Origin of the sequence: Paraburkholderia sp. Cpub6 (assembly GCF_014201065.1) — a bacterium.
Taxonomy (GTDB): Bacteria; Pseudomonadota; Gammaproteobacteria; order Burkholderiales; family Burkholderiaceae; genus Paraburkholderia; species Paraburkholderia tuberum.
This window is the reverse complement of the sequence record NZ_JACHDM010000030.1, coordinates 1-57,671: the sequence shown is the minus strand read 5'-3', so window position 1 is coordinate 57,671 and position 57,671 is coordinate 1. Positions and strand designations below refer to the sequence as shown.

48 protein-coding genes and 2 pseudogenes (1 of these 50 running past the window's edge) are annotated in these 57,671 nt (G+C 63.8%); 19 read left to right on the top strand and 31 right to left on the bottom strand.

Annotation, left to right across the window (positions count from 1 at the left end; translation table 11 throughout):
• A protein-coding gene (locus tag HDG33_RS31700; RefSeq protein WP_184038658.1) for a polyphosphate kinase 2 family protein crosses the window boundary here: on the top strand, positions 1-154 show its 3' portion. The gene continues 794 nt to the left of window position 1, outside the view; 154 of the gene's 948 nt are visible here — the last part of the coding sequence; its start codon lies off the left edge, out of view; its stop codon occupies positions 152-154.
• A 45-nt stretch (positions 155-199) separates the two neighbouring features.
• Entirely contained in the window at positions 200-2,953 is a 2,754-nt protein-coding gene (locus HDG33_RS31695) for an HAD-IC family P-type ATPase (RefSeq protein WP_184038655.1), read from the top strand.
• A gap of 20 nt (positions 2,954-2,973) precedes the next feature.
• Here HDG33_RS31695 and HDG33_RS31690 read toward each other — a convergent pair whose 3' ends face one another.
• On the bottom strand, positions 2,974-3,783 hold the full coding sequence (locus tag HDG33_RS31690; RefSeq protein WP_184038653.1) for a bifunctional 2-polyprenyl-6-hydroxyphenol methylase/3-demethylubiquinol 3-O-methyltransferase UbiG: 810 nt from the start codon (positions 3,781-3,783) through the stop codon (positions 2,974-2,976).
• Positions 3,784-4,407: 624 nt separating this feature from the next.
• Between HDG33_RS31690 and HDG33_RS31685 the strand changes: the two genes are divergently transcribed.
• The 3 genes from HDG33_RS31685 (at position 4,408) to HDG33_RS31675 (ending at position 8,325) form a co-directional block, all read left to right on the top strand.
• Complete coding sequence (locus HDG33_RS31685; protein WP_018420777.1) at positions 4,408-4,833, top strand: CopG family transcriptional regulator; 426 nt, start codon at positions 4,408-4,410, stop codon at positions 4,831-4,833.
• A gap of 45 nt (positions 4,834-4,878) precedes the next feature.
• On the top strand, positions 4,879-5,976 hold the full coding sequence (locus HDG33_RS31680) for a PHB depolymerase family esterase (protein ID WP_184038650.1): 1,098 nt from the start codon (positions 4,879-4,881) through the stop codon (positions 5,974-5,976).
• 1,167 nt (positions 5,977-7,143) lie between these two features.
• Entirely contained in the window at positions 7,144-8,325 is a 1,182-nt protein-coding gene (locus tag HDG33_RS31675) for a sodium:proton antiporter (protein ID WP_184038647.1), read from the top strand.
• Between the two features lie 69 nt (positions 8,326-8,394).
• On the opposite strand, the gene HDG33_RS31670 is transcribed toward HDG33_RS31675, so the two are convergent.
• From HDG33_RS31670 to HDG33_RS31600, 15 genes are all read right to left on the bottom strand, one after another.
• The gene (locus tag HDG33_RS31670) at positions 8,395-9,006 is read right to left on the bottom strand and encodes a universal stress protein (protein ID WP_409259104.1); all 612 of its coding nucleotides are present in this window, start codon (positions 9,004-9,006) and stop codon (positions 8,395-8,397) included.
• 1 nt (position 9,007) lies between these two features.
• Complete coding sequence (gene kdpE / locus HDG33_RS31665; protein ID WP_184038645.1) at positions 9,008-9,721, bottom strand: two-component system response regulator KdpE; 714 nt, start codon at positions 9,719-9,721, stop codon at positions 9,008-9,010.
• Positions 9,718-12,546, bottom strand: a complete 2,829-nt coding sequence (locus HDG33_RS31660; RefSeq protein WP_184038642.1) for a sensor histidine kinase KdpD — start codon at positions 12,544-12,546, stop codon at positions 9,718-9,720. The genes kdpE and HDG33_RS31660 overlap by 4 nt, the downstream gene beginning before the upstream one ends.
• 75 nt (positions 12,547-12,621) lie before the next feature.
• Entirely contained in the window at positions 12,622-13,206 is a 585-nt protein-coding gene (kdpC, locus tag HDG33_RS31655) for a potassium-transporting ATPase subunit KdpC (protein ID WP_184038639.1), read from the bottom strand.
• A 19-nt stretch (positions 13,207-13,225) separates the two neighbouring features.
• The gene (gene kdpB, locus HDG33_RS31650) at positions 13,226-15,310 is read right to left on the bottom strand and encodes a potassium-transporting ATPase subunit KdpB (RefSeq protein ID WP_184038712.1); all 2,085 of its coding nucleotides are present in this window, start codon (positions 15,308-15,310) and stop codon (positions 13,226-13,228) included.
• Between the two features lie 85 nt (positions 15,311-15,395).
• Positions 15,396-17,204, bottom strand: a complete 1,809-nt coding sequence (gene kdpA, locus HDG33_RS31645) for a potassium-transporting ATPase subunit KdpA (RefSeq protein WP_184038635.1) — start codon at positions 17,202-17,204, stop codon at positions 15,396-15,398.
• On the bottom strand, positions 17,201-17,266 hold the full coding sequence (kdpF, locus tag HDG33_RS38490; RefSeq protein WP_409259105.1) for a K(+)-transporting ATPase subunit F: 66 nt from the start codon (positions 17,264-17,266) through the stop codon (positions 17,201-17,203). The genes kdpA and kdpF overlap by 4 nt, the downstream gene beginning before the upstream one ends.
• A gap of 461 nt (positions 17,267-17,727) precedes the next feature.
• The gene (mdcH, locus tag HDG33_RS31635) at positions 17,728-18,660 is read right to left on the bottom strand and encodes a malonate decarboxylase subunit epsilon (RefSeq protein ID WP_184038629.1); all 933 of its coding nucleotides are present in this window, start codon (positions 18,658-18,660) and stop codon (positions 17,728-17,730) included.
• On the bottom strand, positions 18,660-19,358 hold the full coding sequence (locus HDG33_RS31630) for a malonate decarboxylase holo-ACP synthase (RefSeq protein ID WP_184038709.1): 699 nt from the start codon (positions 19,356-19,358) through the stop codon (positions 18,660-18,662). Before HDG33_RS31630 ends, mdcH begins: the two co-directional genes overlap by 1 nt.
• Positions 19,358-20,176, bottom strand: coding sequence for a biotin-independent malonate decarboxylase subunit gamma (gene mdcE, locus HDG33_RS31625; protein ID WP_184038627.1), 819 nt, complete (start codon positions 20,174-20,176; stop codon positions 19,358-19,360). Before mdcE ends, HDG33_RS31630 begins: the two co-directional genes overlap by 1 nt.
• Positions 20,173-21,057 (bottom strand): biotin-independent malonate decarboxylase subunit beta, encoded by an 885-nt coding sequence (locus HDG33_RS31620; protein WP_184038624.1) that lies wholly within the window; start codon positions 21,055-21,057, stop codon positions 20,173-20,175. The genes mdcE and HDG33_RS31620 overlap by 4 nt, the downstream gene beginning before the upstream one ends.
• The gene (locus tag HDG33_RS31615) at positions 21,054-21,377 is read right to left on the bottom strand and encodes a malonate decarboxylase subunit delta (protein WP_184038621.1); all 324 of its coding nucleotides are present in this window, start codon (positions 21,375-21,377) and stop codon (positions 21,054-21,056) included. The genes HDG33_RS31620 and HDG33_RS31615 overlap by 4 nt, the downstream gene beginning before the upstream one ends.
• Positions 21,378-21,382: 5 nt before the next feature.
• Positions 21,383-22,348 (bottom strand): triphosphoribosyl-dephospho-CoA synthase, encoded by a 966-nt coding sequence (locus HDG33_RS31610; RefSeq protein WP_184038618.1) that lies wholly within the window; start codon positions 22,346-22,348, stop codon positions 21,383-21,385.
• A gap of 2 nt (positions 22,349-22,350) precedes the next feature.
• Positions 22,351-24,021, bottom strand: a complete 1,671-nt coding sequence (mdcA, locus tag HDG33_RS31605) for a malonate decarboxylase subunit alpha (protein ID WP_184038616.1) — start codon at positions 24,019-24,021, stop codon at positions 22,351-22,353.
• Positions 24,022-24,041: 20 nt separating this feature from the next.
• Entirely contained in the window at positions 24,042-24,812 is a 771-nt protein-coding gene (locus HDG33_RS31600) for a GntR family transcriptional regulator (RefSeq protein ID WP_184038613.1), read from the bottom strand.
• Between the two features lie 204 nt (positions 24,813-25,016).
• On the opposite strand from HDG33_RS31600, the gene HDG33_RS31595 reads away from it, so the two are divergent.
• The gene (locus HDG33_RS31595; RefSeq protein WP_184038610.1) at positions 25,017-26,315 is read left to right on the top strand and encodes an MFS transporter; all 1,299 of its coding nucleotides are present in this window, start codon (positions 25,017-25,019) and stop codon (positions 26,313-26,315) included.
• Between the two features lie 21 nt (positions 26,316-26,336).
• On the opposite strand, the gene HDG33_RS31590 is transcribed toward HDG33_RS31595, so the two are convergent.
• Complete coding sequence (locus HDG33_RS31590; protein ID WP_184038608.1) at positions 26,337-27,269, bottom strand: DMT family transporter; 933 nt, start codon at positions 27,267-27,269, stop codon at positions 26,337-26,339.
• A gap of 102 nt (positions 27,270-27,371) precedes the next feature.
• Here HDG33_RS31590 and HDG33_RS31585 point away from each other — a divergent pair, with 102 nt between their 5' ends.
• Positions 27,372-28,229, top strand: a complete 858-nt coding sequence (locus HDG33_RS31585) for a LysR family transcriptional regulator (protein ID WP_090806141.1) — start codon at positions 27,372-27,374, stop codon at positions 28,227-28,229.
• A 23-nt stretch (positions 28,230-28,252) separates the two neighbouring features.
• Here the strand turns inward: HDG33_RS31585 and HDG33_RS31580 are convergent.
• Positions 28,253-28,620: pseudogene (locus tag HDG33_RS31580) on the bottom strand (TOBE domain-containing protein); the annotation flags it as partial.
• Here HDG33_RS31580 and HDG33_RS31575 point away from each other — a divergent pair.
• Complete coding sequence (locus tag HDG33_RS31575) at positions 28,520-28,837, top strand: hypothetical protein (RefSeq protein WP_184038722.1); 318 nt, start codon at positions 28,520-28,522, stop codon at positions 28,835-28,837. The pseudogene HDG33_RS31580 and the gene HDG33_RS31575 overlap by 101 nt on opposite strands.
• 19 nt (positions 28,838-28,856) lie before the next feature.
• Here HDG33_RS31575 and HDG33_RS31570 read toward each other — a convergent pair whose 3' ends face one another.
• Complete coding sequence (locus HDG33_RS31570) at positions 28,857-30,380, bottom strand: carbohydrate porin (RefSeq protein ID WP_184038606.1); 1,524 nt, start codon at positions 30,378-30,380, stop codon at positions 28,857-28,859.
• A gap of 327 nt (positions 30,381-30,707) precedes the next feature.
• On the opposite strand from HDG33_RS31570, the gene HDG33_RS31565 reads away from it, so the two are divergent.
• The 4 genes from HDG33_RS31565 (at position 30,708) to hutC (HDG33_RS31550) (ending at position 33,908) form a co-directional block, all read left to right on the top strand.
• Positions 30,708-31,385: a hypothetical protein gene (locus HDG33_RS31565; RefSeq protein WP_184038604.1), complete on the top strand. Its 678-nt coding sequence runs from the start codon at positions 30,708-30,710 to the stop codon at positions 31,383-31,385.
• 91 nt (positions 31,386-31,476) lie between these two features.
• A complete protein-coding gene (locus HDG33_RS31560; RefSeq protein WP_184038603.1) occupies positions 31,477-32,313 on the top strand; it encodes an arylamine N-acetyltransferase in 837 nt (278 codons plus the stop codon).
• 23 nt (positions 32,314-32,336) lie between these two features.
• Positions 32,337-33,017, top strand: coding sequence for an isoprenylcysteine carboxylmethyltransferase family protein (locus HDG33_RS31555; RefSeq protein ID WP_184038706.1), 681 nt, complete (start codon positions 32,337-32,339; stop codon positions 33,015-33,017).
• A 111-nt stretch (positions 33,018-33,128) separates the two neighbouring features.
• A complete protein-coding gene (hutC, locus tag HDG33_RS31550) occupies positions 33,129-33,908 on the top strand; it encodes a histidine utilization repressor (RefSeq protein ID WP_184038601.1) in 780 nt (259 codons plus the stop codon).
• 20 nt (positions 33,909-33,928) lie between these two features.
• On the opposite strand, the gene hutC (HDG33_RS31545) is transcribed toward hutC (HDG33_RS31550), so the two are convergent.
• The 5 genes from hutC (HDG33_RS31545) to HDG33_RS31525 form a co-directional block, all read right to left on the bottom strand.
• Positions 33,929-34,741, bottom strand: a complete 813-nt coding sequence (gene hutC / locus HDG33_RS31545) for a histidine utilization repressor (RefSeq protein ID WP_184038599.1) — start codon at positions 34,739-34,741, stop codon at positions 33,929-33,931.
• Positions 34,738-35,625 carry an amino acid ABC transporter ATP-binding protein gene (locus HDG33_RS31540; RefSeq protein WP_311548401.1) on the bottom strand — a complete coding sequence of 296 codons (888 nt, stop codon included), beginning with the start codon at positions 35,623-35,625 and terminating at the stop codon, positions 34,738-34,740. The genes hutC (HDG33_RS31545) and HDG33_RS31540 overlap by 4 nt, the downstream gene beginning before the upstream one ends.
• A gap of 13 nt (positions 35,626-35,638) precedes the next feature.
• Complete coding sequence (locus HDG33_RS31535) at positions 35,639-36,301, bottom strand: amino acid ABC transporter permease (protein WP_018420799.1); 663 nt, start codon at positions 36,299-36,301, stop codon at positions 35,639-35,641.
• Positions 36,302-36,329: 28 nt separating this feature from the next.
• Positions 36,330-36,980, bottom strand: a complete 651-nt coding sequence (locus HDG33_RS31530; protein WP_176105687.1) for an amino acid ABC transporter permease — start codon at positions 36,978-36,980, stop codon at positions 36,330-36,332.
• Positions 36,981-37,068: 88 nt separating this feature from the next.
• Positions 37,069-37,896 (bottom strand): transporter substrate-binding domain-containing protein, encoded by an 828-nt coding sequence (locus HDG33_RS31525; protein ID WP_090806118.1) that lies wholly within the window; start codon positions 37,894-37,896, stop codon positions 37,069-37,071.
• A 239-nt stretch (positions 37,897-38,135) separates the two neighbouring features.
• On the opposite strand from HDG33_RS31525, the gene HDG33_RS31520 reads away from it, so the two are divergent.
• Together HDG33_RS31520 and HDG33_RS31515 are read left to right on the top strand one after the other, a co-directional pair.
• Entirely contained in the window at positions 38,136-39,110 is a 975-nt protein-coding gene (locus HDG33_RS31520; protein ID WP_184038598.1) for an isopenicillin N synthase family oxygenase, read from the top strand.
• Positions 39,111-39,121: 11 nt separating this feature from the next.
• A complete protein-coding gene (locus HDG33_RS31515; protein WP_184038597.1) occupies positions 39,122-40,570 on the top strand; it encodes an FAD-binding oxidoreductase in 1,449 nt (482 codons plus the stop codon).
• Between the two features lie 504 nt (positions 40,571-41,074).
• Here HDG33_RS31515 and HDG33_RS31510 read toward each other — a convergent pair.
• Positions 41,075-44,491 carry an alpha/beta fold hydrolase gene (locus tag HDG33_RS31510; protein WP_184038596.1) on the bottom strand — a complete coding sequence of 1,139 codons (3,417 nt, stop codon included), beginning with the start codon at positions 44,489-44,491 and terminating at the stop codon, positions 41,075-41,077.
• Positions 44,492-44,745: 254 nt separating this feature from the next.
• On the bottom strand, positions 44,746-45,537 hold the full coding sequence (locus tag HDG33_RS31505) for a hypothetical protein (RefSeq protein ID WP_184038595.1): 792 nt from the start codon (positions 45,535-45,537) through the stop codon (positions 44,746-44,748).
• Positions 45,538-45,939: 402 nt separating this feature from the next.
• On the opposite strand from HDG33_RS31505, the gene HDG33_RS31500 reads away from it, so the two are divergent.
• A complete protein-coding gene (locus tag HDG33_RS31500; RefSeq protein WP_184038594.1) occupies positions 45,940-47,832 on the top strand; it encodes a hybrid sensor histidine kinase/response regulator in 1,893 nt (630 codons plus the stop codon).
• Positions 47,833-47,878: 46 nt separating this feature from the next.
• Here HDG33_RS31500 and HDG33_RS31495 read toward each other — a convergent pair whose 3' ends face one another.
• The 4 genes from HDG33_RS31495 to HDG33_RS31480 form a co-directional block, all read right to left on the bottom strand.
• Positions 47,879-48,646, bottom strand: a complete 768-nt coding sequence (locus HDG33_RS31495; RefSeq protein WP_184038593.1) for a response regulator transcription factor — start codon at positions 48,644-48,646, stop codon at positions 47,879-47,881.
• A 256-nt stretch (positions 48,647-48,902) separates the two neighbouring features.
• The gene (locus HDG33_RS31490) at positions 48,903-49,094 is read right to left on the bottom strand and encodes a hypothetical protein (protein WP_184038720.1); all 192 of its coding nucleotides are present in this window, start codon (positions 49,092-49,094) and stop codon (positions 48,903-48,905) included.
• Positions 49,069-50,073 carry a cytochrome d ubiquinol oxidase subunit II gene (gene cydB / locus HDG33_RS31485; RefSeq protein ID WP_184038592.1) on the bottom strand — a complete coding sequence of 335 codons (1,005 nt, stop codon included), beginning with the start codon at positions 50,071-50,073 and terminating at the stop codon, positions 49,069-49,071. Before cydB ends, HDG33_RS31490 begins: the two co-directional genes overlap by 26 nt.
• A gap of 24 nt (positions 50,074-50,097) precedes the next feature.
• The gene (locus HDG33_RS31480; RefSeq protein ID WP_184038589.1) at positions 50,098-51,522 is read right to left on the bottom strand and encodes a cytochrome ubiquinol oxidase subunit I; all 1,425 of its coding nucleotides are present in this window, start codon (positions 51,520-51,522) and stop codon (positions 50,098-50,100) included.
• Between the two features lie 179 nt (positions 51,523-51,701).
• Between HDG33_RS31480 and HDG33_RS31475 the strand changes: the two genes are divergently transcribed.
• The 4 genes from HDG33_RS31475 (at position 51,702) to HDG33_RS31460 (ending at position 55,466) form a co-directional block, all read left to right on the top strand.
• On the top strand, positions 51,702-51,995 hold the full coding sequence (locus HDG33_RS31475; protein WP_184038587.1) for a hypothetical protein: 294 nt from the start codon (positions 51,702-51,704) through the stop codon (positions 51,993-51,995).
• A gap of 151 nt (positions 51,996-52,146) precedes the next feature.
• Positions 52,147-52,968, top strand: coding sequence for an alpha/beta fold hydrolase (locus HDG33_RS31470; protein ID WP_018420811.1), 822 nt, complete (start codon positions 52,147-52,149; stop codon positions 52,966-52,968).
• A 359-nt stretch (positions 52,969-53,327) separates the two neighbouring features.
• On the top strand, positions 53,328-54,122 hold the full coding sequence (locus tag HDG33_RS31465) for an NAD(P)-dependent oxidoreductase (RefSeq protein ID WP_184038585.1): 795 nt from the start codon (positions 53,328-53,330) through the stop codon (positions 54,120-54,122).
• Positions 54,123-54,167: 45 nt separating this feature from the next.
• The gene (locus tag HDG33_RS31460) at positions 54,168-55,466 is read left to right on the top strand and encodes an MFS transporter (RefSeq protein WP_184038583.1); all 1,299 of its coding nucleotides are present in this window, start codon (positions 54,168-54,170) and stop codon (positions 55,464-55,466) included.
• Positions 55,467-55,710: 244 nt separating this feature from the next.
• Here HDG33_RS31460 and HDG33_RS31455 read toward each other — a convergent pair.
• A pseudogene (locus tag HDG33_RS31455) lies at positions 55,711-57,026 on the bottom strand (IS5 family transposase).
• Between the last annotated feature and the right edge of the window lie 645 nt (positions 57,027-57,671).

Sequence of the window (57,671 nt, the reverse complement as noted above, 5' to 3'; positions counted from 1 at the left end):
CGCGATCGTCGAGGCCGTCGAGAAGCTCGACCTCGAATATCCGAAAGCCACGCAAGAGCAGATGAAGGATCTCGCCGCCGCGAGGGAGGAATTCGACGCCGAAGCGGTGGACGAGACGAGACCCGATCAACCCGGGGACGATCCAGACCATTGAGAGCGGCCCCCTGACCCGAAATCACTGGAACCGGGAGACACGAGGATGAGCTCAGTTGAGAGTGCGACGCCGTGGCATGCGATGCCGGCCGGTGACATCGAACGGCAGTTCAACGTCGATCCCGCGCAGGGCCTCGATGCATCGGAAGCGACCGGGCGGCTGTCCACCTATGGGCCGAACCGCCTCCCGCAGGGCAAGAAGAGGGGGCCGGTTGTACGCTTCCTGATGCAGCTCCACAACGTTCTGATCTACGTGCTGCTCGCGGCCGGTTTCGTCAAGTTCATGCTGGGCCTGTGGCTCGATGGCTCGGTCATTCTGGCCGTCGTCATCCTCAACTCGCTGCTCGGCTTCCTGCAGGAAGGACGCGCCGAGAAGGCGCTCGACTCGATTCGCAACATGCTGTCCGCGGAAGCGCGCGTGATGCGTGGCGGAGCGGTTCGCTTGATCCCCGCCGAGGAACTCGTGCCTGGCGACATCGTGCTCCTGGAATCGGGCGACAAAATCCCGGCGGACATGCGTCTCGTCGACGCCAGGAACCTGCGCACGGAAGAAGCGGCTCTTACGGGGGAATCCCTCCCGGCCGAGAAGGGCACAGCGCCGGTACCCGCCAAAGCCACGGTCGGCGACCGCGAGAACATTGCGTTCTGCGGCACGATGGTCTTGTCGGGCCGGGCAACCGGCATCGTGGTGTCAACTGGGAGCCAGACGGAACTCGGCCGGATCAACCAGATGCTCGCCGAGGTCAGCGCGCTCGAGACGCCGCTGCTGCGCCAGATCAAGAAGTTCGGCTACGTCATCACGGCAGTGATCGCCGTTGTCAGCGTGCTGCTCTTCTCCTGGGGGCACTGGCTCGGACACATGACTTTCGTCGAGCTGTTCCAGGCCATCGTGGGGATTGCGGTATCGGTCATCCCGGAAGGCCTGCCGGCGCTCATCACCATCACGCTCGCCATCGGCGTGCAGCGCATGGCCCAGCGCAACGCCATTATTCGCCGCCTGCCGGCGGTCGAAACACTGGGCGCCGTCTCGCGCATCTGCTCGGATAAAACGGGCACGCTGACCCTGATGGAGATGATGGTGACCTCCGTCGTAACGGCCGAAGCGGCCTATGCCGTTACGGGCGACGGCTACGCCAGCGAAGGAGAGGTCAGCGCCGATGGCAAGCCGCTCGGCGCCGCGCCGGACGTGCTCAAGCTGATGGGCCGCGTGTCGCTGTTGTGCAACGACGCCGAGCTCTTCGAGGAAGACGGAAAATGGAAAGTGGAGGGTGACCCGACCGAGGGCGCGCTCTATCCGTTCGCTTCCAAGCTGGGCATGGACCGCGCCGCGGAGACGGCCGCCGCGCCGAGGATCGACGCGATCCCCTTCGAGTCCGAGCACAAGTTCATGGCGACGCTGAACCGTTCGACGGACGGCGAGATGCTGCTGGTCAAAGGCGCGCCAGAGGTGATCCTCGACCACTGCGACCGGCAGCAGACGGAGCAAGGCCCGGCGCCGCTCGATCGCGAGCACTTCGCGACGGAGGGCGACCGGCTCGCCGCGCAAGGTGAGCGCGTGCTCGGGCTCGCGTGGCTGTCGGACCCGGGCCTGCGTACGGGCGGCCTCGGGCCGCAGGACCTGCCGCGTACCCTCGTACTGCTCGGCCTCGTGGGCCTGATGGACCCGCCGCGCAAAGAGGCGATCGACGCCGTGCGCGAATGCCACGGCGGCGGCATTCGCGTGACGATGATCACGGGCGACCACAAGATCACGGCGGCGGCAATCGCAAGAATGCTGGGCATCGGCGACGGCAAGACCGCCGTGTCCGGCACCGAGATCGAGGCGATGAACGATGCGGCGCTGCAGGAATGCGTGCGCGGCGTCGACGTGTTCGCGCGCGCGAGTCCCGAGCACAAGCTGCGGCTCGTCAAGGCGATTCAGGCGAATCGGCAGATCGTCGCGATGACGGGCGACGGCGTCAACGATGCGCCGGCGCTCAAGAAAGCCGACATCGGTGTCGCGATGGGGATCAAGGGCACCGAGGTCACGAAGGAGGCGGCGGGCATGATCCTCGCCGACGACAATTTCGCGTCGATCTCCGCGGCGGTGAAGGAAGGGCGCACGGTCTACAACAACATCGAGAAAGCGATGCTGTTCATGCTGCCGACCAATGTCGCGCAAGGCGCGGTGATCGCGGTGGCGATCCTGTTCGCCTTCACGCTGCCGATCACGGCGCCGCAGATCCTGTGGGTCAACATGGTTACGTCCGTCGCGCTCGGCCTGACCATTTCGTTCGAGCCGCACGAGGCAGACGTGATGCGCCGCTCGCCACGCGCAATCGACCGGCCGATCGTCACGCGCTTCGGCATCTGGCGCATCCTGTTCGTCGGCGCGGCGCTCGTGATCTATACGCTGTCCACCTTCTTCTGGATGAAGTCGCAAGGGGCGTCGGATCAGATGGCGCGCACGGCCGCGGTCAACGCCATTACGCTGGGCCAGGTGTTCTATCTGCTCAACATCCGGTATCTGCTCGATTCGTCGCTGTCCGTGCGCGCCCATACAGGCAATCGCAATCTCTGGTACGGAATAGCCGGCGTCGTGGTCTTGCAGCTTCTGTTCACCTATACGTTCCCGTTCCATGCCATTTTCCACACCGAGGCTCTGCCCTTGTCGGCGTGGGGGTGGCTCGTCGGTGGTGGCGTCCTGTTTTTCCTCGTGGTGGAGATCGAGAAGCTCGTTTTCCGGCTCACCCCTGCATTGAGAGGATTTGTGACGTCGCAACAGGAGGGCGCGGCCTTGCGCAATGATCCCGCCAGGTAGGCCGCCTTGGCGGCCGCCTGCTACATCGCACGCACGCGGCGGAGGATGAAAAACAGGTTAGCCGAGACTGCATTCACGATCGGTATCCGCTCGAAAGGCCGGTTCAGCTTCATGCCGATATTGGCCAGTGCGTTGAGCGCTCCGCCGCCCTTTATGCCTTTTGCGAAGGTGGGAAAGACCTGGTGATAGCCGCATTCTTCCAGTACGAATCCCGACCGGAGAAACAGGCGCTTCGCGTCGCTGAGACTGTACAGCCGATTATGGCCCGTGTACTTCTTCATGACTCTGCACGCGTTTTCGGTCACCGATAAGCGGTTAGGTAAAAATGTGATTATCAGCAAACCGTCGTTTTTCAGCACGCGCCATAGCTCATCGAGGCTCTTTTGCTCGCGGGCCACGTGCTCGAGTACACCGCTTCCGATCACCACATCGAATTGATTGTCTTCGTAGGGCAGCAGAAATTCATGATCGAGCGATGCGAAAGATAACCCGGCGTACTGATGGAATTCCGCGAATTGCCCATCCTTGCAGATGTCGCAGCCATATATATCGATGTCATGGTAGAGCGTGCGAAGCATGCACGAATCTGGCGCGTGCCGGCATCCCCAGTCGAGCACTTTCATGCCACGCTTGATATACGGTGCGTAAATTTCGAACGCGCGCACGTGGCGATCGAGACTCGCGTTGTTGGCAATGACCGATTGCACATAGTCCCGGTATTCACCATCGCTACGATGTGCAATGTAGTCCTCGCAAAGCTTGGCATAAGTCGCCTTGACCTGCTGCAATTCATTGCTCGGGATCGTTTCAGTGTCGATGGGTTTATGCATATCTCCCTCATGGCGGTGCGAACGATACGACGAATTTCAGGCTCTACTGGGCCAGTATGCTGGTAATCCTTGGTCCATGTTGAGGTCTGCGCAATCCGTTTCCGCAGTACCGGCTTTCGCTGCCCGAGTGACATCGGGGTTGAGAGGTTCGCGGGATGTTGACTACTCCGATTTTGAGCGCTGATGGACTGCGTTTGGCGAGACCTGCGGCAGCAACTACCTGGATAAAGCCGCGATAGTGAACGGGTTCAAGTTTTGAAGGATAGCAGTTGAATTTGTCAAAACTGGTCGGGGAACCTCTCCATTTCGCGCCTTATTCTGATGGTTTTGCGCCTTGACGCTCATCCGTTGTGTTCGAGCGAACATCAGTGCCAGCCTCCCGTTGCTCGGCCGTCTTATTCAGCGTTAACTTAACAATGCGGTCGAACAGCGCGATGTCCGTCCTCCAACCGGCCAGTACCCCGTAGCTATCCATGTGCGCATCGACCGGCAATAGCGCTCTATCTAGCCCCCACGACCAGCGATGCGGCGAGCCCAGAAGGCGTCTCGACCCCAAATTTTTATGTTGCGGCGCATCTAAAACCATCCTATAACCATCCACATGGATGGTGCAAGGATGGTGCGATGAAGAAACCCGCGGTATTGGACACCCCCCGCTCGAAAGGCGGCGACTCGGAAAAAATCACGATCAACCTCGGACCCGTCGACCTCGGGCAGATCGATCTCCTGGTTGAAGAAGGCTTCTATGCGAACCGGACCGACCTGATCCGAACGGCGATTCGCAACCAGCTCGCGCTACATGCGCGGGTCGTCCAGGAAACGGTTGCGCGTCGTTCGCTCGTGCTCGGGCTGCAGCATTTCTCCAGGCAGGATCTCGAGGCGATTCGAGCCGCGCGCGAGCGTCTCAACATTCAGGTCCTGGGATTGGCCAGCATTGCCGCCGATGTCTCCCCGGAACTCGCGCTCGCGACTATCGAAAGCGTCGTGGTGCTGGGAGCCTTTCACGCTTCGCCCGCCGTCAAGACGGCGCTTGCCGGCAGAATCCACTAGCCGCGCGAGGCCCACCCCCTCAACACCGGTAATCGGACAAATGTGATGAAACTCAACGAAGGCTTTCTGAACTCAATGCACGAAGCGATGACTTTGCTGCGTACCCGCGGCGTTGCCGAAGCGACAGAAGCGATACAACGCGCACTGCGAGGGGAAAGCGTCGGTGCAGTGAACGAAACTGCGTCGCGGGACAAGACGCCAGAGCCGGTTGTCTTCCCGTTTGCAAAGACCAAGGAAGCGACCGCGCACAAGGCGCGAGAAGACTGCATTGACGTGGAGGAACGAGGACATTTCATCACGCTTGCGTATGCGAATGCCGCCGGTCGCCGTCAATATCGGCTGTATGTGCCGGCGGGTGGCGCCGGCGAGCCGCTGCCACTGATTGTGATGCTGCACGGCTGCACGCAGGACGCCGACGATTTCGCAGCAGGCACGCAGATGAACGCGCTTGCCGAGCGGCATCGATGTCTCGTAGCTTATCCGGTGCAACCGCGGCAGGCGAATCCGTCGAAGTGCTGGAACTGGTTCAAACCTGACGATCAGCATCGCGAGCGCGGCGAGCCGTCGCTGATCGCAGGCATCACGCGCGAAATCATCTCGGCCCACAACGTCGATCCTGCGCGCGTGTACGTCGCGGGGATGTCCGCCGGGGGCGCAATGGCGGCGATCATGATCGCCGAGTATCCCGAGCTGTATGCCGCGGTCGGCGTGCATTCCGGTCTTCCTGCACGGTGCGCGCACAATTTACCCTCCGCGCTCGCGGCGATGAAAGGCGGCAAGCACCCCCGAAACGCACGGCGCGTGCAAGGCGATACAGACTTGTCACCGAGACGGCCCATGATCGTCTTTCATGGTGACGCGGATGCCACCGTTCACGTAGCTAATGCCACGCGGCTCGTGCAGAAGTTCGACGCACGGCCGGACGCCGGCAGCGAACGGCGTCGGGTCGACGCGGGCCGACGCGCCTGTACCGTCTCGCGGCTGGTTTCCGACGACGGTATCGACGCCGAGTTGTGGACCATTCATGGCGCAGGGCACGCTTGGGCAGGCGGCAATGCACGAGGCAGTTATACGGACGCTACTGGTCCGGATGCGAGTGCCGAAATGCTGCGCTTCTTTCTTGATCATCCGCAACGACAATAGTGCAGGCCTCTCTTGTGGTTACTATGATTGCGACGGAGTGGCGTCCGCTGTGCATGTAGAGCAAGTCCGCTTGCTCAATTGCATAAAGGCTGCCCGATGAATCACTTCCGGGGCGAATCCTCGGCGGCAGGTCTGCGAAGCCCGGATTTGCGCCGCAATCAACGTACGGCGGGTTGCCATTCAATTGGAGACATCCACGCGTGTTCGTCCATCGTCAACAACGGGTCGCGTGTCGCCGATCGCGGCCTTGCGAAGTTCGAGCGATGTGTGCCCATTGCATGAGGCAGTCATCGGCCATGAACGGCCGGTCGGCGGGGACGCCCGAAAGCGGTCAGTCAACTGCGCTTTCGACCCGCCGCCGACTATTCGACAACGCAGATAGTTTGACCGTCCTCCGCATTCGGTGGGCGAGGTCCGGGACGCTGAAATCGCTGGCATCGGGAGCGTGACTCGCCCTCACATTGCAGTTGCGTAGACCGATCGGTGGAGAACGGCAGCTACTCGTCCCGCAATGGCGCAACTGACGGTCAATGAGCAGCGCCGGAACCTGGCCGCACAGTGGGATCAGCTATACGCCGCAGAAGGGGAACCGCAGTCAACCTGGCGCGGCAGCGGTTCTCATCTGCAGAAGGCCCGCCCGCATGAACGGAATGGATGCCGGGTCAAGCGCCCGTCGCACGCCAGCGAGCCCACCGCAAGGGAAAAAAGCACATCCTGCAACGTCGATAGACTGCGCTGCCCTTCGACTACCGAATCGGTCATTACTTGACGGTAAACGCGTGTGATGGCCCTGTGTGCAGCGCCTACTCGAGGTTTTGCAACCTATCCCGCCTCGTATTTCAGTTATCCATCCGGAGATGCTGTCGCCAATCGCTGGGACGGCGCCCCGCCTCGACGAACGCCGTTGCAACGAACTCTTTGTGCCGATCGTGGAGAGCAGCTCAAGGGACCAACCGGACGATACGGATAGAGCCCGCACGACCGACCGGAGACGGTCGGCGGTGCTTCCCTCACCGAACGCCGTGCGGAAGAAAGGAACTGTCGCGTCTGCGGCGATCCGACGTCAGCGTCTCGAATATACTTCTATGCGCATGGCACCGACACGTGTCGGCGAGATCAAGATAGCAGTGGCAAAAGCCCCTTTTCTCTTTCGACCGGACCGTCCGAATGGACTTTAACATTGGGCTCTTCGAACTGCTGTTGCTCGTTTCGGCACTGGTGGCCATGCTAGTCCGGCGCTTGCATATGCCGTATAGCGTTGGTCTCGTTATGGCTGGAATCAGCTTCTCTTTCCTGGCCTCTTCCAGCTTCCCAGATATTCCCCTCACCAAGGATTTCATCTACGACGTACTGCTGCCGCCGCTCATTTTCGAGGCGGCGTTTCACATGAGGTGGGGCCAGGTACGCCGAGATTTCGCCGTCGTCCAGACATTGGCGGTCCTCGGGGTGCTCCTGTCAGCTGGCGTGACGGCAGCAGGCATGCATTTCCTGTTGCATTGGGAATGGATCAGCGGGCTGCTTTTCGGCACGTTAATAGCCGCTACGGATCCCGTCTCCATCCTTGCCACTTTCAAGGAAGCGGGTGTCACAGGCCGCTTCAGGCATTTGATGGAGGCCGAGAGTCTGTTCAATGACGGGACCGCGGCGGCAGCGTTTCGGGTCACGCTGGCCTTTGTCGCCGGCACGCAAGTCGGCCTTGTCGAAGTACTCAAGATCTCGGGCGTGGTGCTTCTCGGTTCGGTGTTTTGCGGTTTGCTAATCGGCAACGCAGTGCTATCGCTGCTGCACCGCACCGACGATCACCTCGTCGAGATCACCTTCGCGATGATCGCGGCCTATGGGTCGTTTCTGCTAGCCGAGAACCTTCACCTGTCCGGCGTATTGGCCACGCTGATAGCGGGCCTCGTGATGGGAAAGCGGAACACGAGCGACGCGATGACGAAGAGAGGTCGGCAAGCCGTCGAGGTCGTGCTTGAGTACACGGTATTTGCGGCGAATTCGTTCATCTTTCTTTTCATTGGAGTTCAGCAGGCGCGCAGGGAATACGACACCGTGTGGCTATCGATCGGGATCGCCATCATGGTCGTGATGCTGGGGCGTGCCGTGGCTGTGTACCCGTGTTGCATGCTCTTCTCGCGCTCGTCGCTGCAGATCGAGGTGCGGCATCAACATATCCTGTTCTGGGGCGGGCTACGCGGTGCCTTGGCCTTGGCGCTCGCGATGGGATTGCCGCCCGGACTACCACGGCGCGAAGAAATCATTACTGTGTGTTTTGCCGTGGTTGCTTTTTCAATCTTCGTTCAGGGCGCCACGATGACGCCGCTACTAAGGCGATTGGGTGTGGTTTAAAGATGCGGGGCCTCAAAAGTTTCATGCACGCCTGCTTTTCATCCTCATCGTTGCGCTCACGCATGCAGTCTAGTGAACCATGGTTACCGGCCTGGTAGTCACGCGCCACAACCCGGCGAGCATGGTCAGTCTGCGAAAGAAACCGAAATGGCTGGCATCGATCACGACGACATCCGGTTGAGTCTTTGCAGCATAGGCGGCAATGGCTTTTGCGCCGTGCCCGAACACCCGCTTCCATTTGTACGGAACGCCTGCATCCTCAAGGACTGAGCATGTCTGGATCAGCGCGTCGAGCATTATGTGCTTCTCATGGCGACGCAGTGCGCTGCGCGAGTGAAACGCTGCCGCACGCCCTTCGTCAATAGGCTCAAGCACTTCAAGCAGTTCGACTTCGGACACGCAGTGTTCCAGATACAGAAATGCGGCGTGTCGGGCAGCCTGTACGGCACCGCCGCTATCGACTACGGGGATCAGCAACCGTAACATTGAGCACTCCGATTTCGGCCAGCAGACCGACTTTGACACTTCCATTTCAGCACAGAGCGTGTCAATGCGTTGCAAAACTATACGCAGGACATGTAAAAATCCCGTCAACGCGACGTCTCGAACGCGGTGCAAACATGACGGCAGCACTTCTGAGCGCAATTTCCCACTGAATCGACGCTTCAGTGCGGATTGCATGCTACTGCCCCTGATAGTCGTTCGCTCCGACCAGTCTGTAGCCTACGCCAGTCTCCGTGATGATGTACTCTGGTTGCGCCGGATCACGTTCGAGTTTCTGGCGCAGGTGCCCCATGTAGACTCGCAAATAGTGGTCGTTATTAGCGTGCGTTTGGCCCCACACCTCCTGAAGTAGCTGTCGATGCGTCAGCACCCATCCTGCGCGTGACACAAGCGCCGACAGTAGCCGGTATTCGATCGGGGTAAGATGGACGATCTGGCTGTCGCGCGTTACCCTCCGTTCAGCAAGATCGACCGTGACAGCGCCGAAATGCACTTTGGTCGACTCCGTCCTGCCGCCGCAGATTCGCCGCCGCAGGTGGGCGCGGATTCGCGCAGTCAGTTCCGGCAATCCGAACGGCTTGGTCAGGTAGTCATCGGCCCCGGCGTCGAGCGCCGCGACCTTATGCTCCTCCCGGGTTCGCGCCGTCAGCACGAGCACCGGCACAGTGGACCAGCTACGCAGTTCCCGAATCACGTCAATGCCGTCCATATCCGGCAAACCAAGATCGACGATGACGAGATCAGGCCGCCGTGTTGCGGCCTGCGCCAGCCCTTGCTCCCCCGTTTCGGCATCAAAGACCGTCATGCCATCCGCTTCCAGTGCCGTGTGAACGAAACGACGGATGTGCTTGTCGTCTTCAATCAGAACAACGGTGACCGTCGGCTCGCTCATGGTTTTGCCGGATCGACGGCCGGTGCCGGGAAGGCGCCCCCTGTTGACGCCGCCTGCTCTCCATCGTCGGGCCATAGCTCTGCGGGTGGCGCTTCGGCCGGCGGGGTCTCATCGGCGGGCAGCATGAACCAGAAGCGCGCGCCAATGATCTTACCCATTGTGCCGGTACGATTCTCGGCCCCGATCCTGCCGCCATGCGCCTCGACAATGGCACGGCAGATCGCGAGGCCAAGACCTATCCCGGCCTTCGCCGATTCTTTCTCGCCGCGCGTGAACTTGTCGAACACGCGCGTCTCCATGCCCGGCGGCAGGCCGGGCCCGCTATCGTCGACGCAGACCTTCACATATTTCCGGCCGCCATCATGGGCCGGCGTGGCATCGATCGTGAGCGGCGTCCCCGGTGGCGTGTACTTCGCCGCGTTCTCGAAGAGATTCACAAAGAGCCGCTCCATCAGCACCGCATCAAGCTGCAGCAGTGGCAGATCAGGCGGTACATGCACCTGGACTGGGCGCCCGGCGAGCGTACGCCGGCAAGCGCCGAGGGCCGCGCCGACGACCTCCTCGAGCATCGACCATTGCCGGTTCAGGCGCACGCCACCCGCTTCGAGGCGTGCCATGTCGAGCAGGTTCGTGACAAGACCATTCATCCTGAGCGCCTCCTCGTGGATTGCGTCGACGACTTCGCTGGTCGTTCTCGCAGGCACACCGCTTTTGTCCTGTTCGGCAAGCATCGACGCGAATCCGACGATTGCGGTCAGTGGCGTGCGCAGGTCGTGTGAGATCGCCGACAGCAGGGAGTTGCGCAGTCGCTCGGACTCCATGTTGATGAGCGCGTCCTGCGCGATTTCCACGTAGTGAACGCGTTCGAGCGCCAGCGCAATCTGGGCGGCGAACGCATCGAGCATCCGCTGCTGCTCTGGACTCGCCAGATCCGAAGTCTGCTCCGATACCATCGCGAGCACGCCGCGCGTACGCATCGGTGCCTTTAGCGGCAGGTACAGCGCGTCCGTGGCGGGCAGCGTATCCGTGCCACGTCCGGCAGGTTTTTGCTGGTCATACACCCATTGACCGATATCGAGGTCGAGCGCTTGTGCGTCCAGCATGACAGCAGGGTTAGGCTCTTCGACTTTCTGCCAGATCTTCTCTGCGCTGTCCGGCAGCAGGATCGCGACGCGCGCGTGAAACACTTCGCCGACGTGCCGCGTACCGATCTCGATGATCTGCCCGGTCGTCAGCGCCGCGCCCAGTTCACGTGACATGGCGTACATCGCACTGGTGCGCCGTTCGCGCATGGTCGCGATGTGCGCCTGACGGCGCAGGCTCGACGTCAGATGACTGATTGTCAAGGAAGTCAGCAGCATCACGAAGAAGGTCAGCACATATTGCGTGTCCGAAACCGCGAATGTCATCTGCGGCGGTACGAAGAAGAAATCGAACGCCGCCACGCTGAGGAACGACAGCAGCACGCCCGGCCCGCGCCCGAGTCGCGCGGCCGCGAAGATCACGCCGAGCAGATACAGCATCACCAGGTTCGCCAGAGCGATATGGTGGAGAAAGGCTGACGCAACGACTGTGATTCCTCCGCAGATTGCCAGGGCGTAAAAATAGCTTTGCGGCTTCAAGCGCCCGCCGCCTCCGGGCGCCACAGCAAAGCTCGGAGCACCGGCTCGCATATTCCGGCCCTCGCGCTCCGGGGCCGCGCTCATCAGCGTGACGTCGATGTCGCGCGCGTTCTGCACGAGCTGCTCGCCGACCGGCGGCACGATCAGCCGCCGCCAGCGTCCCCGCGTTGACGCGCCGGCAACCAGCCTGGACACATTGCGCATGCGGGCGTAAGCAACGAGCGTTTGTGCGGCGTCAGTCCCGTCGAGCGTGGCAGTTTCGGCCCCGAGTTCGGCGGCGAGCTTCAGCGCATCGAGCGTTCGTTTGCGCAAGTCATCCGGCATGCGCTGCAGTTTCGGCGTCTCGACATACACGGCTATCCAGTCGGCCTTGATGCTCGTGGCGAGCCGCGAAGCGGCGCGCACGAGCACTGGCGCTTCCGGCCCCGGTCCGACGCACACAATGAGCCGCTCGCGTGCCTGCCAGATACGCTCAATAGACTGGTCGGCGCGATACTCACGCATCTGCGCATCGACGCGATCTGCAGTACGGCGCAGCGCCAGTTCGCGCAGCGCAATCAGGTTGCCCTTGCGAAAGAAGTTACGCACGGCATGCTCGGCCTGCTGGGGCAGGTAGACCTTGCCGTCTCGCATCCGGTCGAGCAGCTCTTCGGCGGGCAAGTCGACTAGTGTGACCTCGTCGGCGCCATCGAACACCCGGTCGGGGACAGTTTCCCAGACCCGGATCCCCGTGATCTGACCGACAATATCATTGAGACTTTCGAGATGCTGGACGTTGACCGTCGTGTAGACGTCGATGCCCGCGTCGAGGAGTTCGTGGACGTCTTGCCAGCGCTTCAGGTGCCGCGCGCCCTGCACGTTCGAGTGCGCGAGCTCGTCGACGAGGATGAGCTTTGGCCTGCGGGCGAGCGCGGCGTCGATGTCGAACTCGGAGAGCTGGTGGCCGCGATATTCGTGGCGCGCGAGCGGCAGTATCTCGAGACCATCCAGCAGCGCGATGGTTTCCTTGCGGCCATGGGTCTCGATGATCCCGACAACCACATCGGCGCCTTCTGCCTGCTGCCGCCGGGCGGCCTGCAGCATCGCAAACGTCTTCCCCACGCCCGCTGACGCGCCAAAGAAGACCTTCAGGCGGCCACGCTGCTGTTTCTCTTTATCCCGCTGGATCCTATCCAGAAGTTCGTCTGGGTCAGGGCGGTCCATCGAGTGTCTCCCATAAACGGCCGGCGGCAGACGTCAGACCCGCCCACCTTCCGCCAGACGCACGTTGGCAGCACATCATCCGTGCATGGGTTTGAGGTCGTCGAGCGCGAGGTTGAGCTTCAGCACATTGACGCGCGCTTCGCCAAAAATGCCGAACTGCCGCCCGGACGTAGAGCGGGCAACCAGCTCGGTGACCTGGTCGGTCGTCAGCCCGCGGGCCTTGGCAACGCGTGCGGTCTGATAGGCCGCCGCAGCGGGACTGATCTCGGGATCGAGACCGCTGGCTGAGGACGTCACAAGATCCACCGGTACCGGTTGCGACATGTCGGTGCCCGCTGCCTTCAAGGCATCGATGCGACCTTTGATTTCGTCAGCGAGTGCGGGGTTGGTCGGACCAAGGTTCGAGCCGCCCGAGTTTTGCGCGTTGTAAGGGTTCGGTGTGGTCGCCGACAGGCGTCCCCAGAAATAGTACGGTGCGTCGAACTGCTGGCCGATCATGGGGGAGCCCACTGCCTTGCCGTTGTGCTCAATCAGGCTGCCGCTCGCCTGGTGTGGAAACGCCATACGTCCGATGGCCGTCACAGCAATCGGATAAATGCCCCCCGTGATCACGGTCAGTACGACGAACAGCACAAGTACGGGGCGAATCAGGTTTTTCATGATGTTTGCGCTCTCTGTGTCAAACCCAGCCAAACGCGGACATGATCATGTCGATCAGCTTGATGAACGGAAACGGGAGCAGAATTCCGCCGAGCCCATAGACCAGCAGGTTGCGGCGCAACAGTGCGGCAGCCCCCAGCGGTCGGTACTTCACACCCTTGAGCGCAAGCGGGATCAGCGCCACGATGATCAGCGCATTGAAGATCACTGCCGACAGGATTGCCGAGGCCGGCGAACTCAGATGCATCACGTCGAGCACCCGCAACTGCGGATAGGTCGTCGCGAACGCCGCCGGGATGATCGCGAAATACTTCGCGACGTCGTTGGCAATCGAGAATGTCGTGAGCGACCCGCGCGTCATCAGCATCTGCTTGCCGATCTCGACAATCTCGATCAGTTTCGTCGGGTTGGAGTCGAGGTCGACCATGTTGCCGGCTTCCTTAGCCGCCTGCGTGCCCGTATTCATGGCCACCGCGACGTCGGCCTGCGCGAGTGCGGGGGCATCATTGGTGCCGTCGCCGGTCATCGCGACGAGGCGTCCTTCACCCTGATGCGTGCGGATGATCGTGAGCTTCGCCTCCGGCGTGGCTTCGGCGAGGAAATCGTCGACGCCCGCTTCGGCCGCGATCGCCGCGGCGGTCAGCCGGTTGTCGCCGGTGATCATGATGGTCTTGATGCCCATCTGGCGCAGTTCGGCGAAACGTTCCTTGATGCCACCCTTGACGATGTCCTTCAGCTCGATCACACCCAGCACGCGCGCTACGTCGCCGTGTTTTTCCGCCACCACGAGCGGTGTGCTGCCACGTCGCGCGACATCCGTCACGGCGCTCTCGACCTCGGGTGCAAACTGCCCGCCGTGCATTTCGACATAGTGCTTGATCGCTTCTGCCGCGCCTTTGCGGATCTCGCGGCCCGGCGCCCCGGAGGAAGTCCCCTTGGGGGACAGGTCGACGCCGCTCATCCGCGACTGCGCGCTGAACGCGAGGAAGGTCGCGTGCAAGGAGCTCATATCGCGCTCGCGGATGTTGAAACGCTGCTTCGCGAGCACAGTGATGCTGCGGCCTTCCGGCGTCTCGTCGGCAAGCGACGACAGCTGTGCGCCGTCGGCGAGCGCTTCCTCCGTGACACCCGGTGCCGGTATGAAGGCAGAGGCCTGACGGTTGCCGAGCGTAATCGTGCCCGTCTTGTCGAGCAGCAGCACGTCGACATCGCCGGCGGCTTCAACAGCACGGCCCGAGGTCGCGATCACGTTCGCCTGCATCATGCGGCTCATGCCCGCAACACCGATCGCCGACAGCAGGCCGCCGATCGTCGTTGGAATCAGGCACACGAGCAGGGCAACGAGCGCGGTGATCGTCACGACGTGGCCGGCTTTTGCCACTTCGACGGAGAACATCGAGAACGGCAGCAGCGTGGCGGTAGCGAACAGCAGAACCAGCGTCAGCGCGACCAACAGGATCGTCAGTGCAATTTCGTTCGGCGTCTTCTGACGCTTCGCGCCTTCGACCATCGCGATCATGCGGTCAAGGAACGCTTCACCCGGGTTCACACTGACGCGTACGACGATCCAGTCCGACAGCACGCGCGTGCCACCCGTCACCGACGAAAAGTCGCCGCCCGACTCGCGGATCACCGGTGCGGATTCGCCGGTGATCGCCGATTCGTCGACCGACGCCACCCCTTCGATCACTTCGCCGTCGGCCGGGATCACGTCACCTGTCTCGACCAGAACGACGTCGCCGCGGCGCAGATCGTTCGCGGCCATGATGCGGATCGGCGCTTTCGGATGCGGCTCCTGCAGCTTTTTTGCCACCACATTGTGTTTGGCGCTGCGCAGCGACGCGGCCTGGGCCTTCGAACGGCCTTCGGCCAGCGCTTCGGCAAAGTTCGCAAAGAGCACCGTGAACCACAGCCACAGCGCGATCGCGAGGATGAACCCCGCAGGCGCCTCGGCCTGGCCGGCGAGCGCAGCAAACCACAGGATCGTCGTCAGGATGCTGCCGACGTAGACGCAGAACATCACCGGGTTGCGTAGCTGGGTACGCGGCGCAAGCTTTCTGAATGAATCGACGAGCGCCGGCCTGACAATCGCCGGATCGAACATCGACCGGGCCGCAGTGCGTGCCTGACCGATATTGCCCGGCTGATGGACAGGCGGTTGGGTACGGGTAATCATGCTTTCCTCGCAATCAGTGACCCGAGATCATGATCAGGTGCTCGACGACCGGGCCGAGGGCAAGCGCCGGCACATAAGTCAGTGCACCAACGAGCACCACAGTGCCAAGCAGCAGCACAACGAACAGCGGACCGTGAGTCGGCAAGGTACCGGCGGTAACGGCAATGCGCTTCTTGTCAGCGAGCGAACCGGCGATTGCCAGCACAGGGATGATCGATCCGAAGCGGCCGAACCACATGGCGATCGCGAGCGTTACGTTGTAGAACGGCGTGTTGACCGAAAGACCGGCGAATGCGCTGCCGTTGTTGTTCGCGGCGGAGCTGTAGGCATACAGGATTTCGGAGAATCCGTGTGGACCGGGGTTGGCGATTCCGGCCACGCCAGCAGCCGTCAGGACGCCGACCGACGCACCGACCGGTACGAGCAATGGCGTGAGCAGCACAGCGATGGAGACCATCTTCATCTCATACGACTCGATCTTCTTGCCGACATACTCTGGCGTGCGGCCGATCATCAGGCCGGCGACGAATACCGCAAGCAGCGCGAACACGAGCATGCCGTACAGACCGGAACCAACCCCGCCGAAGATCACTTCGCCGAGCTGGATCAACAATAGCGGGACCAGCCCTCCGATCGGCGTGAGCGAATCGTGCATGTTGTTGACCGCACCGCATGACGCTGAAGTCGTCGCGACCGTGAAGATCCCCGACTGCGCGATACCGAAGCGCGTCTCCTTGCCTTCCATGTTGCCGCCCGGCTGCAAGGCGGACGCGGTTTGATCCACATGCAGCGAGGCAAGCAGCGGATTGCCGCCCTGCTCGGAGGAAATCTCGACCCAGCAGGCAGCCGCGAAGGCGATCGTCATCGCGGCGAGGATGGCGTACCCCTGACGCTGGTCGCCTACCATCCGGCCGAACACAAGGCACAACGCCGCAGGAATGACGAGCATCGCGATCATCTGCACGAAGTTCGCGAACGGCGTCGGGTTTTCATACGGGTGCGCGGAGTTGGCGTTAAAGAAGCCGCCCCCATTGGTGCCGAGCATCTTGATCGCTTCCTGTGACGCGGTCGGTCCCATCGCGATGGTCTGCCTGTCGGCCTTGTTGTCGACCATGACCGGATTGCCCTTCGCATCCTTCACCGGGTTGCCCTGGGCATCGGTCCTGGGCGTCTGGTAGGTCGTGACCTGCAGCGTGGCGACGTCCTTGTATGACTCGAAATTCTGGATCGCACCTTGGCTGATGAATACGAGCGCGATGACCGTCGCGAGCGGCGCGAAGATGTAAAGCGTGATGCGCGTGAGGTCGACCCAGAAGTTGCCGATGGTTTTCGTCGTATGGCGTGCAAAGCCGCGGATCAGCGCTACGACGACGGCAATACCGGTGGCGGCCGAAATAAAGTTCTGAACGGCTAACGCGGCCATCTGCGTCAGGTAGCTGACGGTCGACTCCGGCGTGTAATTCTGCCAGTTCGTATTGGTCACAAAGCTGATGGCCGTATTGAATGCAGCGTCGGGCGTCATCGGACCGAAACCCTGCGGGTTTGCCGGCAGCCATTGCTGGAGGCGCAGGAATCCGTACACGACCAGCGCGCCGAGCGCATTGAAAACGATCACGGCGAGGGCATAGTGCGTCCATGCCATTTCGGCTTCGGGATTGACGCCAGCGAGCTTGTATAACACCCCCTCCAGCGGTCTTCCGATACGCCGCACGACCACGGACGAGCCGTCAAGCACGCTGGTCATGTAGCGGCCAAGCGGAATCGCGAGCGCGATCAGCACGACGATATAAAGTCCTGTCTGGAACAGGTTATTGGCGTTCATTCGAGGGCCTCCGCTCGCAGCAGGGCGTACACGAGGTAGACAAACAGTATGAGCGTCGACATTGCGGCGAGCCACGTCATCCAGGAAGTCATGGGCGGCCTCCGGGGGCGCGGCGGAGCTTGTCGCAGCCGACCGCAAGCGCTGCGACCAGCCCCCCGAAAGCGGCGATGGCGATGAGGTAAACCAGATCCATGACGATGCCCTCCCATGACGGATCTTTCCAAGATCAAGCCTAGGAAAAAGGGCGTAAACGCCGTGGTAAGACCACGTGCTGGGGTATAAAAAATATGTAAACGGGACCCGGTTCTCGCCTCGAAGGAACACCAGTCAAGGCGATCTGCGCGATGCGCGTCCTCCCCGGCTTCGGCGTCAGCCGTTTGCGCAGATCCGGACTGCGTCAGGCGCAGGCAGTTCTTTTCTCCGGGCGCGCCGAAGCAGCATGGACCAGACGCGACCTTTATCTGTCTGAGGCTGCCGGAATGATTCTTCTGAGCAGAGTTCGCACACCGCGAAGCACACCCCGTCAGCCACGCTCCAACCGCCTGCGTACCGTCCCCACCAACCTGTCAAACGGCAATGTACTCGCAGCCAGCGCACTGACCTCAGAAAAATTCTCCCTCACGATATCTGTCAACACCTGCCCCGGCGGCGCCTCGACCAGCACCTGCGCGCCCATTTCCTGCATCACGGTCAGCGCATCGAACCAGCGCACGGTGTAACGCATATTGGTCGCAAGATCCTCGCGAATCGCATCGGCCGTATATAACGGGCGTCCACCGCGATTGCCGATATAAACACCGCGCGGTCTTTCAAAATGCAACGTGCGCGAGTACGCCAGCAGTTCGTCGCTCGCACGCGCGAGCAATTCGCAATGCGAGGGCACGCTGACCGCGAGCCGCGTGGCCTTGCGCGCGCCGGCCGCGAGCGCGCGTTCGATGAACCCGTCGAGCGCATCGTCCGCGCCGGCCATCACGATCTGGCGCGGTGCATTGACGTTGCCGATATACACGCGTTGCCGTTGCTCCGCGGCCTGCTGTGCAACGAGCGTTTCCGCCTGCTGCTCGCTCAAGCCGGTGACGGCCGCGAGACCATAGCCCGCCGGATAAGCGGTTTCCATCAGCTCGGCCCGTCGCTGCACCATCTTCAGCGCGTCGCGGAACGCCACCGCGCCACAACTGACCGCCGCCGCATACGCGCCGATCGAAAGTCCCGCGCTGATCTCCGCCGCCAATCCTTCATCGGCGAGCGCGCGCATGATCGCGACGCCCGCGACGGTCAAGCCCAGTTGCACCGCGACCGTCGAATCGAAAGCGTCGGATGAGTCGAGCGTCAGCACGTCGATGCCAAGTGTGTCGGAAGCTTCAGCGAGCGTGTCCTGTACCGCGCGATGCTGCGGCAGTCGATGCAGAAAGCCTTCGCTCTGCGCACCCTGGCCGGGGAACAGAAGCGCGAGCATCAGGCAATGCCATGGTGAGCAATCGCCGCCCACGGATCGGCGATCAAGCGGGGGCCGCTCGCATCGCGGGCAAGCACGCGCGCCTTGCCCGCGGCCCATTCCGCGAGCGCCACGCCACCCGTGGGCGTTTCGAGTTGCGCATCGATGCGGATACCGATATGCGCCGCGAGCGTTTGCAGTTGCTCCAGCAAAGCACTCGCGACATTCAGCGCCAGCGGTTGCGGCACGCGGATCAACAGATCGAGGTCGCTCGTTTCATTGACAGTCGGCACGTGCGTCGCCAGTTCAAAGCCGGTGCTGCCAATAGGTCCCCAAGCGAATCCACCAAGCGGACCGCCCGAATCACGTTGCAACGAAAGCAGTGCAACGAACGAGGGCAATGCATCACGTCCAGCATCGGCTTGCGTCTGCGCGAGCGATTCCGGCGGCACGGCACCGACGATATCGTCCGCATGCACCCATGTGCCGTAGCGTTGCGCTCGCTTCGCACCGCGTACGCCGATCGCGACGAAACCATCAGCGGCGAGCGCGCGCCGGACGACCGCATACGGCGCGCGTTCGAACGCGTCGCGAACCCACGCTGGTTCATCATCGGGCGAGTCCAGCCGCCGCAAGCGCAGCAGATCATGCGGCCGCCACCGCGCGTCGCACGACGTGGCGTGCACGGTGGAGAAGGGCGCAGCCGCACACACGCGCATCACACGGCATCCCATTGTTCGGCAAGACGCCGCCGCACCTCGATCGACGCCGCGCGAGTCTGCCGCGCCGCCGCCGATTCCAGCCGACGCGCGAGCGTACGATCCCCCTCGCGCGCGCTGCGAATCTGCTCGACCAGCACCGTGCGCACGCGCTCGATCTGTGCCGCGTCGGGCGCGTCCGCGTCGATGCCTTCGATCAACTGATCGAGCAGCCCCAACTTCGCGAACGATGTCATCGAATACGACATCGGCACGATCGTCTCGCCGAGTTCGTCGAGTTCTTCGACCGTGCGGCGCGTGACGCGCGCGGCCGCTTCCTTGCCCATCGCGTGGACCATCGTGCCGGGCGCGTCGAGCGCGACGATGCGGTTCGCCTGATAGCCGTGCGCGAGGAACGCGCCGGACATCGCCGGACCGACGATCAGCGCGATCACCGGATGGCCGGCGTCGCGCGCGCTCGCATAGGCGTCGACGGCGGCCGCGCAGGCGAGGTGGATGCCGAGCATTTCCTCGCGATAGCCGTACGCCTGGCTCTTCACGTCGACGATCGCGACGATCGGGCGGCGCGTGCTAGCGCTTTTATCCGCTTCGATTGCTTGACGCACCGCGCGCGCGAGTTGCCAGCCTTGTTCGAGCCCGACCACGTTGGTGGTCGCGCGCGGAAAACGGTTCGCGGGATCGGGCACGACCGTGATGAAGCGCGCGGTGTCGCTGCCGAGCGGCGCATCGCCGCTCCAGACGGGCGCCGTGCTCGACGGTTCACCGGCCACCAGTGCGTTGAACCAGCGCGCGCCGCGCGTGAGTGTCGTGTCGTTCATGCCTGCTCCTTGTTCGACGCATCGCGCCCTCGCGGGTTGTACACATCACGCAGCGTCTCGGGCGTGACGCTCGCCGGATCGATCCGCGCGAGCCGCTGCAAGAACATGTCGACCTGTTCGCTGCGATGCGTGGCCGGCACGCCTTGCGCGAACGCGGCGCGTACGGCGGCGCGCACGGCCGCGGCATCGTCGTCGACGAGTGTGTCGGCGAGCGCGCTCGCGACGCGCTGCTCGCCGCCGATCAGTTGCCATACGCGGCGGCGATCGCTCGCGTCGAGTTCTTCGATACCGGCTTCCTGCTCGATTACTTCAGGTCCGTTCATGCCGAGCCGTCCCTGCTTCGTCACGATCAGATACGAGCACAGCGCGGCCGCGAGCGACATGCCGCCAAAGCAGCCGACCATGCCCGCGATCACGCCGACCACCGGCACGCGCCGGCGCAGCGCGACGATCGCCGCCTGAATCTCGGCGATGACCGCAAGCCCAAGGTTCGCTTCCTGCAGCCGCACGCCGCCGGTCTCGAACAGCACGACCGGGCGCACGCGCTTGCCACGCTCGCAGTCGCGTAGCGCCATCTCGAGCGCCGCGACGATCTTGCTGCCCGACACTTCGCCGATGCTGCCGCCCTGGAACGCCGATTCGATCGCGGCGACTACGGCCGGTTCGCCGTCGATCGTGCCGCGCGCGATCACGCAGCCGTCGTCGGCCTGGCAGACGATGCCCTGCAAGGGCAGCCAAGGCGACCCGATGCGATCGAACGGTCCGAGCAGTTCGCGGAAGCTGGCCGCGTCGAGCAGCGAGCGGGCGCGCTCGCGCGCGGGCAGTTCGATGAAGCTCTCGCGCAGCAGCGGCGCGCTATCTACGCTGGCGCTCGTGCTCATACGCTGTCTCCTTCCTCGGCCGCTTCGACCGCTTCGGCGAGCCGCAACGCGACCACGCCCGGCGTCGCGCCGAAGTCGTTGATCTCGATGTGCGCGGCGCCGTCGTAGCGCGTGAAGAAGCGGTCGAGCACGCTCTTCCAGATGTGGCTATAGCCGTCGACGCTGGTGCGCACCACCACGTGCGCGGCGAGCGCCGAACCGCCTGGATCGGCGGCGGCAGGCGACAGCAGCACTTCCAGATCGCCCGAGCCGACCACGCCGACGTGCGCGCGGGTCGTGACGGCGCGTTGCGCCGGATAGTCGAAGGTCAAATGTTCCATGAGGCTCAGCTCCGGCTGGCGTCGCGATGCGCCAGCATGTCGAGAAAGAGGGTGGCGGCGAGCAGATCGGCCGCGCCGCCCGGCGATGCGTTCAGCGACAGCAGTTCGCGTTCGAGCGCGTCGAGCGCGACGCGGCCCGCGGCTGTCGAACTGCCGCCCGCGTCGAGCACGCGCCGCGCGCCGCGCTGCCCCGCATGCAAGCCCGCGAGTCCCGCGCGATGCAGCAGGCAGGTATCGTCGAGCGTGCTCATGATCGCGAGCAGCGCATCGATGCGCGCGGCGTTTTCGTCGAGACCGCGTGCGCGGGCCGCGTGCAATGCCGGCAGACCGACCTCGAGCGCGTGCGGAAAGCCGTCCTGCGCTTCGCGCCGCGCGCCGCCGACCTGATAGCGTCGACGCGCGCGTTCGCCGTGGCTATCGGACGAAGCGGCGAAGCGGTCCGGGAAGCAGGCGATCTGCGCGGCCAGCGTGCAGACGCGCGAGGTATCGACACGGTTGGGATCGCCAGGTCTGTGCGCACGCATGGAGGAATTCGAAGCCGTTTCGAGCGCCACGCCCGCAACCAGCAAGCCGATGATCCAGATCGCGCCGCGATGCGCATTGCTCCCTCCCGTCGCCTGCATCATCTCCTGTTCGCCCGCGCGGCCGATCTGCGCGAGCTCGGCGCGCAGCAGCGCCGAGGGTTCGCCGCGGCGGCGCGCCGTGCGCGCCAGCGCCGCGAAGGTCGGTTCGAGCGCGTGCGCGGAGCGCCGCATGATCGCGAGATCGAGGTCGCGATGCGCGCCGCTGCCGCGCCGGTCGACGAGCGCGGGCTTCGGCGTGAGCTCCGCCTCGTCGATCAGCGCGATGATCGCGTCGCGCGCGAGTTGGGCGTCGGAAAACGGCGCGACCGGCGAGGTGCCACATGCATTGTGTAGGACCGAAGCATGCGGCGCGTCCAACCGTTCAGGAAGAACAGCAGCGGACGCCATCGTCACCAGCTCCGAAACCGCGCGGGCGGCGCGTACAGTCCGCCCGACCACGTGACCAGATCGTCGATGCTGCGCGCCGCGAGCAGCGAACGCTTCGCGTCGCCGCGCCGGATGCCGAGATCTTCCGGATACGCGACGATGCCGCGCCGGCGCAATTCCGCGGTTTTCTCGGGCTTCGCGCGCAGACCGATCGGCGTGACACCGGCCACCGCCGCGACCGCCGCGCGCCGCTCGTCGATGCCTTCGGCCTTGTGCAGATGCGCGATGCCTTCCTCGGTGACCACATGACTCACGTCGTCGCCGTAGATCATCACCGGCGCGATCGGCATGCCGTTTTTCGCGCCGACCGCGACCGCGTCGAGTTCATCGACGAAGGTCGGCTCGCCGCCTTTCTTGTACGTTTCCGCGAGTTGCACGACGAGCTTCTGGCCACGCGACACCGCGCCGTCGCCCTTCAACAGCTTCAGCCACGCCTCGCTCGAATGACGCCGGCCGCGCGGATCGTGGCCCATGTTCGGCGCGCCGCCAAAACCGGCGAGCCGTCCGCGCGTGACCGTCGACGAATTCGCGTCCGCATCGATCTGCAGCGTCGAGCCGATGAACAGGTCGACGCCGTATTGCCCGGCCAACTGGCACAGCACGCGGTTCGAGCGCAGGCTGCCGTCGTTGCCGGTGAAGAACACATCGGGGCGCGCCTCGATATACGCCTCCATGCCGACCTCGCTGCCGAAGCAATGGATGCTGTCGACCCAGCCCGATTCGATCGCCGGGATCATCGTCGGGTGCGGATTGAGTGTCCAGTTGCGGCAGATCTTGCCCTTGAGACCGAGCGATTCGCCGTAGGTGGGCAGCAGCAGTTCGATCGCCGCGGTATCGAAGCCTATGCCGTGATTCAGCGACGTGACGCCATACGGCTCGTAGATGCCGCGTATCACCATCATCGCGGTCAGCACCTGCAAGTCGCCGATATGGCGCGGATCGCGCGTGAACAGCGGCTCGACCGCGAACGGCCGGTCCGCCTGCACGACCACGTCGACCCACGAGCCCGGAATGTCGACGCGCGGCAATTCGTCGACGATCTCGTTGACCTGCACGATCACGATGCCGTGACGGAACGCGGCGGCCTCGGCGATCGTCGGCGTGTCCTCGGTATTCGGGCCGGTGTACAGATTGCCGTGACGGTCGGCCTTGTCCGCGCACAGCAGTGCAACGTGCGGCGTCAGGTCGACGAACATGCGCGCATACAGCTCGACATACGTATAGATCGCGCCGATTTCGAGCTGGCCGTCTTCGAGCAGTTGCGCGACGCGCAGACTCTGCGGCCCCGCGAACGAGAAATCGACCTTGTGCGCGATGCCGCGCTCGAACAGCGTCAAGTGCTCAGGACGGCTGATGCTCGAAATCAGCAGATGCACGTCGTGCAGCTTGTGAGGATCGACCGTGGCGAGCGAGCGCGACAGGAAGTCGGCCTGCTTCTGGTTGTCGCCTTCGAGCGCGACGCGCTCGCCGGGCAGGATCAACGTTTCGAGCGCATCGACGATGCGGTGCGTGGGCAGCACGCCGTCTTCGAGCCACGGCGCGATGGCCGCGAGGCGGCGGTTCTTTTCGTCGCGCCGGGTCGTCCACGAGCGGACAGTGGACCGCGATGCGGCGGCTTCGGCGGGGTGGTTCATCGGCTCGGTCATCGGTTCGATCAGCTCCCGGTGGTGACGCGCGGGCGTCGGCCGCGCGGCTTCGGTTGATGCGCAAGCGCTTCTTCGCGCGCGCGCTCGGTCAGGAAACGATGCAGAAGCTCGCCGGTGCCGAGCAGATGCGCGACCACCAGCGACTGCGCGGTCGCGATATCGCGGCGCTCGACGGCATCGAGCAGCGCGGCGTGCTCGCTGTCGGACTCGCCCTTGTACGACGGCAAGCCGAACTTCAGGCGCAGATAGCGTTCGCCGCGCCGGTGCAGCAAGCCGATCATGTCCTCGAGCTGCGGCCGGCCGGCGGGCGCGTAGAGACACATATGGAACGCGGCATTGCGCGTGACGTATAGCGACGGATCCTCTTCGCGCTCGGCGGCGCGGCACAAGTCGGCGGCTTCGCGCAGCGTCGCGGCGGTGTGATGCGGAATCGCAAGGCCGAGCGCGAGACTTTCGAGCGCCGAGCGGATCTCGTAGATCTCGCGCGCTTCGTTGGCGGACAGCGGCGCGACGCTCGCGCCTTTATGGACCGCCGCGCGTGCCCAGCCCTCGCTTTCGAGCTGGCGCAGCGCCTCACGCACGGGAATCGCACTGACCGAGAAATGCCGGGCAATCGCGTCCTGGCGCAGCGGCGCGCCAGGCGCGAGCGTGCCGTCGACGATCGCCGCGCGCAGCGCCTCAGCAATCATGTGCGAGGTGCTTTCGCGCGGCGCGGCGGCCGGCAGAAACGAACCGGACATGGCGGCGTCCAGGGGAAAACCTTCAGTTGCGTCGGTCATGGTATCAAATATTATATATAAAAAGACGCGCATTTCAGCGCGGGCAAACCCGGAAGTCTTGAACCACATTCCAGGCAGTGCTCGCGCCGTCCTCTGAATGAGTTGTACGAGGACATCGCCGATCAATCAACGTCGTCGAGCCATCTCCAAGCGCGCCCGTCCCTTTCATCGTTACGTTCAACTATCGTAGGCCGGAGGAGCATGATGAATACAGTCACCGACCGACGAGCGGTCGCGCGTCAGCGCACACCGCTCAATCGTTCGCAGATCGCAGGGTTCTGGGGAGCGTGGGCCGGCTGGACGCTCGACGGCATGGACTCGTTCATTTACGCGCTGGTGCTCACGCCCGCGCTGACCGAGCTGTTGCCGCGTTCGGGCTTCGCGGCGACGCCGTCGAATGTCGGCCTCGCGGGATCGATCCTGTTCGCGCTGTTTCTGGTCGGTTGGGGACTGTCGTTCATCTGGGGACCGCTCGCCGATCGCTTCGGCCGCACCAAGGTGCTCGCCGCCACCATCTTCACGTTCGCGATTTTCACCGGGCTCGCCGCGACCTCGACCAATGTGTGGCAGCTCGGTATTTATCGCTTCATCGCGGGCGTCGGGATCGGCGGGGAATGGGCGCTCGCGGGCACCTACGTTGCCGAGGCCTGGCCGGAGGATCGTCGCAAAATGGGCGCCGGTTATCTGCAGACCGGCTACTACGCGGGCTTCTTTCTCGCGGCTGCGCTCAATTACACGGTCGGCGTGCATTTCGGCTGGCGCGCGATGTTCCTGACCGGCGCGGTACCGGTCGTCGTCGCGATTCTGATTCTGCTGCGCGTGAAGGAGCCGGAGAAGTGGCAGAAAGCCGACGCAAAGACGGTGCGCGTGAAGCCGTTGCGCGAGATCATGGGGCCGGCTTACCGGCGTCGCACATGGGTCGCGTGCATTCTGCTGACGGTCGCGATCATCGGGCTGTGGGCGGGCGCCGTCTACGAGCCGTCCGCGGTGATCCAACTGGCGGCGCGCGCCGGCATGTCCAAGGGCGATTCGATTCGCACCGCGTCGCTCGCGACCGGCCTGCTGTCGATCGGCACGATCCTCGGTTGTCTCGCGCTGCCGCCACTGGCCGAGCGCATCGGCCGCAAGATGACGCTCGCGGTGTACTTCGCGGGGATGGCGGTGTCGATCGCGGCGAGCTTCGGTTGGGCGTTCTATCTGCCGAACGGGCTCGCGCCGTTCATCGCGTGGCTGTTCGTGCTGGGCTTTTTCGGCGGCAACTTCGCGTTGTTCAGCCTGTGGCTGCCCGAGCAGTTCGAAACCCGCGTACGCGCGACGGCGTTTGCGTTCTGCACGTCGGTTGGACGCTTCGTCGGCGCCGGCGTCAACTTTCTGCTCGGCGCGGCGGTGCTGCATATGCAGACGCTCGGCGTGCCGATCGCGTTGACCGCGCTCGTGTTCGTCCTCGGCCTGTTCGTGATTCCGTTCGCGCCGGAGACGAAGGGCGAGACGCTGCCGCAGTAAGAACCGGGCGGGCGGCGCGCTTTACTTCGCGTGACTGCGTGCCCGGCCACCCGGATGGAGCAGCGTCAGCAACGGCCAGCCGAGATTGACGCCGAGACTCGCGGCGACGATCAGCGCCATGCCCGCCAGTTGCGAGAGCGACAGCGCACGGCCATACACGAGCGCATCCACGACGATCGCGGTCAGCGGATAAACGAACAACAGCACCGCGATCACTGGCGTGCTGAGCTTGGGCAGCGCGCCGTAAATCAGCACATACGACAATCCCGTGTGCAGCACGCCCATGCCGATCAGCCAGAACCACTGCATCGGACCGATATGCGTGAGCGTCAAAGGCGCGATGAGCGGCGCGATCAGCGGCAGACAGATCACGCCGACCGCGCATTGCGTGAGCGTCAGCAGATGCGGGCGCATTTCGCCGAGGCTCTTCGCGATCAGCGTGACGCTCGCATACAGCAGCGAGCCGAGCAGCGCTTCGCTCAAGCCGATCAGATAGCTGCTGTGGCCTTGCAGGTTTCCGGCCGCGATCACGCCCGACGCGAGCACGAGCCCGACGAACGCCGTCGCGATCCAGCCGAGCCGGTCCGCGCCGAGCCGCTCGTTAAAGAGCGCCGCGCCGATCAGCACAACCCAGAACGGCTGCACATGAAACACGACGGTCGCGACCGCGATGCTGGTGCGATGAATCGCATCGAAAAAGCCGACCCATTGCGTGACCATCAGCACGCCGGAAATCAGCGCGAGCGCGACCGTGCGGCGCGTGAAGTGCGTGCGCGTGAAAAAGCCCTTCCATGCGCAATAGGCGGCGAGCGAGAGAAAGCCGAACAGGCAGCGGAAGAACACGAGCGTCAGCGCATCGAGCCGCGCCTCCTCGACGAAAACGCCGATCGTGCCCATCAGCAGGCCGCCGCTCGCCAGCGTGATCGCGCCTTGTTGACGTGAGGTGAGGGACATGCGCAACGACTCCGAAACATGATGCCTGCGAGTATTGCGCCGCTTGTGGCCTGTTCACAAACGAATTAAATTGAGCAATTCCATAAGCCCGGTTGATAAATCGTGAACCCTGAATTCGACGTCGATCTGTTGCGCAGCTTCGTCGCGGTCGTGGAGGCGGGCAGCTTCACGAAGGCGGCGGCGAGCGTGCATCGCTCGCAGGCGGCGGTCAGCATGCAGATCAAGCGGCTCGAAACGATGCTCGGCACGACGCTGTTCGCACGCAACACGCGCAACCTGTCGCTGACGCGGCCCGGCAGTACGCTGCTCGAATACGCGCGGCGCGCGCTTGCGTTGCAGGAGGAGGCGTGGTCGGCAATCGTGCGGCCCGAGGTGACCGGGCGGGTGGTGCTCGGCGCGCCGGACGACTATGTGTCGTCGCTGCTATCGCCGGTGTTGCGGCGTTTCGCGACGCTGTACCCGCGCGTCGAGATCGAGATCGTCTGCGCGCAGAGCACGGCACTCGCGCCGATGCTCGCGGACAACAAGATCGACCTCGCATTCGTCACGCGCGACCGCAGGATGCGCGGCGAATTCGTGCGCAGCGAACCGATGGTGTGGGTGGGGGCGTCGGTCGATACGCCGGTGCTGAAGGCCTCGCCGTTGCCGGTGGGGTTGTACGAGCCGGGCTGCGTCGCGCGCCAGCACACGCTGGCTGCGCTGGATGGCGCGCGCATCCGTTATCGCGCGGCGTTCAGCAGCGCGAGCCTGATGGGGCTCGTCGCGACCGTGGATGCCGGTTTGTCGGTGATTGCGCTGACGCGGTGCAGTGTGCCGCCGCGGCTCGCGATACTCGGCGACGCGCAAGGCCTGCCGAGAATCGCGCCGCTCGAAATCGTGGTCGCGCGCAGCGCGAAATCGGATCGGCCGACCTGCGATTATCTGGCGCAGCAGATGGTGCAGGATCTGTCGCTGCGGTAGCCGAGCGTGCCAGCCTTAGCCGTTCAGGCACGCGAATAGGCGGTCACTTCACCCTCGACCACGAGCCGCACGCGCTCACCCGGACGCGGGCACAGATAACCGGGCACGCGCGTGCGCACCATCGCCCGCGTCGCGGACTGCAATTGCAGCGCGACGCTCGCGTCCTGCCCCTGGAAGATCACGTCGGTGACGAGCGCGTCGTGCGCGGCGCCTGTGTGTGCGGTTTCAGCCTCCCATTCCACAGCACCGCGACCTCATGCCCGAGCGACAATGCCTCGGACTGATCGTGCGTGACTAGCACGGCAGTCGCGCCGGCCGCGGCCAGCGCAAGTGCGACCGCCTGGCGCGTTTCGACGCGCAGCGCGGCGTCGAGCGAGGAGAACGGCTCGTCGGGCCGGCTCGGCCTGCGCGCTGGCGGCCATCGTGAGAGCGGCGGCGCCGGCCATCGCGGCGAGCAGGGCTCGCGCGGCGCGCGCCGCAAGCTTGCGCGTGAGTTGATTCACGATTGGGCCTCCGTGCGGGTGCACCAAGCGGGAGTGCCGGTGACGATAGAAAGCATGGGAAGTGCTGATCCGGTTGCGTGGGGCGGCGTGTGCTTGCGAGGATGAAAGCGCGCTGCGGGCGGCGTCAGAAGTTGATATTGGTCCGCACGCCGACGACGAAGGTGTTGCGCAGCGGCTGCGTCGGGTCGTTGGGGTTCTGGCCCGCACCGGCGTTGAACGTGTATTGCGCGTCGGCCTGCAACTGCCACCAGGGATTGACCTGATATTGGTAGGTCGCCTCGAGCGTGGTTTCGCTGGTGCGCACGCCGTAGGGGCTGCCGTTGAATGCCAGGAAGTCCTTGTCGAGTCCGTTCACGTGACTGCCGACCTTGATGTAGGTCAGCGCGAGACCGGCGCTGTCGTTGTCACGGCCCTTGAACGGCGCCTTCAGCACGACGCCGAGGTTGGCCGCGACTTGCACGAGGTTGCGGTCTCCCGGCGCGCCCATCACGCGCGCGAACACGCCGAGACTGCGTGGTTCGTCGGAGTCGGGGCGCCACACCATCTGATCGGCGACCGCATAGAAGCTGTAGTTGCCGCTGTGATTCACCGGAATGCCGGTCGACGCCGGATTCGCGAGCGACAGCCCCATGTTGTCGTAGCGCTGATCGGCGAACTTGTTGGTGTTGTACCAGACGCCGAGCTTGTAGGTGCCCGGCAGACCGCCGCCGCCCGTGCCGACCATTTCGCCTTCGGCCGGCTGGTTGATCGAGTACTGCAACTCGCCGATCCACAACGCGCCGTTATGCAGGTTGAAGTTCGTGCCGCTCATGTTGTCCGGGTCGTTGCCGAGCGGGTCGCCCGAATACACGCCGGCAAGCGCGGTCAACGAAGGGGTGATCTGGCCGCGCACGCGCACGCCGAGACCCGCGAGCGGATAGGCGGGACCGCCCGACGGCATGTCGTACGAGGGCAGCGCGGGCCAGCCGAACATCGTGTTGAGGAACAGGGCCGCATACGTGCTCGTGATGAATTCCTGGTCGAGACTCTGCTGACCGATCTTCACGTCCACGCGCTTGTTCAGGAACGACTGCTGATACCAGAGCTCCCACAGACGCGTCGCGTCGTCGGCCTCGATGCCGCTCGCGGTATTCAACGTGCCGAGCTTGCTCGCGCTCAGGTTCGCGCCGTGAATTTGCAGTGCGCTGACGTTGAAGAGGCCGCCCGGCAGGCCGAACGCCTTTTGCGTATCCATCTGCAAGGTAGCGGTGGTCAGGCCGTCGTAGTTGACGCCGCGCGCGAGACCGCCGCGCAGATTGGCCAGCACTTCGCTGGTTTCGGTCAGCGTGAAGGTCATGCCGTACTTGCCGAGCCACGGACGCAGGCCGCCCATGTCGCCGAGCAATTGCTGGCGGTTCCAGAGGCCCGTCCACTGGTCGGTTTGCGTCGCCTGAATGTTCAGGTCGGCCTCGGGCGCTTCCGGGTTCGCATCGGGATTGGCTTCGGCCAGCGCCGCGTGGCCGGTCAACGAGGCACACGCGAAGGCCGTGCACAGTGCGACGCGCCGCATCGAAGGCAAACGCGTACGATGAGTTGCGCCGGGACCTGCGCAAGCGTCGCAAACCGGACGCGCATTGGCACGCGATCCATTGAGTTGGGCGAACTTCATCGAAATCCTTATGAGTGTCGTTTCGATCGATGTGATCAATCTGCGACTGCCTGGCGCGACATCGCGTGTTGTCCCAGGCTGCCAAAGCGGCTGATGGCGTGATCGTACGCAGGCGTATTGCGGCAGTCAAACAAATGAGAACTATTCGCAACAAGATGACGGCATGTAATTCCCGGATTTACGGACTGCGCCTAAACTTTATGAGGGCGTAAACAGATATTCATTAGCGCGTAATGAAAACGTATTGATGTAGTCAGGCCGAACGTGCGAAACGGCGAGGTGTCGAAGCGCACGAGTCACCCCGAAAGTCAAAGTAAGGAGGTAGAGATGGGCAAGCGCATTCTTCTGGTTTCGTTGCTGATGAGTGGTGGTCTGTTGCTGGGCGGCGCAGCGCACGCGCAGTTGAATCTGAAGCAGTTCGGCATCGGCGGGGGCGGCGATAGCGCGGCGGGTGCCGGGGCGTCGTCGGGCGGCGTGTCGCAGTTGCTGCAGAGTTACGTGGGCGCGAACCAGCAGGTGCTGAGCGGACAGTCGAGCCTCGCGTCGGCGATGGGCATGACGAGTGCCGCCGGCCAGGCGCAGCAGGCGGCGGGGCTGCTCAGCGGCGGCACGCCGTCGGTCAGTCAGTTGACGCAGGTCGGCAGCACCCAGCAGTCGCTGTCGCAGAAGTTGACCGATGCGTTCGCGAATCATGCAAGTGGCGGCGCGTCTGCGACGCCGGTCAACAAGGAAGCGTTCACGCAGGGTCTGTCGTCGCTTGGCAAGGGGGTGAGCCAGTATTCGAGCTTGCAGTCGGGGCTCGGCAGCCTCGGTCAGATGAGTCCGTCGTCGCTGCTGCAATCGGGCCTCAATCCGCAGACCGCACAAAGCGCTTCGTATATCGCGCAGTCGGCGCCGGGGCAGTTGCAGTCGCTGATGTCGACGCTGAGCTCGGCCGTGCAGTTCGCATCGAGCCACGGCATCACGGTGCCGTCGATCGCGACGTCGGCGTTGAAGGGCTTGTAGGCGCGTTTTAGCTTCGTCCCGCGCGCGGTCGATTCAGCGCCGAAAGCCGCTATGATCGCGTCGAACCCCCAGTCCAACCGGAATTCCGCCGATGTCCCACACCATCAATCTGGAAAACTACTTCACCCGGATCGGCTATCAGGGCCCGCGCGCGGCCACGCTCGACGTGCTGCGGGCGATTCACCGGCTCCATCCCGCCGCGATCCCGTTCGAGAACCTGAACCCGTTGACGCGCCGGCCCGTCAGGCTCGAGCTCGAAGCCGTCGAACGCAAGCTCGTGACCGAAAAGCGCGGTGGCTACTGCTTCGAGCAGAACATTCTGTTCGCGCACGTGCTGATGCAACTCGGCTTCCGGGTCACGCCGATGCTTGCGCGCGTCGTGTGGGGCCGCGATCCCGGCACGATCTCGCCGCGTACGCATATGGTGCTGCGCGTCGATATCGACGGCGACGCATGGATCGCCGACGTCGGCTTCGGCGCCGTGACGCTGACCGCGCCGCTGCGGCTGACCGCCGGCCTCGCGCAGCCGATTCCGCTCGGCACGTTCCGTCTCGCCGACGCGGGGCGCGACACCGTCTATCTCGAGGTGCTGGCGCCGGACGAGAGCTGGACCCGCGTTTATCACGTCGATCTGCGCGCAGTCGAGTGGATCGACTACGAAACCTCGAACTGGTATACGTCGACGTCACCGGATTCGAAGTTCGTTCATAACCTGCTGGCGTGCCGCGTGTTGCCCGCACGGCGCCTGGCGCTATTCAACGATCAGTTCAACGAGCGCGACGCACGAGGGCAGATCGTCAACGAACGGCGCCTCGCGAGCGCCGCCGAACTCGCCGACTGTCTGCGTGAGCGTTTCGGCTTGAATCTGGAGGACATCGATATCGCCGACGTGTTCGAGCGCGTGCGCACGCGCGATGAGGCCGCATGAGCCGACCGCTCGAGGGAGCCGCGATGGTCGCACGTCTGATCCTGCAATCGCTGGCGTGGCTGGTTTTCATGGGCGTGCTGCTGTTCGGCGCGGCCGGCACGCTCGCGTGGCCGGCAGCGTGGTGGTATCTGTTCGAGCTGGCGGTATTGAGCCTGTGGCTCGGCTTGTGGCTCGCGCGTCATGATCCCGCGCTGCTCGCGGAGCGGCTCGCGCCGTTCGTGCAGGCGCAGCAGAGCCGCTGGGATCGTGTGTTCATGGCCGCGATCGGGGCCGCGTGGTGCGGCTGGCTGGTCCTGATGGGTTTCGACGCGATGCGGTTTCGCTGGTCCGCGCCGCTGCCGTCGTGGCTCATGGGCCTCGGCGCGTTGTGCGTGTTCCTGTGCATCTTCATGTGCCGGTTCGTGTTTCGCGCGAACAGCTATGCCGCACCGGTGGTCAAGATTCAGTCGAGCCGCGGGCACAAGGTCGCCGACACCGGGCCCTACGCGTACGTCCGTCATCCGATGTACGCGGCCGCGCTGGTGTTCTTCGTCGGCACGCCGTTGATGCTCGGCTCGTGGTGGGGGCTCGTGGCGCTGCCCGCGATGGCGTACGGGATGGGCTGGCGCGCGGTGCGCGAGGAGCGGCTGCTCGCCGGGCAGCTCGACGGCTACACCCAATACATGGCGCGTGTGCGTTACCGTTTCGTGCCGTTTATCTGGTAGCGCGTTCCAGCCGTCTCCCAGCGTCGAACCGGGTAAGATTGGGCCCGGCCGTCGGAGAACCGGCCACGGTGTACCTCATGTACCACCGGCGAACCACCGATGAGGTTTGGAGTGAAAACAACGACACAGGCGCGTATAGCGCCCGCCGCACAGGCCGAGCAGAAACAGCATTCCGCTGAACGCGATCGCGACACGCCGGTCAAGGCGATGCCCGCCTACGAGCAGATCAAACGCTACGTGCTTCAGCGCATCAGCGAAGGCGCATGGAAGCCGGGCGGGCTGATCCCTTCCGAAACGGAACTGGTCAAGGAGTTCGGCGTCGCGCGCATGACGGTGTCGCGCGCGCTGCGCGAGCTGACCGCCGAGCGCGTGCTCACGCGCGTGCAAGGCTCGGGCACCTTCGTCGCGCCGCAGCGGTATGAATCGACGGTGCTGGAGATCCGCAATATCGCCGATGAAATTGCCGCGCGCGGTCATCGTCATTCGGCGCGCGTGCTGACGCTCGAACCGAGCGACGACGCCGACGCGCTCGAAGCGCTCGGTCTCGCGAACGGTCCCGCGTTTCATTCGTGCATCGTGCACAGCGAGGAGGGCGAGCCGATCCAGTACGAGGACCGCTTCGTCAATCCGAAGGTGTTCCCTGAATATCTGCAGCAGGACTTCTCGGTCGAAACGCCGAATCACTACATGGTGCGGCTCGCGCCCGTGCAGCGCGCCGAGTTTCGCATCTACGCGCAAAAGCCCGACGCCCATGTGCGGCGTCATCTGATGATGGATATCGGCGAGCCGTGTCTGCTGCTGTGGCGGCGCACGTGGGTCGGCGAGAACGTCGCGACGTCGGTGCGGCTATGGCATCCGGCGTCGCGTTTTCATCTGGCGGGGACCGTCTAGTGCGGTTTCGGAAGCGCGCTTTATCCCTGACGCTGCGAGGTATTCGGCGAAAAGCGGCAGCCGAGCCGGTAGCGCGAACCCGGATGCACGAAACGCGCGAACGTCACGGCGACGCCGCCCGTCCATGTGCGGCGCGTCAGCGTCAGGCACGGTTCTTCGGCGTGAATTTCGAGCAGCTCTGCTTCGGCAGGCGTCGGCAGCGCCGCGTCGACCACGTGTTCGAGATCGTGCATCGGCACGACCGTCAGCAGATACTCGGACGGCTTCAGCGCCGAGAAATCGTGCTGCAGAAAATCCGGCGCGACGGCCGGATTCACATAGCGATCTTCGAGTTGCACCGGCAGACCGTTCTCGCGATGCACGCAGATCACATGAAACACCGAAGCGCCCGGCGCCAGCCCCAAAGCGTTCGACACCGTGACCGACGCGGTCTCGCGCTGCAACAGCACCATATCGCAGCGATAAGCGTGGCCGCGCGAGCGGATCTCGTCGCCGATATGGGCGATCATCAATAGCGTGGACTGCGGCTTGTTCGGCGCGACGAAAGTACCGACGCCCGATAGGCGCGTGACGAGCCCCGCGTCGGCGAGTTCGCGCAGCGCGCGGTTGACCGTCATGCGCGAAACGCCGAGCGTCGCGACGAGGTCGAGCTCCGAAGGCAGACGGTCGCCCGCCTGGCGTTCGCCCGAGCCGATGATCTGGCGAATGTGCTGTTTGACCTGCTCGTAGCGCGCGGCCGGCGCTTCGTCGCTGCCGCGCGCGATTTTGGCCGCGGCGCTGGCCGCGCTGGCGGACGATTTGCCATGAGGCTTGTTGCGAACGGTGGCGCTCATAGGGGCGGGGTGTCGTCGGGGCCGCGCGTCCAGAACGCATTGCGGTCGAAGTAGTTTTGCAGAAACTGCCGCAGACGCGGCTGCGCGGCATCGTGAAACACGTCGCGCGGTTTGCCCTGCACGGCGATGCGGCCTTGATCGATGAATACGACCTTGTCGGCGACCTGCGCGGCAAAACCCATTTCGTGCGTGACCACGGCCATCGTCATGCCGTCGCGCGCGAGCTGCTTCATCACCTGCAGCACCTCGCCGACCAGCTCCGGATCGAGCGCCGAGGTCGGTTCGTCGAACAGCATGATGTGCGGCTCCATCGCGAGTGCGCGCGCAATCGCGACGCGTTGCTGTTGACCGCCCGACAGTTTCGCCGGATACGCGTCGCCCTTGTGCGAGAGGCCGACCGTCTCCAGCATCGCGCTCGCGCGGCGGCGCGCTTCGTCGTGCGAAAGGCGCTGCACGCGCAGCAGCGCTTCCATCACGTTGCCGAGCGCGGTCATGTGCGGCCACAGGTTGAACTGCTGGAACACCATGCCGACGTTGCGGCGCACGCGGTTGATTTCGCCCTGCGAGGCGCGCACGCGTTTGCCGTTGCGCTCGGCATAGCCGAGCAGCTCGCCTTCGATGCGCACGTCGCCGTGATCGTAGGTTTCGAGCGCGGCGAGGCAGCGCAGCAGCGTGCTCTTGCCCGAGCCCGACGGCCCGATGATGCAGACCACTTCCGAGCGCGCGATCTCGAGATCGACGCCGCGCAGCACCTCGAGATCGCCGAAGCGTTTGCGCAGATCGCGCACCTCGATCAGCGGCGCGGCATTCGATGCGTTCGCCGTTGCGCTGGCGGACGGCGCGGAAGATTGCGCGGGGGAGGACATGTCGGCGATGGCGTTCATAGGTGTTCCGGAATCATGCCATGAAGCGTGCGAGGCGGGCTTCGGCCCACATGCCCGCGCGCGAGGTCAGCTCGACTAGAGCGAGATAGCACACGCACAGCACCAGCAGGGTTTCGACGAAAGCGAAGGTGGCCGAGCCGATGCCGGTCAGCACGAACGTCAGTTCGGGCACCGTGACGATCGACAGCACGGCCGTTTCCTTGCTCAACACGATGATCAGATTGGTCAGCGCGGGCACGATCAGCACCAGCATCTGCGGCGCCTGGATGCGTACGATGGCCTGCCAGCGCGTGAGTCCGAGACACGCCGCCGCTTCGAGATGGCCTTTGGGCACCGACTGGAAGCCGGAGCGGAACGCCTCGGCGAAATACGCGCTGCCGTAGAGACCGAGGCCGACGATGCCAGCCGTCATCGGTTCGAGCGTGAGACCGATGGACGGGCCAGCGTAGTACAGCAGAAACAGCTGCACGAGAAACGGCGTGCCGCGCAGCAACTCGATGTAGACACGCAACATGGCGCGCAGCCAGCGTCCGCAGAACAGTTGCAGCACCGCGATCAGGAAGCCGATCGCGAGACCGATTGCGACGCCCGCGGCCCAACTGGCGAGCGTCGTCGCGAGGCCGGCGGCGATCGGCTGCAGGTTGTGCGTGATGACGGTCGGGTCGAACGTTTGCATGGCGAGGTTCGCTTAAACGTGAGTCGATTCAGGCGTGCTGCAAACGGTGTTCGGCCGCATGCGCGACGAGCGCGAGCGAACCGCAGATCACGAAGTAGATGAGCCCGGCCGCGACATACGCTTCGAGCGGCCGGTAAGTGCTCGCGGCGATGTTCTGCGCGGTGCGCGTCAACTCGGCGACGCCGACCACCGAGATCAGCGAAGAAGCCTTGATCAGCAGCACCATTTCGTTGACGAGCGACGGCAGCGTCAAACGGAATGCTTGCGGCACCAGAATGCGCCGCAGCGTATCGAGCGGGGAAAGCCCGAGCATGCGCGCGGCTTCGAGATGTCCGGGCGGAATGCTCAGAAAACCGCCGCGCAGAATCTCCGCGATGTACGAGGCCGAGCACAACGACACCGCGCTGATCGCGGCGACGATCGGCGACACGTTGATGCCGGCGAACGGCAACAGGTAGTACACGAGCAGCAGTTGCACGAGCATCGGCACGCCGCGAAAGAAGAACACGTAGGCGCCGCCCGCGAGGCGCGCGGCGCGATGCTGCGACAGCCGCGCGGTGCACACGCCGATGCCGACGAAGAATCCGATCACGAGCCCCGTCAGCGAAATGCCGACGGTGGCGAGCGCCGCATGCAGCAGCAGTGGCAGGCCCTGAACGAAGACGGTCGTGTTGAACATGGGTCGCGGCCGATGGAAGGGGAAGGGCGACGCGGGCCGCGCGACGGCGAAACTATTGCACGACGCGGGACGCCCACGTTGAAGACGCTCAGTAGTTCGGCGTGGGCATCGTGGACGGCATCTCCATCGCGACACCGAACCACTTTTTCTGCAACGCGGCGAGGCGGCCATCCTTCTGCATCTTCACGAGCGCTGCGTTGAACGCGTCGGCGAGCGGTTTGCTGTCGGCGTCCTTGCGCAATGCATACGCGAAGTACACCTTCGCGCCGAACGGCGGCTGCACGACCGCGAACATCTCGGGGCGCTGCTTCGCGACATACGCGATGTTGGTCATCGAGTTCGCTGCCGCGGCGATGCGGCCCGCCGCGAGGTCCGCGTAAGCCTGATTGTTGTCGACGTACTCGCGGATTTCAGGCTGCTTCGGCAGCGTGGCCGCGTAGCTCTTCAGCTGGTCCAGCTGCGCGGTGCCTTTGCCCGCGCCGACCGTCTTGCCCGCGATATCCGACGATTGCTTGATCGACGCATCGTTCGCGCGCTTGAGCAGCGCGTCGGTCGCATCGGCGACGGGCAGCGTGTACGTGTAGCGTTCCATGCGCGCCTTCGTGACCGTCAGCGGGCCACCAACCATATCGAACTTGCCCGCTTCGAGACCGGGCAGCACACTCGGCCACGGCAGATCGATGAAGCGCACCTTGACGCCGATTTCCTTGCCGATCTGCGCGAACAGCTCCTTGTTGAAGCCGGCCTGCTGTCCGTTCTCGAGAAAGTCGAATGGCGCGAACTGCATTTCGGTGCCGACCACCAGTTCGCCGGCTTTCTTCACTTTGGCGAGCTGGTCTTCGGCGTGCGCGGCGACGCTTGCCGCGCACAGCGCCAGCATGACCAGACGACATTTCCAGCCTGCAAGGATACGCATGGGGTTCTCCGGGGGCGAATTGGTGTTGGGTCGCCGGCGTGTCGAAGTGTTAGTTCCAGACCCGCCGCGCCGGCGGCGCGTTGCGGGCCTCGCTGGGCAGTATATACCGCGTTTCCAGCGAAAAATAAATGCTCGCTTGAGTAGAGAAAAGCCCTGATCTCGAGGCGTGCGAAGCAACTTGCGGCGCTGCTTTTGGCGGTATATACCACTGCAATACCGATCCTCGAAGGAGCCGCGCGATGGCCGTGACCCGCATTCCGATCATCGATGTCGCCGGCGCGCGCGCGGGCGATCAGCAAGCGCTCCGACGCGTCGCGAAGGAAATTCATGAAGCCTGTACGACGATCGGTTTTTTCTACATCGTCAATCACGGCGTGCCGCAAGCGAAGATCGATGCCGCCGCGCAGGCCGCGCGCACTTTCTTCGCGTTTCCGGTCGACACGAAACGACGCGCGGCGGTCAATCATCGGCATCGCGGCTTCAATGCGCTTGGCGACGCGACGATGTATCAGGCGAAGCGGCCCGATTACAAGGAGTTCTTCAGCATCGGCCTCGAACTGCCGGAAGACGATCCCGACGTGCTGGCGGGCCAGGCACTACGCGGGCCGAACAATTGGCCGGACTTCATGCCCGGGTTGCGGCCGGTGCTGTATGACTATTACGAGGCGGTCGGCGCGTGCGGGGCCGATCTGCTGCGCGCGGTCGCGGTGAGTCTCGGCATTGAAGAAAATTTCTTCGCGCCGCGCTACACGAAGCGCATGCAGCGCACGCAAATGGTCTACTACCCGCCGCAGCCGCCGCAGTCGGACGAAGATCAGTTCGGCGTCGCGCCGCACACCGACTACGGCTGCATCACATTGCTGTGGCAGGATCAGGTCGGCGGCCTGCAGGTGCGCGAAATCGCCAACGATACGTGGGTCGAGGCGCCGCCCGTCGAAGGCAGCTTCGTCGTGAACGTCGGCGATCTGCTCGCGCGCTGGACCAACGACCGCTTCCGCTCGACGCTGCATCGCGTGATCAATGCATCGGGGCGCGAGCGCTATTCGATCGCGACGTTCTACGATCCGACCTACGGCGCGCTCGTCGATCCGCGTGAGCTCGGCGCAAGCGACGCGCAAAGCAAATATCAGCCGGTCGCCGCTGGCGACTATATCCTCGGCCGCATCAACGATTCGATGGGCTACCGCAAGAAACTCGCCGCTACCGCACAGTAAGGACCACCTGCATGACAGAACCGAGCATCACCGACGACAAGACGACCCAGACCGCAACCCCGACCGCAACCGCAACCGCACCGCTCGCGACGACACTCGAGGCCTTGCGCGCCGCGCTCGGCGTCGACGCGGTGCGCGTCGGCGAGCAGATCGGCGAACGCGCGCTGACCGACTGGACGCGCCACGAGCCGACGCGTCCGGCGGCGCTGCTGATGCCGCGCACGACCGACGAAGTATCGCGTGCGCTCGCGATCTGCCACGCCGCGCATCAGCCGGTGGTACCGCAAGGCGGTATGACCGGACTCGCGGGCGGCGCGATCGCGCGCGCCGACGATATCGCGTTATCGCTCGAACGTCTGGCCGGCGTCGAAGAACTCGACGCGGCGTCGGCCACGCTGACCGTACGTGCCGGCACCACGTTACAGGCCGCGCAGGAAGCCGCCGAAGCAGCGGGCTTCGAACTCGCGCTCGACCTCGGCGCGCGCGGCTCATGCCAGATCGGCGGCAATCTCGCGACCAACGCGGGCGGCAATCGCGTGATCCAGTCCGGCACCGCGCGCGACCAGGTGCTCGGGCTCGAAGTGGTACTCGCCAATGGCGACGTGCTCAGTTCGCTCGGCAAGATGGTCAAGAACAACACCGGCTATGACCTGAAGCACTGGTTCATCGGTTCGGAGGGCACGCTCGGCGTGATCACGCGCGCGGTGCTGCGGCTGCATCCGCGACGTGCGGCGCGCCATACGGCGCTCGTCGCGCTCGACGATTACGATGCCGCGGTGAGCCTGTTGCGCCGTCTCGCGACGCGCTTCGGCAACGACATCGGCGCGTTCGAGATCATGTGGCCGGACTTCTACGATTTCGGCGTGAAGCTGACAGGCGCGCGCTCGCCGTTCGACGCCGCGCATCCGCTCTATGCATTGATCGAGCACGCGGGCTTCGATGCCGACGACGCGGGCGAACGTTTCGCCCAGGCGCTGACCGATGCGCTGCAAGCGGGCGCGCTGCGCGACGCGGTGATCGCGCAATCGGTCGCCGATGCGCGCGCGCTATGGGCGATCCGCGAGTGCACCGCGGAGTTTCCGCTCAAGCTCGATCCGATTAACTTCGACGTGAGTCTGCCGATCGGCGAGATCGGCACGTTCGTCGACCGTTGCCGGGCGGCGCTCGATCAGCGCTGGCCCGGCAACGAAGCGTATTTCTTCGGGCATATCGGCGATTCGAATCTGCATCTGACCGTGGATGGTCATTCGATTCCGGGCGTCGATCATCACGCGGTCTATGCGTTCGTCTACGAGATGCTGAGGCCGTTGCGCGGGTCGGTGTCGGCGGAGCATGGCATCGGTTCGCTGAAGCGCGAGTTCCTGCCGATTTCGCGCTCGCCGGCCGAGCTTGCGGCGATGGTCGCGATCAAGCGTGCGCTCGATCCGAACGGCATTTTGAATCCGGGCAAGCTGTTCTGAGTTTCGATGAGAAGCAAATCAACGACTTCTCCCTCGCGTGCAAGTCCGCCATATTTTCACGATTAGCACATAAAGAACGATCGCCACAATCAGATCTATGGCCGTTATTGCGGCGATGTAAAGCAGTTCATAATCGGCCACTCCGAGCTTATCGGAGATTTCGATCAATATTTGCTGCTGCTCCAGCGTCATGGGTGATGGGTACGTGTGGATATATCGCACCGGTAACAAAAACAAAGCCAAAAAAAGAAACAGCTTGCAAAGTCTACGGGCAAGTGTCGCCAATTGTCGTTACCTCGATCCATCCGTAAGCGTGTAGCCCTGAACTTTGCGCCTCGCCTTTACGACCGGGTCGATACTAACGTATTAATCGCGCCTCGTGATTTTGAGATAATGGTCGAACAAATCCACACAATATTGCGACACGCCGGCCTCCATCAAAATCTCTTGTTTTATGCTTGGCTTTATTGTCCGAATGCGTGGCGCATCGGCAATGCAGCCGTGTCAATGCGCATTCAGATAGCCGACGATCAACGGATAAACATCGACCGCCGCGTTCTTGCCGAAGATGCAGTCGATATGCCCATACCCTGGGATCAGATGCCGCTCGTACGGCTGCTCGGGGAAGCGCTCGCGCAGCAGGTCGTAAGTGCGCGCGGTGCTGACCGGCAGATAGGTTTCGTTCTTCTCGCCGTGAATGAAGCCGATCGGCAAACGCATGCCCTCGAGTCCTTTCATGCCGTCCGCGCCGGTCAGATACACGTCGTCGCCGCGCGCATCGACGACCTGGCCCGCGCGCACCATCGTGGCCAGATGCTGGAACACGGCCATGTCGTGAATGCCGAACAGTTCCTGCAGGTTCGCATGCAGCGCCTCGTTCAGCTTGTCGTGCTCGTAGAGCAGGCCATACAGGAACGTCGCGCGATGACAGATCGGATTGCCGCAGCCCTCGCCGTGATCGAGCGGATAGAGACGCAGCGCTTCGTCGAACAGGTTCGCGGGCCACGAATCTTCCTGCGTATAGGCGGTGAGCTCGCGTATGCGCAGATGCTGCATCAGGTCGGGAATATGCAAGCCGGCCTTGATCCGTTGCAACGTGCCCGGCACCGGATGCGCGGATACCTGCGAAATCACCGCCGAGCGCACGCCGTCGAGTCCATGGAGAAGCGACATGCTGAGCGCGAGGCCGCCCAGGCAGTGGCCGAGTACCTGAATGTTCGGCGCGCCGGTCACTTCGCGAATCTTCGCGACGGCGGCGGGAATGTCCTCGCGCGCGACTTTGTCGACGTTGGTCGGCACGAGCACGCTCGGCAGTTCGATGCTGACGCGCAGATCGACGAGCCACACGTCGTAGCCCGACGCGTACAGATATTCGACGAGGTTGGTCGGTATCAGATCGGTCGAGAAAATGCGGCTCGATACGCCCGAGCCGTGGATCAGCAGGATCGGCTTCGCGGCTTTGCCCGCGGCCGGATCGCAGTAGCGCGTGAGCTTGAGCCGCGTGCGGTCGGGTGTGTCGAAGTACGTGACCTGCGGCGCCGGCGCGCGCAGCGTGCGTTTCGCGCGCGGCGGCGTGTATGGATCGTAGAACTGCAGCGGCGCGGCCACGCCGCCGTATTCGGTGAACAGCACGCCCGCGAAGAACTTGCCGAACTTCAGCGTCCATTCGAGGCGCGTCTTCAGGTCGGGCGCGTGTGTGACTTCGAGCGTGCGCTGCTGCTTCAGGAAGTTTTCGGGCGTGATGATCAGCGTCGCGGTGCCGACGACGGGCGCATCGTCCTGCGCCGCGGCGCGAATCTCCGCATACAGCGTGTTGGTCTGCTCCCACAGGTTGATCGGCGACGTGCGCGTGATGATCTTCTTGCCGGTCAGATACCAGGTGTTGCCTTCGACCGCGTCGAGCGTCATCCGGTAGTTCATGTTGCGTTCGTCGACGTCGGATTCGTCGACGACGAACAGGTTGAAGGTGCCGTCGCTGATCGTCAGCGGTTGGGCGGACAGGGCGGGGCAGGTCAGTGTGCCGGCGGTGCGCGCGAGGTGATTCGGGTTGCTCAGCATGTCGGCGAGATCGTCGGACTCGACCGTCAGCGTGAATTCGATCGCGCTCTTCGCGGCTTCGCCCGCCACGCTGGGCGTGTAGGTGCCGACCATCGTCTCGGTGAAGCGCAGGCCGATCTTCTGTGCGGGCGGCGCGGTGGCGGTGCCCTTCGACATGTAGTCGATCGACCAGTCGTGCGCTTTGGCCAGTAGCGCGCAATTGCGCTCTGCGAGCGCGGAGATGGTCAGGAGCGGATTGACGCCGAGCGACATCGGCATCACCGCGCCGTCCATCACGTAGAGGCCGTCGTGCACCGCGACGCCGGCCGTGCCGCTGAACACGCGGCCCAGATGATCGACCACGCCATGCGCGGCGTCCTCGCCCATGCCGCAGCCGCCGAGCGGATGCACGGTGACGGTGCGCCGGCCGGCGATCTTCGTCGAAATCGGGTTGCGCAGATATTTGCCGCCGAGCGGTTTGGTCGCCTCGATCAGCACGTTCTCGATGCTCTGGAAGATCGGCTGGCGTCCCGCGTTTTTCCATTCGATGCGCGCACGGCCTTTGTCGCCGACCGTGATGCGGCCGCTTTCGTCGTCGTGCGCCATCACGAGGTAGCTTTGCGTGTGATTCATCGCACCGTGGTACGGGCCGCGGATCAGGCTTTCGAGCGCACGCGCGTCATAACTCATGCGCTCGAGCAGCGACGGGGCCCCAGCCGCATCCACGCCTTCCAGCGGCGCGACCGCGCCGAGCATGCCGACGAGCGCCTCGCCGACCGCACCGGCCAGCGAGCCTTCCTCGATCACATAGCCATCCCTGACGTTTTTCTCGTCGGCGCGATTGTCGATCAGGCCGGTGATGGTCGGCCCGACCGGCGGAATCTGCCCCGGCTTGTGCTCGCCCCAGCCGACGCCGTTGATCGTGTCCCCGGTGTTGTATGCGAAGGCGAGCACGTCGCCGTTGCCGGTGAAATGCTGGCCGAGCATCTCCGACGTGCTCAAGCCCGCGTCGCGCGAGCGCAGCAGCAGCGCGGTCGAGCCGATCGTGCCCGCCGCGACGATGACGACATCGGCCAGCACGAACAGATCGGGGGCGTCGTAGCTTTCGCGGCCGAGCTTCACGAGCTGGAAGTTGACCTTCCATTGCTGCGTGTCGGGATCGCGCAGTACCGAATGCACGGCCGTGCCGGTGAAAATCTGCGCGCCGTGGGCGACCGCGTCGGGCAGATAGTTCATGTGGGTCGAATTCTTCGCGTCGTAGTTGCAACCGGAGTTGCAATCGCCGCAACCGACGCAGCGCTGCTGCTCGACGCCCGCGGCGTTCGGGCCGTCCTTGAACGTGACCGTGATCGGCGGACGGCTGAAGCGGTCGGCCATGCCGAGCGCTTGCGCCGATTTTTCGAGCGCCTGCAGCTTCGGCAGCGGCGGGAAGTCGTCGGGCACGGGCGACGGTGACAGCATTTTCCAGGCGAGCGCATAGCCGTCGTCGCGTCCGGCTTGGTCGGCGCGCAGCGCGGCCGGCCAGCGCGGGTCGTCCCACAGGCGCGGATCGGCCTTGAGCGCGACGTTCGCATTGATCAGAGACGTCCCGCCGAGCCCACAGCCCACTACCGCGTTGACGTCTTCATTTACGTGCACTTCGAGCAGCGCGAGCGGCGAACCGATCTGCGCCTCGGCCGTGTTGTACTGGATCTGCTCGGCGCCCTGCACGGGCGTGCGCGGAAACTCGCCGGCCATGAATTCGCGGCCGCGCTCGAGCACGCACACGCGACGGCCCGCGCGCGCCATGCGGCTCGCGGCGATCGCGCCGCCGTAGCCCGAGCCGATCACGACCACCTCATAATGCCGTTGCAGCGCCGTCGGCGCGCTCGATAAGCGGTTCATCAGGACCACCTCGTCTGGAATCGGATGCGGGGAACGGAAGCTCGACTTCGGTACAAAGACGGCGTGCTGCGCGAGCTTTTTTATCGTAGGCGGAATATCGGCGCAAAAAAAGCGCGCCGTGGAGGGCGCGCCGAAGTCGTAGCGTGCGACGTTCAGGGCGGCACGCCCGGCCGGCCGTTGCCGGGTGTACCCGGCCGTACGGGCATGCGCGCACTTGTCGGGCTTCTTATGTGGCCTGTTGGTTATCCGAACTATTACGCGGCCACTTCATTGAATTCGCTATCGCTCGATTCCGCCGCGAGCAGATTCAGCGCAACCAGAATCGCCGCGCGATTGTCGACGTCGATCTCGATGCCGAGCGCGCCGGTGAGCCAGCGGCCGATCTTGGTGTTGGAAAATTCCTCGGCGCCGGCCGTCTTTTTCATGGTGACGCCGAGTTTGACGGCGCGATAGTGATAAGAGGGCACCCGATGCCGAGCCGCGACCGCCGAAAGCCCGCCTTTGCCTTCCGAGCACCAGCCGAGGCTGCCGGCCAGCACGATCCGCTCGGGTTCGTCGAGCCCTTCGATGAACTCGCGCGCCGCGCGCCGCACGCGCTGTTCGTCGAGGCCGTATTGCAGCAGCACGCTTTCCACCGGGTCTTCGAGCGCGTGCGCGTGCAGATCGATTTCCTGCGCGACGCCCTCGGTCTCCATCGACACATTGCGCTGATGGCACGCGCTGCGCAGGCAGTCGATCAGATAGCGGCGGAAATACGCGCATACCGCGTAGCTGTTGGACGGCGCGCTGTCGGCGCACGCGTTCGTTTCTGTATGGCCGGGCGCGAGGCGCAACACCTTCGCGTAGATGAACTGAGCGACCAGTTCTTCCTTGTCCTCGCCGAGCGCCTGCAATTCGAGCGGGTGGTAGGTCCGCAACGCGCGCTTGACCAGTTCGACCATCGACACCATTTCGTCCGCTGAGAGCCGGGTGCGCCTGCGCCACAGATCGGGGAGGATCGCGTCGTCGAGTTGGCGGGCGAACTCGTAGCTCGGGACTGCGCCCATGGAAAACCTCCGTCGGTTGGCAGGGAGCGCGGCGAGCCGCGGCGCGTGGGCCGCGAGTCGAGGGAAGGTGGCTGAAATGCCGCGCTGAAACGTGAATGCAGTATGGTTCGCGGCAAGACCTTCGCCTATATGGATTAAGTGTTAGCCGATGGGTAAACTGCCGGGTAAACCTTCTGATGGATTGCTGACGATTCGTCTGAAGAGCGGGCATTCGCCGTAGAATAGACCCCGCGGGCGGCGCGTTCGGTCGCCCGCTTCGACCCGCGGTTGCACGAAGCGCCGGAGCGCCGCCGCTTCGTCAGTGTTTCGTCTCAACGAAGTTGCCATGCCCGCGCGATAAAGCTGCGTGGGATCGGCGTAAGCGCTAAAGCGCTCACGCCGATCGACAGAGGAGACCGCCCCATGCGGGCCGACCCGATCCAGCGTGCCATCGACGAAGACCTCGTGCGCGTGCTCTACGCGCAGGATCCGATCGCGTTCTTTTCGCACTGGTTTTCGATCGCGGTGCTGGTGGCGATCTACTGGCCGCATGTGCCGGCCCCGCCGCTGTTTATCGCGTGCTTCGTTTTTTATGCGCTCGCCAATTGCGCGGGCCTGGCGCTGTGGATTTGCAATCGCCGTTATCCGCAGCTCGTCTCGCCGCGCGACTGGATCTATCTGCACGCGCTGCGCGGTGTGCTCCTCTATAGCGGGCCGGGCTTCGCGGTGTGGTTCGCGTTCCAGAGTCCGCAAACCGATCTGCCGTTATTGCATACCGTCATGCTGGTGACGCTCGCGGCCGGCGTGTTCATGTCGAATGGATTCGATCTCCTCAATTTTTCGACGTCGATTCCGTTTCTGCTGCTGCCGTCGATCGTGCTGCATTTCGGCTCGCATACGTTCGATCGCACGATTCTCGCGATCGTGCTCGCGTTCTTCTTCTGCGCGATCAACGTCTACGCGATGAGCTATCGCAAGCTGTTTCGCCAGGTCGTGCAGGCGCGTGTCGATCAGCAATACCTCGCGGAATCGCTGGCCGCGCAAAAGCGCGTCGCCGAAGAAGCGAGCCTCGCGAAGACGCGCTTTTTCGCGGCGGCAAGCCACGATCTGCGTCAGCCGCTGCATGCAATCGGCCTGCTTGCGGCATCTCTGAACGATCCGGCGGCGACGCCCGCGCAGCACGCGAAGACGGCCGGGCACATCGTCTATAACGTCGAGGCGCTCAATCAGCTGTTCAACCAGGTGCTCGATCTCGCGCGGCTCGAAAGCGGCGTGACCCAGGTGATCCGGTTGCACTTCCGGCTCTCCGAGCTGTTCGATCGGGTCGGTAGCCAGTATCGTCCGCAGGCCGCGGCGAAGGGGCTCGCGCTGCGCATCGCGCCTACGACGATGGTCGTCTACGACGATCCGGTGTTGCTCGAACGCGTGTTGAGCAATCTGCTGTCGAACGCGGTGCGTTATACGGAGCAAGGCGCGATCTGGCTCGGCTTCCGGCGCGCGGGGCGACAGAAGGGCGGCTATATCGAGGTGCGCGATTCGGGCGTCGGCATGGCGCCGCAAGAGCACGAGCGCGTTTTCGAGGAGTTTTACCAGGTCGAGAATCCGCAGCGCGACGCGCGCCAGGGGCATGGGCTCGGGCTGCCGACCGTCAGGCGGCTCGTCGGCCTGCTCGGCGGCGAGTTGCAACTGCGCTCGGCGCCGGGGCGCGGCTCGGTGTTCCGCTTTGCGGTGCAGGCGGGTGACGCGAGCGGCATCGTCGCGAGTCTGAACGATTCGGTCGCGGGCGGCCCGGCCGCGCAGGGGCGGCGCGTGCTGTGCATCGACGACGAGCCGTCGATACTCGAAGGCCTCGCGAGTCTGCTCGAGCGCTGGGGCTGCGACGTGCGCGGCGCGCGCGACGAAGCCGGCGCGCTCGCCGCGCTTGCGGACGGCTTCGTGCCCGACGCGGTGCTGTGCGACTACCAGCTCGCCAATCACCGCACCGGCGCGCAGGCGCTCAGCGCGATACGGGGCGTGCTTGCGCGGGAGGGGCACGGCAATGTGGTGACGCTGCTGATCACCGGCGATATGGCGTCGGCGGAGCTGACGGCGCTCGCGTTGCAGGGGATTCCGGTGCTGCACAAGCCGGTGACGCCGGCGCGGTTGCGGCGCACGCTGGAAATGCTGTGGCAGCAGGCGGAGCTCGATCAGGGGCGGCCGGCGGGTGCGGTGGTGTTGGGGGGCGGAGCGCCGGACGACCCAGCGCCGTCGCCCGCCGCGGCCGGCTCGCCGCAAGCCGAAGCGGGCTCAGGCGCGCAAAGCGAAACGCAGCCTTAGAGGCGGGAAACCAAGACGGGTTGGGCTTGCGGCGCAGCACAAAGCGCTACAACGTCTTCCCGGCCTCCAGCCATCCATTGATGACGGCGATCGCCGTCGACCGGTTATGCACACCGAGCGCCCGAAAGATCACCGACAGATGCACCTTCACCGTGCCTTCGGCGACGCCGAGATCGCGCGCGATCATCTTGTTGGTCCAGCCGCGATGCACGAGCCGCATGATGTCCTGCTGACGTGGTGACAGGTTCTCCAGCAGATGCTGCTGATGCGGCTGCAGCGACGGTACGTGCGTGACCGGTTCGATCTGCGGGACGGTGCCGGTGCCGGGCCCGCGGACGGCTTGCGCGGCGGCGCCCGGGGCCGGCACACGTGCCGATCCATCCGCATCGGTGCCCGCCCGCGTCTCGCGCGAGCCGAGCAGACTCAGCGCCTCCATCGGCACATAGGCACCGCCGGACAGCACCAGCTCGATCGCCTTCAGCATCACGCTGGCGGGCTGGCGCTTGGGCACGAAGCCGAGCGCGCCGGCCGCGAGCACCGCGCGCATCTCGTCGGGCGATTCCTCCGCGGACAGCACCACGACCGGCAGCGCCGGATTCGCCTTCAGCAGCGTTTCGAGCGACGTCGCGCCGCTCATGCCCGGCATATGCAGATCGACGATCGCCAGATCGTGATTCGCGTCGGGGCGCGCGGCGGTCGCAAGGGTTTCCCAGCTGTCGGCTTCGTCGAACTGGGCGTCGGGATCGAAGCCGCGCAGCATGCCTTTGACGCCTTGCCGGATCAGTTCATGGTCGTCGGCTACAAGAAACTTCATGATGTCTCCGCGAGTCGAGCCTGTCCGTTGAGGGCTGCCGCCGTTGCACATGCCGCAGTTGCAGGCTGCGCAGTTGCGCTGCGACGCGCGTGGCCGGCTGCCGGAATCGTTCGATGCGCTTCGTGATGTTAAGGCAGGTCTCCCGCGCATAGGTTCCGGCTTGCTACGTAGACGAGCCGCGCGCCCCGTTTTTGAAGCGCTGACGCGCACGATCCGGAAGGTTATGCCCGCCGGATCGACACGGGTTCGCGCGCCGCTATCTGACCGCGAACAGCGTCGCATTCATCAGAAGCTTGAAGGCGAAGCCGAGCGACATCGCCGCGGTCACGCCGAAACACCATAGCGCGATGAACCAGAGCCAGCCCGGCAGTTTGCGGCTGGGCGTTGCGGCAGTGGGAGCCGACGCACTGGCGCCCCGCGTTTCAGTGATAGTGATGTTGGTCGCCATGACGCACCTTGCCTCGAAAGACCCAGTAACCCATCGTCGTATAGGCGACGATGATCGGCAGGATCACCGCCGCGCCGGCCAGCGTGAACGTCTGGCTCGAGCGTGGCGCGGCGGCTTCCCATAGCGTGATGCTCGACGGAATCGCATACGGCCACAGACTCACGAGCAGCCCGAGATAGCCGAGCAGCACGAGCGCCAGCGCGAGCACGAACGGCGTGTTGTGATGGCGCGCGCGCACCGCGCGATGCATGAAGAACGCGCAGATCGCGACGAGGAACGGCACCGGCAGCAGACGGTAGAAGATCCCGTCCCGGAACCAGCGTTGCGCGATGCCCGCATCCATCAGCGGCGTCCACAGGCTCACGAGCGCGATGAAGCCGAGCAGCACCAGCGTCAGCGGCCAGACCACGCGATGCAGCCGTCGCTGCAGATCGCCCTCGGTCTTCGCGACGAGCCAGCAGCAGCCGAGCAGCGCGTAGGTCGCGACGAGTCCGAGGCCCGTCAGCAGGCTGAACGGCGTGAGCCAGCCGAACGCGTCGCCGGCATAGGCGCCATGGGCGACCGGAATGCCTTGCAGGAACGCGCCGAGCACGATGCCCTGGAAGAACGCCGCGCCCGCCGAGCCGCCGATGAACGCGAGATCCCACAGATGCCTCGTGCGACGCGACTTCGCGCGGATCTCGAACGACACGCCGCGAAAGATCAGGCACACGAGCATGAACACCAGCGGCAGATAGAGCGCAGACAGCACAGTCGAGTAGACGACCGGAAACACCGCGAACAGCGCGGCGCCGCCGAGCACGAGCCAGGTTTCGTTGCCGTCCCACACTGGCGCGACCGTGTTCATCATCAGGTCGCGTTCCTTTTCGTCGGGGAAGAACGGAAAGACGATGCCGATGCCGAGGTCGAAGCCGTCCAGCACGACGTACATGAAAAGGCCCAGCGCGATGATCGCGGCCCATACGACGGTTACGTCCATTTTTTCTTTCTCTCGAAGCGTAGGTTAGACGGCGTCGATCATCTGATCGGCGGCGGACAGCGGTCGGCGCGCGGTCTGCGCGGGCGTCGGCTGCGGCAGGCCGTGGGACATGTCGTTCGCCTTGCCGCCAGGCAGCGCAGGACCGGAGCGCATCAGCTTCAGCATGTAGTAGATGCCGGTGCCGAACACGAGGAAGTAGACGACCACGAACGTCATCAGCGACAAACCGACCTGCTGTGTGGTCAGCGGCGACACCGCCTGCGACGTGCGCATCACGCCGTACACGACCCACGGTTGACGGCCCGCTTCGGTGGTGACCCAGCCGGCCAGCAGCGTGATGAAGCCGCTCGGCCCCATCGCGACGCACAGCCGCTGGAACCACTTCGCTTCGAACAGACGCCCGCGCCGGCGCAACACCCAGGCCGCGATCGACATCGCGATCATCAGCACGCCGAGGCCGGCCATGATGCGGAAGCTCCAGAACACGACGGTCGAATCCGGCCGGTCCTGCGGCGGAAATTCCTTCAGGCCGCGGATTTCGCCGTCCCAGCTATGCGTGAGGATCAGGCTGCCGAGGTGCGGCACCGACAGCGCGTAGCGCGTGGTCTCCGCCTTCATGTCGGGGATGCCGAACAGGTTCAGCGCGGTGCCGCCTTTTTCGGTATCCCACAAGCCTTCGATCGCCGCGATCTTCGCCGGCTGATACTTGCGCGTATTGAGGCCGTGCTGATCGCCGACGAATGCCTGGATCGGCGTGAGGATCAACAGCAGCCACAGCGCCATCGAGAACATCTTCTTGACGGCGGGATCGCGCCGGCCGCGCAGCAGATGCCACGCGCCGACCGCCGCGACCACCAGCCCCGCGACGATGAACGCCGCGAGCGCCATATGCGCGAGCCGGTAGGGGAACGACGGATTGAAGATGATCTTGAACCAGTCGAGCGGCACGACATGACCGTCGACGACCTCGAAGCCCTGCGGGGTCTGCATCCAGCTATTGGACGCGAGAATCCAGAAGGTCGAGATCAGCGTGCCGATCGCGACCATCAGCGTCGCGCCGAAGTGCGCCCGCGGACTCACGCGCTGCCAGCCGAACAGCATGATGCCGAGGAAGCCCGCTTCGAGAAAGAATGCGGTCATCACCTCGTACATCAGCAGCGGACCGGTGATCGGCCCGGCGAAACTCGAGAAGCCCGACCAGTTGGTGCCGAACTGATAGCTCATCACGACGCCGGAGACGACGCCCATGCCGAAGGCCACCGCGAAGATCTTCGACCAGAACAGACAAAGATCTTTGTAGTAGGCCTTGCCGGTTTTCAGCCAACGCCATTCGAGAACGGCGATGAAACTGGCGAGACCGATGCTGAGCGCGGGGAAAACGATGTGAAAAGAAACGGTGAACGCGAATTGAATGCGCGCGAGATCGAATGCCGATAGTGCGGAGTTCATGATCCTGTTGTGCGTGATGGCCGCGTGAGCGGACTTACGCGCGTCGACCGATGTCGGTGCGCACTGCGCTGGGCAGATGGCGCAAGAGTAGGGGATCGAAACAAAAAGTGCTGCGATGCGATGTGCGTCAAAAAACCGCCTTGTTTTATGCGAAATACGCTTATCGATGAGGCAAACCGTTGTTGAATATCAAGTTTCTTTTGGCGGCCGATACGTGGCCGTGTGTGCCTCGTCGCGTGAGCTGCGTCAATCGACCGCGCTGCAGCAATTCGTTTCGCGCAGCCTTGCGCGGCAAGGTCGCGGGCGGTGTCTGTCGCCAGCCGACAATCGATCCATCCAAAGCGACTTCGTCGGTGGGCGTGCTGGTCAGGCGATTTTTTTACTTCTACGATGCACGCTGCCGCCTGGCCGTTTCAGCTTTTTCTCTTCAGTATTCGTTGCGCATTATCCGTTCGCCATTCGTTTGGTGTTGATGTTATTTCGCGGCAGAATTTCTCAATAGGTCATTACACGTTGCCGCATTCGCACGCGCGTTCTGTCATGCGTCGCGCGCATACTTCGTGAGCAGCTTCCGCTTCATCCACCTGCCGGCGACGGCAGACTTCATCGACAAGGAGTCAGCAGATGAGCACGATCAGGACGAAAGACGGTACCTCGATTTTCTATAAGGACTGGGGCCATGGCCGCCCGGTCGTGTTTTCGCACGGCTGGCCGCTGACCGCCGATGCGTGGGATGCGCAGATGCTGTTTCTCGGCAGCAAGGGCTTTCGCGTGATCGCGCACGACCGGCGCGGTCACGGCCGCTCGGAGCAGCCGTGGGACGGCAACGAGATGGACACCTACGCCGACGATCTCGCCGCGCTGATCGAACATCTCGATCTGCAGGACGCGACGCTGGTCGGCCATTCGACAGGCGGTGGCGAAGTTGCGCATTACATCGGCCGGCATGGCACGGGGCGCGTCGCGAAGGCTGTGCTGATCGGCGCGGTGCCGCCGCTGATGCTGAAGACCGCCGATAATCCGCTCGGCCTGCCGATCGACGTGTTCGACGGCATCCGCAAGGGCGTCGCGGACGATCGCTCGCAGTTCTTCAAGGATCTGGCCGTGCCGTTCTACGGCTACAACCGGGAGGGCGCGAAGGTGTCGCAGGGCGTGATCGATTCATTCTGGCGCCAGGGCATGGCCGGTTCGATCAAGGGGCTCTATGACTGCATCGAGCAGTTCTCCGAAGTCGACTACACCGAAGATCTGAAGAAGATCGACGTGCCGACCCTGGTGCTGCACGGCGACGACGACCAGATCGTGCCGATCGACGCAGCCGGCCGACGCACCGCGGAGATCGTCAAGAACGCAACGCTGAAGGTTTATCCGGGCGGCCAGCACGGCATGTGCACGGTGGAGGCCGACAAGGTCAATGCCGATCTGCTCGAATTCATCGGCGCCTGAGCGAACGTAACGATGTGATCTGTTGAGGGCGCGGGCGGCATACGGACGCCGCTCGCGTCGGACGCCACGCGCCCGCTGGCGTCGGGTAAATCCACTCCTGGAACAAAAATCCACTTCGAGTTATACGATGTCGCATGAACTCGCCGTTCCTATGCCTTTGTTTTTTAAAGAGCTACGAAACTACCGCGCAGTAATTTAAGGGTAAATGCGGAGTTGAAATCCGCTTGTCCATCGTTGATAGTACGTTATCGTACAACTTGAGTGTGTTATGCGACGCGCGCAGCGCGATTTCGCCGGCCGCTCAGATCCTCTGTCTGTTCTCTGAAGACCTCGCGCGCGGCGCAGTAAAAGGAACCCCTATGAAGAAGATTGCCCTGAGTGGCGCCGGCGGCCAGCTCGGCTCCGTGGTACGTGCTGAATTCGTCGCGCGCGGCGTGCCGCTGCGCTCGGCCGCGGGCTCCAAAGTACTGACGCCGCTCGTCGACGGCGAAGACGTGATGAACGGCGACCTGCGCGATCCGGCGGTGGTCGACCGTCTGCTGAACGGCGTGGACGTGCTGATCCATTTCGCCGGCACGAGCGTCGAGCGTCCGCTGCCCGAGATCATCGAGAACAACCTGCGCGGCCTCGTCGAAGTCTACGAAGGCGCGCGCCGCAACGGCGTGAAGCGCATCGTGTTCGCGAGCTCGAACCACGCGATCGGCATGTACCCGGTCACCGAGCATCTGAACCTCGACTGCGAACTGCGCCCGGACGGCTTCTACGGCCTGTCGAAGGTGTGGGGCGAAGCGCTCGCGCGCATGTACTGGGACAAGCACGGCATCGAAAGCGTGTGCGTGCGGATCGGCAGCTGCCTCGAGCGTCCGACCGAGCAGCGCCATCTGAGCACCTGGTTCGGCCACAAGGACCTGATGCATTTCCTCGAGCGCTGCATCGAAGCGGAAGACGTCGGCTTCCTGACCATCTGGGGCGTGTCGGCCAATACGCGCAGCTGGTGGGACAACAGCGGCGCCGCGCGCCTTGGCTACGAGCCGAAGCAGAACGCCGAGGACTACGCGCAAGACATCCTGTCGCGCCCGAATCCGCTCGATGAGCTGTGCCAGCGCTACCAGGGCGGTAGCTTCGTCGGCATCGACTATTCGCGCAAGGCTTAAGTCCCGTTCGGTTTGACGGGCATTGCATCACGAGGAGTGGCAGCAATGAAGATCAAGGGTATTCGCTGGGGGATGGTCGCGCTGGTCGCGGCCGGCCTGATCATCAACTACCTGGCGCGTAACACGTTGTCGGTTGCGGCTCCGACGATGATGAAGGAGCTGAACATCACGACCGAGCAGTATTCGCACGTGGTCGTGGCGTGGCAGCTCTGCTATGCGTTCATGCAGCCGGTCGCCGGTTTCGTGCTCGACACGATCGGCACCAAGGTCGGCTTCGCGGTGTTCGCGCTGGCGTGGTCGGTGGCTTGCGCGGCGGCGGCATGGGCGACGGGCTGGCGCAGCCTCGCGGTGTTCCGCGGTATCCTGGGTCTCGCCGAATCGGCCGGGATTCCGGCTGGCGTGAAGGCGACCAGCGAGTGGTTCCCGGCGAAAGAGCGGTCGGTTGCGATCGGCTGGTTCAACATTGGCTCGTCGATTGGCGCGCTGCTTGCGCCGCCGCTCGTCGTGTGGGCACTGTTTCACGGCCGCTGGCAACTCGCGTTCGTGATCGTCGGCGCGGCGGGTATCGTATGGAGCGTGCTGTGGATGATCATCTACAAGCATCCGCGCAACCAGAAGCTGCTGGGCAACGCGGAGCGCGACTACATTCTGAGCGGCCAGGAAGCGAAGCATCACGATGACATCAACACGCCGAAGCGCAACTGGCGCGCGATGCTGGCGAGCCGCGATTTCTGGGCGATCGGTATTCCGCGAATTCTGTCCGAGCCGGCCTGGCAAACGTTCAACGCGTGGATTCCGTTGTACATGATGACCGAGCGTCACATGAACCTGAAGGAAGTCGCGATGTTCGCGTGGATGCCGTTCCTCGCCGCCGACATCGGCTGCGTGCTCGGCGGTTATCTGAGCCCGCTGTTCCACAAGTACGCGAAGGTGTCGCTGTTCACGTCGCGCAAGATGGTGTTCGTGGTCGGTGCGCTGTTCATGATCGGGCCGGCGTGCGTCGGTCTCGTCGAGAGCCCGTACATGGCGGTGGCGCTGCTGTGCGTCGGCGGCTTCGCGCACCAGACGTTGTCGGGTGCACTGTACGCGATCACATCGGACATGTTCGGCAAGCACGAGGTCGCGACCGCGACGGGCATGGGCGGTATGGCTGGATATCTGGGCGCCGCGGCGTTCACCGCGCTGTTCGGTGTGCTCGTCACGCAGATCGGCTATAGCCCGCTGTTCGTCGTGCTGGCGGTGTTCGATCTGATTGCCGCGGTCGTGGTCTGCCTGATGGCCAGGAGTTCGGAAAAGTTGCCGGAGCCGAAGTGGGCGTCGGCCGGTGCGGTGACGGCGAAGTAATGTGAGATGCGGTCGGCTCTGGTGGGCCGATCCGGTGAAAGAAGCGGTGCCCCGTGAGTAGGCACCGTTTTTTGTCGGTTTTCGGCCGTTTGCAGGATGGCGGTGTTGCGCCGCGAGCGTTGCAGCCGGCAAGCAGATTAGTCGTCGCTGAACAATTCGTTTTGCTACGCGGTCAGGCGATGCGACGAGTAATGCCGCTCTCAGATGAGGCGATGAGGCCGTGTTGACGGAATGTCTAACCGGTTCAACTCTTCGTTTCAGAAGCGCAATAGAGCATCGCAAGAATGAGAGCGCAAAAAACGCTCAGCTTCCTGAGGATCATGCGCAGGTTGCGACCAGCGCCGCACAGCACGGCATGCAGCGCATCGCCCACGGCGCCCTTTAACCAGTTACGCCCGAGCTTGCCGTCGCTCTTCATGTGCCCGATGGCCGGCTCGATAGTGCTGCGCCGCCGGATCATTGCACGCAACGCACGCGTCACGCCGCGACGCAATCCCGGATGCCAGATCTTCACACAATCAATCTCGACACCCCGGTAGTCGCGATCAAAGAAGACCGTCTCGGGCTTCGCCTCGCTCAGCATGCGGCTTTGTTCAAGCGCTTCGGCCAAGGTATGGCCATCGTAGGGATTCCCCGGCATCGAGCGAATACCGATCACCAGTCCTTCGCGGTGGGTCGTGACGATCGACACCTTGACGTCAAACTCGTACGGCTTGCGCGCCTTGCCCTTCGATATGCATTCGACTTCTGGCGCATGTAACGGGTACAGCTTGTTGCTGTCTTTGGGGCTTTTGCGTGAGGATGCGCTTCGCACGGTGGATCAGCTCGTCCAGTGCAGCGCGAGCACTTTCACCAACCTGATCCAGTTGCCGCTCAACATCACGCATCACACGTCCCACGCGCGAACGCAACGTGCGCAGTGACTTCTTCATGCGGCGAAACTGCTTCGCATGCGCGTAGCGGCCAATCTGAGCGGCCAGCCGCGGTGCTTCGCGGTTGTAGTTCTGCCTCAGCTTCAGCCCGTGGCGCGCAGCGGCCTTCAACAGGTGCTGCCGGCAACGCTCAAACAGGCGTGAGTCGGTCGGGTTGCGCGATCGCCTTCTCCATGACCGTTGTATCTACAATCACCCGCTTCGCGCTGCTGGGCTTGAGCACGCCCGCCCGTTTGGCCGCCTCGATCGTCTCGGCCAGCAACTCCTCCACGCCAGCTTCACCCGGCCTCGTGCGCCAGCGCGTCAGACTCGAAGGATCAAGAGGCGGCTTCGTCTGCAGGTACGTCTCGCCAGTAAAAACCTGCCAGTTCGGGTTTTCTACCCATTGCCAGATGACCTCTTCATCGGACAAGCCGAAGGCATGCTGCAGGTACCGTAGTCCCGCGATCAGCCGCGTGTCCGTTGCGGGGCGCCTGCGACGCGAGCGAAAGCTTGCGCTCATCACTTCCTGCAAGTGCTCCCACCGAATCAGATCGGCCAGCCTGATCAACGGATGCTTCAGGTTGATCTGCTCACGAAGCGGTTGACGGAAAAAGTCACCTTCGTTCATCGGCGTCTTCGGACCCATCCAGACCTCGACAGAATTTGCAGGAAACAACCATCAATCTGCCAGGTTCCTGCAATTGCATCAACCGCTTTCTGCGTCAAGCCCTTGCTGTACAAGGCACTTCGGTTTGTTCAGGACGGACTATCTTAGTACCAAGATTCTCGTAGCACCTTTGTCGACATCTTTATCCTGCAAGTCCCGAGGTGGTCTCCCTTCTCATTATCGAACTGCCACTCAAAAAATGACGGCACCATTTCATGCATTTCTCATAAAATTACTTTGTTTGCGTCGAGATTTTATATGTAAAGCGCATGGATACACATAAGAATTTCGAGAGGAGCCGACGTTTTGGTAAATCCGGAATTGTAAATAATCGTTAAATTTTTATTGGCTGATACATAACGCTTGACGAGGTCAAAACTTCATACGAAAATAAATGGCGTTATATCTTGCTATATTCGATTAATAAATAGATGCACCCAATTTTTAGTGAAACCTACCGGCGGCACATGTTTAAGGTCTCTGTAGATATTCTGTGTGGTGCGATGACGCAAAGAGATGGGATTTGCTCTTAGAGCGTGTTAGGCACTTTCTGTCAGACCTGGTAACCTGGCGGGATGATAGAACGCAAGCCATACCCGACAGATGTTTCGGACGAGGAATGGA

Bases quoted from the DNA above. Each gene is read 5' to 3' on its own strand.
- HDG33_RS31510 (WP_184038596.1), bottom strand. From the start codon at position 44,491: ATGAACCGCTTATCGAGCGCGCCGACGGCGCTGCAACGGCATTATGAG.
- kdpA (WP_184038635.1), bottom strand. From the start codon at position 17,204: ATGAACGCCAATAACCTGTTCCAGACAGGACTTTATATCGTCGTGCTG.
- HDG33_RS31570 (WP_184038606.1), bottom strand. From the start codon at position 30,380: ATGAAGTTCGCCCAACTCAATGGATCGCGTGCCAATGCGCGTCCGGTT.
- HDG33_RS31490 (WP_184038720.1), bottom strand. From the start codon at position 49,094: ATGGCGACCAACATCACTATCACTGAAACGCGGGGCGCCAGTGCGTCG.
- HDG33_RS31525 (WP_090806118.1), bottom strand. From the start codon at position 37,896: ATGCGTATCCTTGCAGGCTGGAAATGTCGTCTGGTCATGCTGGCGCTG.
- mdcA (WP_184038616.1), bottom strand. From the start codon at position 24,021: ATGAACCACCCCGCCGAAGCCGCCGCATCGCGGTCCACTGTCCGCTCG.
- kdpB (WP_184038712.1), bottom strand. From the start codon at position 15,310: ATGTTCGATCCGGCGATTGTCAGGCCGGCGCTCGTCGATTCATTCAGA.
- cydB (WP_184038592.1), bottom strand. From the start codon at position 50,073: ATGGACGTAACCGTCGTATGGGCCGCGATCATCGCGCTGGGCCTTTTC.
- HDG33_RS31505 (WP_184038595.1), bottom strand. From the start codon at position 45,537: ATGGGCGCAGTCCCGAGCTACGAGTTCGCCCGCCAACTCGACGACGCG.
- HDG33_RS31535 (WP_018420799.1), bottom strand. From the start codon at position 36,301: ATGCAAACGTTCGACCCGACCGTCATCACGCACAACCTGCAGCCGATC.
- HDG33_RS31615 (WP_184038621.1), bottom strand. From the start codon at position 21,377: ATGGAACATTTGACCTTCGACTATCCGGCGCAACGCGCCGTCACGACC.
- HDG33_RS31660 (WP_184038642.1), bottom strand. From the start codon at position 12,546: ATGGACCGCCCTGACCCAGACGAACTTCTGGATAGGATCCAGCGGGAT.
- HDG33_RS31590 (WP_184038608.1), bottom strand. From the start codon at position 27,269: ATGTCCCTCACCTCACGTCAACAAGGCGCGATCACGCTGGCGAGCGGC.
- HDG33_RS31515 (WP_184038597.1), top strand. From the start codon at position 39,122: ATGACAGAACCGAGCATCACCGACGACAAGACGACCCAGACCGCAACC.
- kdpC (WP_184038639.1), bottom strand. From the start codon at position 13,206: ATGAAAAACCTGATTCGCCCCGTACTTGTGCTGTTCGTCGTACTGACC.
- HDG33_RS31610 (WP_184038618.1), bottom strand. From the start codon at position 22,348: ATGGCGTCCGCTGCTGTTCTTCCTGAACGGTTGGACGCGCCGCATGCT.
- HDG33_RS31630 (WP_184038709.1), bottom strand. From the start codon at position 19,358: ATGCGCGTGTGTGCGGCTGCGCCCTTCTCCACCGTGCACGCCACGTCG.
- HDG33_RS31480 (WP_184038589.1), bottom strand. From the start codon at position 51,522: ATGAACTCCGCACTATCGGCATTCGATCTCGCGCGCATTCAATTCGCG.
- HDG33_RS31530 (WP_176105687.1), bottom strand. From the start codon at position 36,980: ATGTTCAACACGACCGTCTTCGTTCAGGGCCTGCCACTGCTGCTGCAT.
- HDG33_RS31460 (WP_184038583.1), top strand. From the start codon at position 54,168: ATGAAGATCAAGGGTATTCGCTGGGGGATGGTCGCGCTGGTCGCGGCC.
- HDG33_RS31500 (WP_184038594.1), top strand. From the start codon at position 45,940: ATGCGGGCCGACCCGATCCAGCGTGCCATCGACGAAGACCTCGTGCGC.
- HDG33_RS31565 (WP_184038604.1), top strand. From the start codon at position 30,708: ATGGGCAAGCGCATTCTTCTGGTTTCGTTGCTGATGAGTGGTGGTCTG.
- HDG33_RS31620 (WP_184038624.1), bottom strand. From the start codon at position 21,057: ATGAGCACGAGCGCCAGCGTAGATAGCGCGCCGCTGCTGCGCGAGAGC.
- HDG33_RS31670 (WP_409259104.1), bottom strand. From the start codon at position 9,006: ATGCAATCCGCACTGAAGCGTCGATTCAGTGGGAAATTGCGCTCAGAA.
- HDG33_RS31680 (WP_184038650.1), top strand. From the start codon at position 4,879: ATGAAACTCAACGAAGGCTTTCTGAACTCAATGCACGAAGCGATGACT.
- HDG33_RS31495 (WP_184038593.1), bottom strand. From the start codon at position 48,646: ATGAAGTTTCTTGTAGCCGACGACCATGAACTGATCCGGCAAGGCGTC.
- HDG33_RS31695 (WP_184038655.1), top strand. From the start codon at position 200: ATGAGCTCAGTTGAGAGTGCGACGCCGTGGCATGCGATGCCGGCCGGT.
- mdcH (WP_184038629.1), bottom strand. From the start codon at position 18,660: ATGCTCGCGCTTCTGTTCCCCGGCCAGGGTGCGCAGAGCGAAGGCTTT.
- HDG33_RS31595 (WP_184038610.1), top strand. From the start codon at position 25,017: ATGAATACAGTCACCGACCGACGAGCGGTCGCGCGTCAGCGCACACCG.
- mdcE (WP_184038627.1), bottom strand. From the start codon at position 20,176: ATGAACGACACGACACTCACGCGCGGCGCGCGCTGGTTCAACGCACTG.
- HDG33_RS31600 (WP_184038613.1), bottom strand. From the start codon at position 24,812: ATGACCGACGCAACTGAAGGTTTTCCCCTGGACGCCGCCATGTCCGGT.
- HDG33_RS31685 (WP_018420777.1), top strand. From the start codon at position 4,408: ATGAAGAAACCCGCGGTATTGGACACCCCCCGCTCGAAAGGCGGCGAC.
- HDG33_RS31465 (WP_184038585.1), top strand. From the start codon at position 53,328: ATGAAGAAGATTGCCCTGAGTGGCGCCGGCGGCCAGCTCGGCTCCGTG.
- HDG33_RS31555 (WP_184038706.1), top strand. From the start codon at position 32,337: ATGGTCGCACGTCTGATCCTGCAATCGCTGGCGTGGCTGGTTTTCATG.
- HDG33_RS31540 (WP_311548401.1), bottom strand. From the start codon at position 35,625: ATGAACGCCATCGCCGACATGTCCTCCCCCGCGCAATCTTCCGCGCCG.
- kdpE (WP_184038645.1), bottom strand. From the start codon at position 9,721: ATGAGCGAGCCGACGGTCACCGTTGTTCTGATTGAAGACGACAAGCAC.
- HDG33_RS31675 (WP_184038647.1), top strand. From the start codon at position 7,144: ATGGACTTTAACATTGGGCTCTTCGAACTGCTGTTGCTCGTTTCGGCA.
- hutC (WP_184038599.1), bottom strand. From the start codon at position 34,741: ATGAGCGCCACCGTTCGCAACAAGCCTCATGGCAAATCGTCCGCCAGC.
- HDG33_RS31690 (WP_184038653.1), bottom strand. From the start codon at position 3,783: ATGCATAAACCCATCGACACTGAAACGATCCCGAGCAATGAATTGCAG.
- HDG33_RS31560 (WP_184038603.1), top strand. From the start codon at position 31,477: ATGTCCCACACCATCAATCTGGAAAACTACTTCACCCGGATCGGCTAT.
- HDG33_RS31470 (WP_018420811.1), top strand. From the start codon at position 52,147: ATGAGCACGATCAGGACGAAAGACGGTACCTCGATTTTCTATAAGGAC.
- HDG33_RS31520 (WP_184038598.1), top strand. From the start codon at position 38,136: ATGGCCGTGACCCGCATTCCGATCATCGATGTCGCCGGCGCGCGCGCG.